This is a genomic window from Balneolaceae bacterium (assembly GCA_034521495.1).
GTDB lineage: Bacteria > Bacteroidota > Rhodothermia > Balneolales > Balneolaceae > Rhodohalobacter.
On sequence record JAXHMK010000010.1, the window covers coordinates 403699 to 461369 of the forward strand.

Here is a 57671-nt window from a genome sequence, read left to right on the forward strand (position 1 = left end):
GGAAATCATGGTTAATGCCACCCAAAACATGAGGAATAATCGAGATATTTGACCCGGCCGGTGGTGGAGGTTCATCCCAAACCAACACACCTGTGTATGCCAGGGATACGGATGGAAACTGACGCGGAACCGGCGCCCAACTCGACTTCTCAAATGCTGTAAGGTCGTACCGGCTGAAATTGATTCCCCATTCGGTAATCTCATCATCATACCGGATGGACTTAAATGGAATGGCCGCTTCAAACACCCATTTATCTTTATAATTGGCCACGGTTGAAACCCACTTGTTATCCCAGCTCAGGTTCATACTTCCGCCGTTATACATCATTCCGTCCCATTCCGCTCCGGCGGCATTGGCTCCAAATGAAAAGCCATTGGTTTGATCGTTAAACGTATCCATGGCGAGCAAAAAGTTGTCATTCCGGGGAAAGTTGAAATCTCTTCGTAGTGATTCTACTACATTTTCAGAGCCATCTTCAGGCCGGAAGTTTTCAACCAAGAGATAGAGATATTCTTCATCATACGTCATCCGAACATCCGTACGAAGATCAGCATAGCTGGTATCCATTGGTGTGATCATGAAAAAATCAGTGGCTCTTTCAGCTTCTTGCCAAGCCTTTTCATCGATTACTCCATCAATTTGAATATCGGATGAAGCTTTTTTGATATGGAGCCGATAGTCCTCGTTAATTTTTTGGGCGTTGATTAACCCGGTTAGAAGAAAAGAAAGTAAAAATGTGGTAAGAACTGATTTTAATAATTTCACCCGGCAGACGATATTCTATATTACTTCTATTACTAATGTTTGAGCTTATTCTCTTGCAAGTAAGTTACACCTGTATAATGTTGAAGTCCAATAGGATTCAGAAATTTTCAATCAGAAAGATGAATAGATATGCCACAAAACCTTTTCCATCTCTTCCTTAACAACAGCTGATGGTGTGACATAATGATTATTCATAAAGCTAAACAGCAGTTTACGTCCGCTTTTTGTAATGATAAAACCCGACAAACAATGATTATTCATGAGCGTCCCGGTTTTGGCATAAACATACGGGGCACCTCCCTCGCGATGGGCATACCAACTCTCTATCGTTCCCGTTTCACCTCCGGCCGGAAACAGCTCAAACATCTTTTCATCACTGTCGAACTCTTCATCAATTTTTTCAAGTAATTGGACAATGGTCCTTGGAGTAAACATGTTATATCGCGAAAGGCCGGAGCCATCTGCCCATTGAGGCTGATCCGGTAGGTCACTTAAATAATTGTCTATAATATATTCGATTATTTTCTCTGTATTCATCGGCTCACCGCGTTCAGATGCAATCATCAACAGAAGTTGCTCTGCTATAAAATTATCACTGGGTTGAAGCATTCGCTTGTAGGCCGTATCTGCAGGAATACTGTATAAAACCCTGGTATCTGATGGTTTTTCCATTTTGATATTTTTTACCGTTCTCCCCAACGTATCAGCAAGCAGATCAGTGACCAGTTCAGATGTATAGTGAAATGGTTTAAGAACCTCGTACGTAGTTGTATCCGCCACCGGGCGATATTCAAACTGATTTCCGGTTCGATCCCTCAGCAATAGTTCACCATCAGTTCCGGCTTTCTCCTCTAAATTTTGGGTAAACTGTTTTGGGGTAATCATAAATTCTCCACGGTTCTTTTTGATTCGGTTGATCTCAATATGCTCAACCGTAAATTCAACCATATTTCCGTAGATCGGGAAGGGAGATTTTTCTGCTGAATAGTATGAGTTGTAATCATCCCACGACCACCCGGCACCAAGAGGTTTATCTTGAAAATGTGAATCGGAATAATAGAGATCCTCAGGCCGATTCTTCAGGAATTCATAAACCGTATCAGAACCATATTCCCTGTGTAGAAATGATGGATCCGCAGTACCCCAGAAAATGAGAGAATCTCCTTGAACCACATATTCGAGCGCCCTGAGAGTATCAGGAAGAGTTTTTAACCCCGCATAAAAAGTAAAGAGTTTTGTATTGGAAGCAGGTGTAAAATATTTATTTCCGTTTAGGGAATAGAGTGTAGAATCCGTTTTCGGATCATATAAAACAAAGCCTGTAATATTCGCTGAAAACAGTTCAGATTTCTCAACCATTTTCACCAATGATGGAGAACCTTTTTTCTCTTCTTTTACTGGCTGGGAATCAGCAATTTTACTTGTTGTCTGACAACCAAAAAAGAGAGCCAGAAACAGGTAATATGATATCAATAGGTGGAGGGTTCGGAAGTTCATCAGATAAAATCGGTGATTAATCGGTTTGATTACTATAAGGCTTTGCAAAACTCTGACCGTCATCCTGAACTTGATTCAGGATCTCCAGATACTGGCTATAAAGACGAATGGAGAATCTGAATCGAGTTCAGATTGACCAGTAACCGCGGTTTTGCAAAGCCCTCTACTACAGTTCAATAATTTTCTAAGAGATAACAAATTGGTGATGATTTTAAAACTTTTCTTTTCCATTTAATCGGGCCGATTTCTCTTTTGAAATCTGCAATTTTTGTTACTTTAAAACTATAGGACTTTTAACCAAGCTACAGTATCTCATTAATTTCTGTCTAATAAATACATTTACGAATGAATCACCTCGGGGCAGAGCCCACGAGGTATCAACTTATAATCCATAAATTTTTAAAAAGTATGAGCTTTTTGGTGAGTGTCCCCCTTCGAAGGGGGCAATGGGGGATGAACCCTTGTGCCTCAGAACCAAGATTTGGTCAATACAAAACTTAGAAAGTCATCCCCCTGCTCACTCCGCTCGCTTTCCCCCTTCGAAGGGGGACTTTTATCTTTTTTCCGACCCAGAGTGTCGGGTAATTAAACCACATTAGATTAAAGATCTAAATTACAGGAACGTTATGATCAATAAATATTCACTACTTATCGGAGTGTTGGCTGCTTTCTTGTTTGTGAACAAAGTGTCTGCACAGTTACAGGGAACAGGTATTCTAAATGAACCCACGGATATCTCCCCGGACTTTACAAATTTTCAAAACACATACTACCTGGCGGATGAACTAATATCGTTTGATCCGGAAACAGCATCAGGCACACTTAAATATAATCGATATGAATACGGTACTCGTATGGCATTCAACAATTTACTTGCCACATTGAGCCCTGTTGAAGCGAATGAATTTCCGGGAACGGAGTATGCGGCAAGTCCCGAACTTCCATTTTCCATCCAGTTTGTGTCATCCAGAACGGTTCGTCTTAAAGTCTCTTCGGGGCCGCAATTTGTGGACAGAGAATCGCTTATGCTGGTTAATGGAACTGCTCCCGATGCCCGCGACGAATGGAAGTATGCCAAAGTTGAAGAGGGGCATCAATATACAAGCGAACACGGCAAAGTATTAATTACGGTAAACCCCTGGCATGTATATATTTATGATGAAGAAGACAAACTTCTTACGAGTACAGTTCACATGTCTGATGTCACCAATACCTTTACACCTGTACTGCCATTCTCTTATGTCCGCAGGGCGAGCGACTATTCAAGAAGTTACTCCGCAGTAATGTCCCTCCAGCCCGGCGAAAAGATCTACGGATTTGGGGAGTCGTTCACACAGTTTGATAAGCGCGGTGAAAAAGTAGTTCTCTGGGTGGATGATGCAAACGGTACACAGAATGAAACAATGTACAAGCCGGTTCCATTTTATATGAGCAATCGCGGGTACGGCGTGTTTATGCATCACTCCAGCCCCATTTCTGTTGATATTGGCAAATACTTCAACGCCGTGAACTCCATGATGATTGGCGATGATGAAGCCGACCTCTTTTTCTTTCTCGGTGAGCCAAAGGATATCCTGGATGAGTACACCGAACTGACCGGTAAAGCCTCCATGCCGCCACTCTGGTCATTTGGATTCTGGATGAGCCGTATCACCTACTTTTCTGAAGAAGATGGCCGGCAGGTTATCAATCAACTTCGGGACTTCGAAATTCCTGCCGATGTACTTCATTTTGATACCGGTTGGTTTGGCGTTGACTGGAGAGCCGATTACGAATTTCCTGAAGAGCGTTTTCCTAATCCTGAACAGATGATTCAGGATTTTAAAGATCAGGGATTTCATATCTCTCTCTGGCAGCTACCTTACATGACTCCAAAAAATGAATTGTACAATGAACTGGTTGAGAATGATCTCGCCATCAAAGACCGAAAAGGGAATATTCCTGTTGAGGATGCCATCATCGATTTCTCCAACCCCGAAGCGGTTGATTGGTATCAAAACAAGCTCGAACCTTTGCTTGAAATGGGCGTTGGAGCTATCAAGGTAGATTTTGGGGAAGCGGCTCCAGAAAATGGGCTCTATCACTCAGGACGAACCGGTTGGTACGAACACAACCTCTACCCTCTTCGATATAACAAGGCAGCTGCAGAAATCACTGAACAGGTTAGCGGTTATCCCTTTATTTGGGCCCGCAGCACATGGGCCGGTAGTCAGCGCTATCCCGTTCACTGGGGTGGTGATCCGGCAACCACAAGTTCAGCAATGTCAGCCACACTTCGGGCAGGACTCTCGATAGGCTTAACCGGATTTACATTCTGGAGTCACGATATTGGTGGATTTACAGCGGCAGCACCTGAAGATGTCTACCGGCGGTGGACACCATTTGGCATGCTAACCTCTCACGTTCGATCGCACGGAAACCCACCTACAGAACCGTGGGAGTACAGTGACGAATTCCTGGAAGGATTTCGTAAGGCAGACAACATGCGCTACAGGTTGATGCCTTATATCTACTCGCAAGGAAAATACAGTGCAGAACGAGGTCTTCCAATGCTTAGAGCATTGTTTGTTGAATACCCGGATGATCCCGGTTCATGGCTGATTGATGATCAATACCTGTTTGGATCGGACATGCTGGTTGCTCCTCTTTTTGAAAATGTTGAAGAACGTGATGTCTATCTGCCGCCCGGAACGTGGATTGACTATCAAACCGGGGAAACCTACGAAGGCGGGTGGCATACCATCGAGGCGGGTGAAATTCCCATTGTTGTTCTTGTGAAAAGCGGAACGGTGATACCGCACATCGAACTGGCTCAATCCACCAAAGATATGGATTGGTCGAACCTGGAACTGAGAGTGTTTTCTGCTAATGGAGAATCAGCCAGCGGAAAAATCTATCTGCCGGATGGTGATGAAGTTGAAACTGTTACCGTGTCACAACAAAACGGTGAATTCACACTTGATGATGATCCGTTTGATGACCGTGTAAACTGGGAAATTACCAGTTTCGAATAAGTTGATTGATTTCTCAGCCAAACCCATTTTTAAATTTTTACTGCGAGAATGTGAAGCGATCCCCAACCCTGTGATTGCTTCACTTCATCGGAGAAGTTACCCCGAAATTTTTACTTATTGAACTGTAAGTTTAATAAAATCAGAAGGATTCTTTTTTAAACAAGTGGAAATGCTCTTTGTTTGAAAGAAGACTGCATAATAAGCCCCGAAGGGGCGTCATCAATAGCATGGGGTGAAACCCTATGAAAAATAACGCATTTCATTCGATCAGCCCTGAAAGGGCGTAAGCCCAAGAGATTGTCAGAGGAAAGCTTGCGCCCTTTCAGGGCTACACAATTCCTATGATTCCCAATACATAGGACTCCGTCCTATGCTATTGATGACGCCCCTTCGGGGCTTTTGATCGAAAAAACTCCTTGGTCCCGACGGTTCGGGACGTTTCAAAAACCGAGACAAATTTCATCGCCATTGCTAATTATTTGCTTAAAAAAATGGGGTAACTCCTCACTTCATCGCAATTGATTTTCATACTTTGGCGGTTCAACTTTCTTTCCTCTTTTATTCTTAAAATTATTCAGGCACCATTCTGTAAGTTCAGTTACAGCTGAATCAATTTTTAAAACTTTATTACAGTTCGGTTTGGCAATAAGTATTACACTAATATTGTTTTATATTGATTTTTTATGAATGATATCGACCCATATCAGATTAATTTTTTGTCTTCAATGCGTTTACAATTAGCTGACTAACGGATCAACTTCTTGGCTGACACTGAACTCTCAGAACATACTGTACACAATCCCGGAAAAGAACTCTCACATCACGGACTTCTCCTTCTTTTTACATTTTTTGGGGAGCCAATTTTATCCTGGCAGAAATTGCTCTCCGTGAAATGGCTCCTATCTCTTTCAGCGTTTCAAGATTTGCGATGGGCGGTATTGCCATGTTGGCCGTCCTCTATGCGCAGGTCTATGTGGATGCCAAACGCTCAGGAACCACATTTCAATTCTTTCCCCGCATCGAGAAGAAAGACTGGATGCGGCTTTTGTGGGTTTCCGTTTTAGGCGCAACCCTTGCCCCGTGGCTGGGAATTGAAGGGCTTGGATTAACACATGGTGCGCGTGCTTCGATCTGGCTGGCCCTGGGGCCTGCTGTAAGCACAGGTCTTGGTTACGTTCTCAGCACTGAAAAAATGGGTAAGATTGGATATGCAGGCGTGATATTAGCCGGGCTCGGTACTTTAACTCTTGCTTACGATGGCCTCTTCGTAGAACAGGGATATTGGTCGGGTGATCTTTTATTATTTATTGCATTGGTGTTGACAGTCATTGAGCTACACCTGATTAAACCTCTTGCCCGGAAATATGGCTCCGTAAGTATGGTAGCGATGAGAACCGTTATTGGCGGAACGCTCTATCTTTTAATTGCCTCCCCTTCCCTGGTGCAGGAAGACTGGCTGAATCTTGGAATGTGGACATGGATTGCTATACTTGCCGGTGGAGCAGTCGGTGTTGGCGTGGGTCAGTGGGTAAAAGTCCGTGCATTGAGATTATTAGGCCCCACACGGGTTGTTATTTACGGTAACCTCGTTCCTATTGCTGCACTTTTGATTGCATGGCTTTCCATTGGACAAAATCCATCTCTTTATGAAATTTTAGCCGGATTGTTGGTTATTGCCGGTGCTATCTGCATTCAGGTGATTGACACATCCCGGAAACCAAACGAACACTCCGTCCAGGATGATGAACTTTCGGTAGTATCAAGCGCAAAGCAGGATTGATTTCAGAAAATTTTGCTAATCTTTCCCTTCTACCCATTTATCGACACCGGCAAGGCTGTCAATCGCTTCCTCAAGTTCATACAATTCACCCTCATACTGAAACCCCTTGCACCCCAGGTAATGTGAAACACTATTTCGCTCATCTTCCAATTTGACTGTTAAAAACACACTTGAGTGATCTGTATATCGTGATTCACATTCTGGACTTGAAGGAACATCCATAAAATGAGATTCCCGGATCCTTTGAATCAGTACATCTAAATTTTTCTGAGACATCTGGCCTGTTGCTATTCCTTTATGATCTACAAATTCTCTTCCGTTAAAGGTTACTTTTCCATCCTTTAAAATGGATAGTGTATATGCAGGACAGGTGCCAAAACAGACCGTTCGTTCCATTTGAACGAGAGTATCAGCTGTTGAAAATTCAGATAATCCCTGCGGAATAACGGGATTGTAAAATGTACCGGCAGCTGTGAAGATAATTAACAGTATCAGTATAGGTAGCTTCTTCATAGTGGTAAAAATATTTAGTCTAATAAAAATAAATGGTAAAATACTCTTTAAGAGACATTTAATGGAACTCAAGAAAGATGTCTGACATTCAACGTAACAAAGGTCAATTAAATATCTATTTAAGTGAGAAAATTAGACAGTAAATCACTGCGAAAAGCCTGCGAAACAGAACTATTTGATTTTGAATCAACAAAAGAGATTGAAGATCTAATCACCATTTTAGGCCAGGAACGATTGACTTCATCCCTGGACTTTGGGACTAAAATGGACCAGAAAGGTTATAATATTTTTGCTCTTGGTCCGGATGAGACAGATAAACAGAGTTATATCCGGGAATATCTCGAGAATGAATCAAAAAATCAGGAAGTGCCTGAAGATCTTTGCTACATCAATAATTTTGATGACAAATATAAGCCTTCATCAATGTTGCTGCCAAGTGGCAGAGGTAAAGATCTGAAACAAAAAATGGACAAGTTGATCGAGGATCTTACTCCTACACTCACGGCTGCATTTGAATCAGAAGAGTATGAAAACCGCCGCCAGGCATTGCAGGATGAAGTTCAGAATCAGCAAGATAAATCTCTTGAGGATATTCAGAATAAAGCAAGGGAAAAGGGATTATCACTTTTACGAACTCCTGCCGGGTTTACTTTTGCTCCTATTAAAGAGGAAGGGGATCAGGACTTGATGTCTGAAGATGATGTTCGGAATCTTTCCAAAGAAAAAAGAGAAGAGCTGGAAAAGAAAACGAAGGAACTTCAGTCAGAGTTGCAGGAATTTGTTCGAAAAATGCCCGCTACCAAGCGTCAGATGCGTAAACAAAAAAAAGAATTAGATAAAGAGATCGCTTCATACGCCATAAAAGATCTTTTTGAAGAGGTTCGTGAGGAGTTTTCAGAATTGGAAAACATACAAAACTTCCTGGAAAGCGTAGAGAAGGATGTTGTTGAGAACGTACAAGCTATTATGAGTAATCAGGGAGGCCCTCAGCAAAATCAACTCGCCCAGATGATGGGCGGCGGGCAACAGCCACAGATGGCAGGAATGTCGGGTGGTTCAGGCAATCCGATACTGGATCGATATCGGGTAAATGTTGTGGTTGATAACAGCGAGACAGAAGGCGCTCCTGTTATATATGAGGATAATCCCAGTTATAAAAACTTGATTGGCCGGATTGAATACAAATCAAAAATGGGTGCACTCACAACAAATTTCAATCTGATCAAGCCGGGTGCACTTCATAAAGCCAATGGCGGTTATTTAATTCTGGATGCCCGTCAGCTTTTGCTTGAACCGTTTGCCTGGGAAGGTTTAAAGCGGGTATTAAAATCGGAAAAGTTGAAGATTGAATCACTCGGGGAATCCTACAGTATGATCAGTACCGTTTCCCTTGAGCCGGATCCGATCGATATTGATGTTAAAATTGTGCTCATGGGGCACCGTTTGCTCTATTACCTGCTATGTAGATATGATCCCGATTTTCAAAAACTATTTAAAGTTGAAGCCGATTTTGAGGATGAAATTGAACGCTCGGATGAAAACCAGGTAAACTACTCCAAATTTATTGCAGGATTGGTAAATGAAAATGAGCTTCGTCCTTTTTCCCGTGAAGCGGTTGCCAAAGTCATTGAACAGAGCTCGAGATTGGTCAGCGACAGAGAAAAGTTATCTATCAAAACTGATGAAATTCAGGATTTGCTGATGGAATCCAATCATTGGGCAAGCGAGAACGAACACGACCTGGTACAATATGAGGATGTTGAAAAGGCAGTTGAACAAAAAATTTATCGCTCAGCCCGAATCCGTGACAAAATTCAGGAGTCTATAGACCGCGATACCATTTTTATTGACACTGAAGGCAAGGCAGTTGGACAAATAAATGGTTTGTCCGTTGCAAAAATAGGTAACCTGATGTTTGGCCGGCCAAATCGGATTACGGCTCGAGTGCAAATCGGAAAAGGTGAAATTATTAATATTGAACGAGAAGTAGAGATGAGCGGTCCTATTCACTCTAAAGGTGTCCTGATTCTAAAAGGATTCCTTGGGGAACGATATGCAAAAAACAGCCCCCTTTCGATGAATGCAAGCCTTGTTTTCGAGCAATCGTATTCGAATATTGATGGTGACAGTGCTTCTGCAGCCGAACTTTTTGCCCTGTTATCAGCCATTGGAGATGTTCCGCTGAAGCAGTCGTTTAGCGTCACCGGCTCAATCAACCAACACGGTCAAATTCAGCCTATTGGCGGAGTGAATGAGAAAATTGAGGGCTTTTTTGATGTTTGCAAGAAGCGCGGACTCACAGGCGATCAGGGCGTTCTCATTCCCAAAGCCAACGAGAAAAACCTGATGCTTCGCAGTGACATTCTTGAAGCTGTTGAAGATGATAAATTTCATATCTACTCCATTGGGCATGTTGATGAAGGACTTAAATTCCTGACCGATATGGAGATTGGTGAAGAACAGGAAGACGGGACGTATCCCGAACAAACATTGAACCACAAAGTAACGTCGAATCTAAGTCAGCTGGCCGATAAACGGAAAGCATTTACAGCACCAGAAAACGGCAGAAAATAGATATGGTTGAAGAAAACGAGAAAACGATACTGGTTCGCGAAATTCTCGTAGCTGTAGACACTTCCAAACACAGCCAGGCTGCACTCGAAGCTGCCGCTCTATTGGCTCGGATCCTGGAGGCAAAAATACAGGGTTTCTTTGTTTATGATGAGATTTGGAATCGTGTATCGAGGCTTCCGTCCATCTCTGTGGTGAACTCGCTCACGGGTCAGATTTCCCCGTTTGAAGATCAAACAATGGAAAACCAGGTCAGTGTACTTGAAAACAGGCTCAGAAAAAAACTTGAGAATATCAGCCGGCGGCATAAGATTACATATTCATGGAACTCAACCCGGGGGAAAGTTGAAGAAGAGATTTTAGAAGCGGCCAAAAATTCTGACCTCATTACAATCGGACTCAAAGGAGCTTCAGCGAGAAGAAAAGTGCTGGGATCTTCGGCCAGGAGAATCATCCAACAAGCCGACAAACCAATATTAATCCTGAAAGAGGGGCTACATCTTGGCAGGAAAATTACCGCTGTTTATGATGGATCTGAAGAAAGTTATCGCGCGGTTCAAGCAGCTTTAAATATTGCCGAACGCAACGAGAGTACGATTACTATTTTAATGGTTAATAATAATTCGGAATTACATAGTGAGCGAAACAAAGAGATAGAAAAATTACTGCGAAATTCACCTGTTTATGCAAAAGTTGAGCTGTTGGATCAGCCAAATGCCAGCCGGTTTCTAAACTCTGTAAATCAGCAGAAATCAGGATTGTTAATCCTATCTAAAGACCAGCCACTTTTAAGGAGATCTCTTCAGGTGATTTCAAAATCAACTGTCCGGTTTTGATGATGAATTAATAAGGTTTGAAATACCGATATTTACTTCGCTCGCTGCGCTCTAGGACGTCAGTTTGAGCGCAATGAGGAGTACGACGAATGAAGTCGAAAACAAATGTTTGGTTCTGAAAGCCCCTAATACATCTGATCCAATATTCACTATTTTGTTGTTTTAGGAGCATTTTTTTAGTTGAAAGGCTTTGCAAAACTATGACCGTCATCCTGAACTTTCCCATCGGGATCCATCCGGGGGATTCAGGATCTCCAGATGCTGGCTATAAAGACGAATGGAGAATCTGAATCGAGTTCAGATTAACCAATAACCACGATTTTGCAAAGCCCTCAGTTGGATGAATAACGTTTTTATTCATCTTCTTCATTAGCAGACTGCAGAAGTACCGGAAAATTATCGTCAAGCGAGTTGTTTTGGACAAATACGCATACTTTTCCAACGTTTGAGAGCTGATCGATTTTTCGGGCGTGCTCTTCCATCTCCTCCTCTCCGGCATATTTCAGCCCAAGCATCACAATATCGGAATCGGAACTATACTCTCTGAGAATTTCCGGGAACCCGCGCTGCTGTTTGATGATCACCTCCGCATTGGCTTCAATTCTGGCCTCCTTCAGTGAACGTGTAATGGCTTCGCTGATCGTTGACTTTTGCCCGGGGTGGTCAATAACCTCCCGGATATTTATTTTCGCATGCTGCCATTCAGGGTTCAGGGTAAGCATGTAGGCCAGGATCATCATCAGGTCACCGTTATTGTCGGCGCCGCTCCACCACACATCGATATTTTCGTGATTACTGACTTTCCAGTTTTCATGATCGTTAAATTTAGCCGCTACTATATTTTTTCCCATATGCGAAAGTGATCGAATTATTCGAAGCTGGTTGACATTGTCACTCAATGAGTCAGACCAGCCAAACATAATAGTGTTTGTTTTCAAGCCGGCAATGCCATGACCTTTGGACACATTAAGAATTCCGCTGTTCAGGTCTTCCACCTCGTTTACTTCGCAGAATGTTTCTAATCCAAAGCTGTTCACCTCCCGGATCATCTCTTCCTTCATCCTTTTTCGCTCTTTTCGGTCAGGTCTGTCGGATCTAAACACAAGTTTTGAGATGGATAAAATTCCGCGATTCTGCCCAAATGCAGCTGCAAGCTTTACAAGTTCAATTCTGTCTCTGATGTTTTTCGCAAAAAGAAGAATAATCGGCCGCCAGTTACGCTTTCGCACATGAAGTTTGTTCATTCTTAACAGCGAAAACCGTGCGATCTTCATCCAGATACCGGCATTAACATCTCCCCACTGCTGCTCCAGTGCTTTTTTCTTGAAGTAGAGATAGAAGCCTCCTTCCAGCAAAAACGCAAGAATCAGAGCCGGAAGACTGATCAGATACATCACAAAAAGGGAACCCAATGCACCCATAAAAGAGACATACCACGGAATGTTAACGCTCGGGCGGTAGGACGGTTCCGCTACAATATTTTCAATGGTTGCAACGAGGTTGATAATTACATATAACGTGAGGAACAATACTGTTACAAATTTGGCTACTGTGTTCAAATCCCCCAAAGCAACCGCCGCAAGTGCAATTCCGCCTGTTATCCAGGTAGCGATAGTTGGCTGACCTGTTTTAGAAACTTTTGAGAGAAATTTAGGAGCCAGTCCATCAATTGATAGAGACTGTAAAACCCGCGGGCCGCTTAATACACTTCCGATTGCCGAGGAAAGGATAGCACCGCATGCCGCAGGATAGATAAAGAGGCCACCAAGGAATGCTATATCAATCCAGGCCTGAAGGCCGTATGTTTCATCCGCCATATTCTCGAATGATACCGCCGCTGAAATGGATAGAAGTAATGGAATAAGCAGATATACAGCAAGCCCGGTAAAAACCGAGTAAATGGTTCCCTGTTTGATAGAATTACCCGGAGTTTTCAGGTCACCACTCATGGCGATTCCGGCTAAAAATCCTGTTACGCCCGGAAAAAATACGGCGAATACGATCCAGAGACCTCCATCGGGACTCACAGTTCTGTATGCGGGTGAGTATTCCGGCATCCTGAGTTCATTCATAAATACTCCAGCTGTAAGTGCCAGAATTGAAAGTACCACAAGAATAAGCATTGGAATCTGAAATTTAAGAACCAGATTCGCGCTTTTTCCCGATGCTAACGTGATCAGAATAATGATGATGGCCGTTAACAGCGGTATTGTGTATCCGGGCATTGTGCCCCACAGTTCCACAGGCCAAAAAAGGAGAATGAGTTCTGAAAGACCAAACGCGTAGAACGTAATACTAAGTGTGCGGCTGATAAAAAATGCCACCCCAATTGCCCCGCCCGTCTCCAGACCGAGACTGCGGGAAATAAGGTAGTAAACCCCGCCAATACCTACTTTTATATTTGTGGCGATAGCTGCTGCACTGAGTCCCGTAATAAATGTAATGACATTCGCCAGAATGACAATAAAAATGGTGAGGTTAAGGCCCAGATTTCCCACCACCCAGCCGAATCGCAGATACATGATGAGCCCCAGCACTGTAAGCGTACTTGGCAAATAGACCCCGAGAAAGGTACCAAACTTCTTTTTTGGAGTTTGTTTATTTGCTGTCACTGTTATATATGATCTGGGTTTATTTCATTTGTTATTATGAGGTAACACACACTTACACTATCTGGATTATTACCTAATCTTCATCTCTTACAGGGAGTTTCAAACATTTTTCAATTCATTGCGTCCTATTGCCAATTTAAAGCTTATCTGATTTTGGCTAGTGTAGCAACCAATAAATTAATATAGTGTCAGGATCAATAAATCAATTCAATGGTCAACTTAAAAAGAGTCTACAAAAGTAGAAAAACACAAATAATTTTGTGCTTTCGTGTTTTTGTGGCTACCTAATTGACTATACTTTTTTATAGATTGTAACACTAATGTAACCCGAAATTTAAGCACCACGATTACATCATTGATAACGAGGTCAGTTCTTCGAGATCATTTTTTTCGAATGGGACTTTGAAAGAGAAGAGTATTACGACTTATCCGTACCGTATACGTTTACCGGAGAGATCTATAAAAGAGAAGCGGTGGGACTTATTCTTTTCTATCTATTATTTTTACTGTGGATGGGATTAGAAAATTTTGGAATTATTGATTCCATACCTTCACTCCCGGCATGATACATTTAAAACAAGGTTCTACGGGCATCTTTGTGGGTAATAATTTAAAACATATAATCATCGTGAATCTGTTTGTTCATCCCGATACTTCTGTTAGACTTCAACATTGAGAAAGGTAGTTAACTTCTGCTTTTTATAATACCAGCCGATCGGAGACAGACTAACCGATTCTCCCGAGATTAAACTCGAAGTCACGAATCAGTCCCTCCGCTCGCGGTATTATCCAAACCTAAATAGCATTCCAGTTTAAAACTATCACTGTAGGTCGGTTGTGGTTTACTACCTTTATTTTTCATCAGCTGACTCCATAAATTGTGTTAAGCTATTTCAGAAAAAGACCATTCTTTAATCGAACTCAGGTAATGAAGGCTAAAATGCAATAACAAATCCGTATATAGAGAAAAAGGGCATTGCAATTCATTTTACCCAATTTAAACTACTCAAAATACTGATATTTGTGAAGATTGGGTGGATTCTCCACATAGATACTGCTCCACCCCACTCCTGGCAAACGCAGTGTTTCTCATTCTGAAGAGCAAACAGTGTCCAGCTCCTGAATTGATTCAGCCTGAAGAAACTCGCTTATCAGCCTATCTACGCATTCGTTTTCGGGACTGTGACCTGCTCCGGGAACGATGATGTGACGGCTGTTTGTAAGGTTGCGCATAGTGGCTTCCGCCAGGCTTGGTGGTGTTATCGGGTCCATTTCACCCGAAATCAACAATGTCGGCACATCGGAGGAAACAGACTTATGGAAAGATTCAGATACGCTGCCTCGAGGCCATTTGGTGCAGATACGCGCATGGCTGTCCAAGACTGTGCGCCCGAGAAATGTTTTTTTGGTGTTGCTTGCGATCATAGCATCATCCATCTGCCAGACTAACGGAGCATCTTCGGTACAGGTGACGGAGTAGAACAGGGCCTAAGCTTATAGAGCGCGGAAGCATCTCCGCCATTGGGGTGGCGACTTGGATGAAAGGCGCAAAATTGTTTGAAGCAGCTTCATGGATCATTTCCGGCAGTAGCTTCGCTAAAAAAGGTGTGTAAAGAGCAAATTGGATGCCCCCCGCAAAGATCTCGCGGTTGATCGACACCGCAGATGTATCACCGGATGCGGGATCTACGTATCTGGCTTGTGCGGGTTCTTCGGAGAGGCGTGTGAGCACCTCATCAAGGTTTTTCGCAAGGGAGGGGAATTGGGTACGGCACTCCTCCTCAGCTGCACACTCTGCAAAACGGCTCTCAAGGGCTGCCTGCCCGTGACGCGCAGGTAAGAGTGGAATCGGTACACCCGGAGGAGCAACTGACCGAAGTACGAGAGAGCGAACCCGATCGGGATGACGCCGCGCATAAACAAGTGCCGCACGTGTGCCGTAAGATGTGCCATAGAGATTTATCTGGTCATAGCCAAGCTTAGCTCGCACCTCGTTCAGGTCGTCCATCAGAATCGGTGTGGTATAGAGTGCGGGGTCGGCATTAAATTTTTGGAGACATTCCGTAACCAATGAATCCGACAGGCTCCAGGAAAGAAAATTCAGTTTTGCCTGAGGTGTATCCGGCTCGCAGCGCAGTGCGTTTGACTTTCCTGTACCGCGCAAATCCACAAGAACAATATCTCTATGCTTACGTACGTCTGCAAGATCGCGGGCTATACCCCGCGCTTCGTTTATTACTGATTGACCTGGACCGCCCGCCAATATGAATAAGGGGTCATGTGCGTTGTTTTCGCTCATTGCAGGTAGAATAGCAAGGTGGAGTGAAATCATGCGGCCAATCTTCGCCGTCCGATCCTCAAAGACATCGAGAGTGCCGCACCGGAGCATTCCTTCCACACCTTCGATCTCACAGGGTTCCAGGTTCAGAAGAGGTGCTTCGTTCAGGTGCAGGTCTCCGTTGACCGCCTGCAAGTCCTCAGTGAGTGCCTGTGCAAGTTCGGAAAGTGTTGTGGTTTTTTGATAGGCACCCGATCGCGCCTGCATCCGTATATGCTCGGCGATTATGCGACCTGCGTCGGGCATCACATAGTGGTACTCGACGAGTGCGGCGACGCTGTCTACGGCTGCGATCCGGACTCCCGGATCCATGGCAGAAGTGCTCTCCTGTGCGGCAAGCGGACTGGAAAGAGTTAACAGTACAGATATACCTCTTAATGTTTTTATCGAATCATTCATCACACAGATTTACTTTACTTACAAATAACGTTTAAACACGTTTGATATTGTCAGATCAAAGCACGTGGTGCCGGGAATTATCATCATTCAACTCATCTCTTTACGCCGAGTGTTTCAAATTGTTACTTGATGAGTTTCAGTGTAAGCGATTTGGCAATGGAATGACTGTTTTGCCAAATCGCGGCATCGGTTATAGCAACGGAGAAAGGAAACAAATGAAAGAGCTACAGTGCCACTGGTTCTCTCCAAACGGCTTTTGAATGATCTAAAACAGAAAGCTCAACTTCTTAAAGATATTCGCGATTCAGTTCAATGATTATTTCATCACTGATGTCAACAACCCACTCATCAGATAATAAAGCCGTTTTTTAGTTCTTCCTTTTTGGCGAATGGACTATCTAGCAGAACCTGGAAATTGAGCAGATATAGAGGCGGGCAAATACATACATCGAACTGCTCCATCCGCCCGGCATCTTCGAATCGGCCCTGATCCAGTCCCTCGGCGATTTTGGCCGTGGTGCGACGGTACACATATGCAAAAATCCCGAGCGGACTATCCTCCTCTACGGTCAATTCAATAATGGCACCCAGTTCGGCAAGGACATCATCAATTGTGGCAAGTTCAAGTTCCGACACGATAGGTCTGTTTCGTTTTTAATAAGTGTAGGCGCAACGCCGGTAACAGGCAGATCGCTTTTATGATTTATAGACCGCTGCCCTGCTTACACCAATCCATCAGCAATCAGGTTCATAGGAACCCGATAGCTGCGACGTGTTAATGGGATGGATTGGTGCCGGAATTTTTTCGAATGGGGTACCCGGCTCACGTTCAGCCACATCAATCATTGTCCGGTAAAACTCCGAACGGATGCGTACGTTATGAAGCTGTTTTTCTAACTGACGGACCTTCTTTTTTAAGTTGCTGGGGTCCGGTTTTTCCTGAGGTTTTGCCATAGCATGCTGGATGAGTGGATCACTGCAATATCCATATTTTCCCATCCATTCCAGAATTGAACTTTTACCTCCAATGCCAAACTCAATACGGGCTTGGTCTTTGGTTAATTCTCCATTAACCACGCGCCTGACAACTCCAAGTTTAAAACTATCACTGTAGGTCGGTTGTGGTTTACAACCTTTATTTTTCATCGGTTGACTCCTTAAATTGTGTCAACCTATTTCAGTATAAGACCAAATTAAGGCTGTGAAGTAATTGATGGCGGTCGCAGAATCTCTGCTACCTTTCATCAATGGTCCACCACGACCAAAGCCTGTAATATAGATTCTGGCCGGTATGATAAAAGGTATGCGCAGATCTTCCAGCTTCCTCAATCCGTCAAAACCGTCAAGGCCAATAGTTTCCTTGAAAGCATAAATTTGGTTGTATCCAAGACATGCCTGCGGCGTGGGCAAAGCGTCCATAAAATGGTGGCGGGAGATTGTCCAAAAAGTGAATTAACACAGAAACAAGCTTAGATAATTTAGACTTTATATCCCTCTCTATTAGTTTAGAGAGGGATATAGGGTGAGTCTGAAGAAGAAAATTAATTATTTAAGCGCTATTCGAACTAATGTCTCTTTTTGGACAGCCTCAGTAAACCATTTTAAAGACAACGAAGCCCTCGGGTAAAATTCGAAGCGTGTGTCAAACCGTTAAATAAAACGTTAATCTTTACCTGCGGTAAATCAATAAATCCAGAAAGATAATCTTCAATAACTATCTTTTGTGAATAATGCAGGTATAAATCATAAAACATGCTATATACCATTGTTTTTTTCATTATTGCCATTGCTTCTTTTGTATTTGCCATGCTGGGGTTAGGCGGTGGCATGGTATATGTGCCGGTACTTAACTGGGCAGGTTTTGACATGGTTAAAGTAGCCATCCCTCTGGGTTTGTTACTGAACGGGTTGAATACAGCCCTGGTGCTGATTCCTTTTGCCCGAAAAAAATGGTTGACTGGAAAGGCGGAGCCGTGATGGCCGTTACCGCTCTTATTGCAGCGCCATTGGGGGCAATGACCAGCGGATACGTACCCGTACAAACTCTGAAAATTTTGTTTGCGGCAATGGTTCTTGCTGCTGCTTTACGGACACTGTGGGCTTCAAGATTACCTGAGCCTCAAAAAATGATGTCTTTGAAGAAACGAAGTATGATTGGTTTTTTCGTAGGGTCATTTGCCGGCTTTACGGGCGGAATGTTAGGTCTTGGCGGCGGTTTTATCGTGGCGCCAATTCTGATGATGATGGGCTATAAAACCAAGGAAGCCGCAGCCACCACAGCCATGGTAGTCACATTTTCCTCGGCATCGGGCTATCTGGGCCACACAGCCAGTGGTGAAATGAATTGGGAGCTGACTGTAATTGTGGTTATTGCCGTTGTTATAGGATCGCAACTGGGAGGGCGGTATATGACCCAAAAAGCTAAATCAAAACATGTGAAAGTAGCTTATGCCGTTGTATTACTGCTGATTGCCTTCAAAATGATACACGAAGTCACTGCATAATAGTAACTTGAATTCTGCACATATTTATCGAAATATGAGATTGAGCATCATGAAAAATTCACATATAAACAGTGCTTAAACGGAATTAAGTTGAAATTTTTCAAAGACTCATTATGCCCTATGACCTGAAAACGTCATTAAAAAATAAACCGGTAGTGGAAATTGGATATTCCGGTGATACTGCCCCCAACCCGGTGTGAACATCCGGTATTCCAGAATTTAGCTTACTGTTTCACTAATGATTTGCCTGAGCTGTGATTCAGACAGTAAAGGTGTGCACACTGGATAGAAACTCTACAGGAGTATAAGATTCACATCAGTATGGATGGCAAAGACCACTTAAGATCTTTATTCGGGATTCAGCTTGCTACCACAATACTTACAATATTCTGCATCGGCATCATGCCCTTCTTTTGAACAGTAGGGACAGACCTCGGTCGTCTGTTTCCCCTTCTTAACGCGACTCAGTTCAGCAGTAAAAATACCTGTGGGTACCGCTATAATGCCATATCCCATAATCATAATCATTGCTGAAACCATCTGTCCCAAACTTGTCTGCGGGGAAATATCACCATAGCCTACTGTAGTTAACGTAACAATAGCCCAATATATACCTTTTGGGATGCTGGTAAATCCATTTTCGGGACCTTCAATGACGTACATAAGTGAGCCGACGATTACGGTTATTGTCACGACAGTGTAAATAAAAATTATAATTTTTTGGCGGGATGAGACTAATGCCTCTTGAAGCTGATCGGCCTCGATAATGTATTTAGTAAATTTAAGTACCCGAAAGATCCGTAAAATTCTGAGGAAACGAATTACCAGAAAGAATTGACTGCCGGGAATTAATAAAATAAAATAGGTAGGTAAAAATGAGAGCAAGTCTACGATCCCGTAAAAACTAAAAATGTACCCCTTTGCCCTCTCTACCGTTATTATCCGAAGTACATATTCGATGGTAAATAGTATTGTAAAAATCCATTCAATTCTATAGAACCAATCGCCGTATATTTCATGAAAGCTTGAGACGCTGTCGAGCATCACCACAAATACGCTGATAATAATGCTGAGGATAAGAATTACGTCAAACGCTTTGCCACTCCGTGTATCAGCCTCAAAAATGATTTCGTGCAGTCGGTGCTTCAAGGTCAATTGATTATTAGTCTCCATAAGTAAACAGATTTAAAATAACATGAGATAATGTTAGCATATTAAAATAATAATTACCGGCAGAGAACTTGCAGTTTATTTGCATTACATGAACGACTGAGCAAAAAAGAATTTGTTAAGAATAAGACAGCCGAAAGTATCTATTTGTAAATAGTATTATACTGTAAATATCACTATTTATGCTTGAGAAATAAAAACAAGTAGAAAGGATATATGGTGTCATTCACAAAACCCGATTCTTTTTTTTACAGTCTGTAAGAAGCGAGTTTTTCACAGGTTAGAAAGTTTCTTTTTAAACAAGGTTCTTATATGGATATGAAGCCTACGCCAGAAGTCTTAAAATCAGTTATTAAGAAAGGTAAGAACGAGCTTAACCGGGATAATTTAGGCCTGTTGATGTCCAGTTTTTCTGCCGGGCTGGATATTGGTTTCGGCCCGTTACTGTTGGGGTGTTCCTGACTCTGTCGGCAAGTGGCTTCGGAGATTTAACTTCAGAAATTCTGCTTGCAAACGCGTATTCTGTTGGTTTTATCTTAGTTATATTGGGTCATTCCGAGCTTTTTACTGAGCATACGACTCTTGCAGTAATGCCGGTAATTGACGGTCAGGCGTCTGTTAAAACAGCTATTAAAGCTCTGGGGCATTGTATACGTCGGAAAGTTCTTTTACAAACAAAATAACTCCTTTAATTTGACGGCATTTGCGGCAGTTTGTCTTTTGATCTACAACCCGGCATAACTGTTTGAAATCGGATTTCAGCTTCCATTTTCAGTTGTTCTAAACTCTAATCATTTTGTTGATCCTGCAGGTAATTCATAAAACACCCCGATATTGGCTTCAAATTGACCGGTATGGAAAGCCGTTAATAGTAACCGGCAATAGACATGCCATGCTTTCTATCCATACTCAACTCACTCGTCAGCCCGCGGATGCAGCGTGCAGACGAGTCTCTATGTAGCTCGGGTCGCCTGACCCGAGAGGATGATGAGCTGGTTGACGAACAGAAACAGAAATAGGTACGCCGTTAGTTGAAATAGAGAAAACAGTCTGAACTTCAGAAATGATACAGGAAATGACTCACCCGCGGGTCAGCGCCGCCGTGGTACGGATTCCGCTGGTCGAGGAAGGGACCATTGATGTGAAAAGAGGGTGTGTTTGCGTTCGAGTTTACCCAACAAAACTACGGAGCCATAGGTGCTATCCCCTTAGGCAGAAAAATCAACGGATACGTCTGTATTTCTTCGACTAAAAGCAGTATAATTGATATTTATGTTAGAAGTAATTTTAGCACAGTATTTTGGACGTATACTTTAAGCTAATCAAATCATGGATTTTGGTTCAGGAACGGTAACTGTTTTTTCTATATCAGTGCTCATGGTAACTGTTGCAGTGGCTATACTGATATTTACAATCAAAAAAGGATTTATAAAAGAGCTCAAGAAAGATGCTATGATCCCTTTTGAAGAAGATGAGCCGGTTGGGGAACCCACTGATCAGATGTTTGATGATAAAACTGAAGAATCCGACAAAGAGGATACATGAAAAAAAAGAACTTTAAGAGCGCTGCTGAATGGCGAAATTATGTAGACCGGGATTCAAGTAAAGTGCTGCTATCTTTTTTTACCTCTGGAGTGATTTGGTTATTGGTGGGCTCAACACTAGCCATTTTAGCATCTTTTAAAATGCATATGCCAAATTTTTTAGGGGATATATCGTGGCTAACTTTTGGCAGAGTGCGCCCACTTCACCTTAATACGATGGTATATGGGTGGGCCTCTATGACAGGAGCCGGTGTAGCGCTATGGTTACTTACGAGAACACTTCGTGTAGTTATTCCCCAAAAATGGGTTATTCTTACCGGTTTAGCTCTTTGGAATATTGGCCTTACGATTGGGTCTTTTCAAATTTTAGGAGGTTATTCAAGAGGCTTGGAATGGCTGGAGATCCCTTTTTCTTCAGCTATGCTTATAGTCGCTGGCTTATTGCCTTTATTTGCTGCTACTTTGACGATGCTTGTATGCAGAGCCACAAAAAAACTTTATATATCAGTCTATTATATCATTGCAGGGTTTATATGGATTTTAGCTCTGCTTATTATCGCTTACATACCCGAGTATGATACGACTGTACAAGGCGGTATGAATTGGTGGTATGCACACAATGCGCTTGGGCTTTGGTTTACACCAATTTGTCTTGCGGCAGCGTATTATCTAATACCAAAAGTTACCGGCAGGCCAATATATAGCTACTCATTAAGTTTGTTGGGATTTTGGACACTGGCCCTGTTTTACAACTGGAATGGGTTTCACCATCTTATTGGCGGACCTGTGCCAACGTGGGCAACAACTATTTCAATTGCCGCAAGTGCCATGATGATCATTCCCGTTGTAACAGTTGCAGTAAACCATCACTTGACGGTGGTGGGGGTTTTTAAGCGTGTTGTAAATTCTCCCACACTCCGCTTTGTCGTATTTGGAGCCATGAGCTATACGTTTGTGAGTCTTCAGGGAAGTCTTCAAGCTTTGCGAAATGTCAATGAGGTCATTCATTTCACTCATTATGTGATAGCACATGCTCATATAGGTATGTACGCATTTGTGACGATGGTGCTTTTTGGTTCTATGTACTATATCATGCCAAGAATCACAGGAAACGAGTGGGTGTCTACAAGCCGGATTAAATGGCATTTTTGGCTTAGCGCAATTGGAATTATACTCTATATAGTAGCTTTACAGATTGGTGGGATATGGCAGGGATTTTTGATGAACAATCCGGATATACCTTTTTTGGATATAGTCGAAAAAATGAAGCCCTTTCTGCAATCACGCTCTATCGCTGCCATATTGTTGACAACAGGGCACCTTGTATTTGCATACTCTTACTTCAAAATACTGAAGAAAGAGACTAAAGGAAGCTCTAAAAATTTAACCACAGACCTAAGCGACTGATATTATGAGAGACAATTTACTACTGGTTTTTGGAGCTGCTGCACTAGTTATTTCGTCTATGCTGGGTCTGGTGTTTATACCAAAAATGCTGGCAGAAAAAGAAATTACTGCTGAACAATATGTTAGACCTAACATTAAAAACGGACACAGTATTTACGTCAGAGAAGGATGCGTATATTGCCATACACAGCAGGTGAGGCCGAAAGGATTTGGCGCAGACTTTGAACGTGGCTGGGGAAATGCTTCACTTCCGGAAGACTATGACGGACTTACCCCTCATGTGTTAGGTACAATGAGAACCGGCCCGGATCTTGCAAACATTGGAAAAAGACAGCCCAGCAGAGACTGGCATTATTCTCATTTATATGCACCGGAATCGGTGTCACCGGGTTCAATAATGCCGCCTTTTACATGGCTTTTTGAAGTAATTGACGAAAATAAAAGCACGAACAAACGAGTGGTAAATTTGCCCGGTGATTTTGCTATTGAAGGTAAAAAGGTTGTGCCAACAGAAGAGGCCGAGCACCTTGTAGATTATCTTCTTTCATTAGATCAGGAGAGAACAGAAGAGTAATATTATGGCGAAAGAGGAAAAAGATAGCAGAGAAGGATTCGATGATAGAGAACAAAATAATCCTGATGACATTTTTGATATCCATCAGGCTGTACTACGGGAAAGAGCGCTGCCTGAAGAGGGGAATGAATCAGGTCCCTGGTGGTTATATGCAATAATATTGGTGACTTTTGCTTTTGGGTTTTTCTACATCGGATTCTACTTTGGAGAGTTTAGCTACCAGCCGCACCAGTTATTTATTTCGCAGGCGGAAGATGATGTTCAGGCTGAGCCGGTGGAGTTGACTCAAATGGAGCTTGGAGAAAATATTTATGGAAGAGTATGCTCAACCTGCCATCAGTCGAATGGTGAGGGTGTTGAAGGCGTTTTTCCGACACTTGCCGGCACGGATTACGTGAACGGAAGTGTAAGCCGTTTAACCGGACTTATTGTTCATGGTTTATATGGGGAAATAGAAATAAATGGGGTCGCTTATAATGGCAACATGCCGGCCTGGGGTGAGCAAATTTCAGATGAAGAAATAGCTGCAGTAATGACATATGTAAGAAATTCATTTGGTAATAACAGCTCTGATGTTCCGGTAGACAGTATCAAAAGCTACCGCGAATCATATGGAGAAAGATCATCTCAGTGGGAAGTCAGTGAGCTAAACGATACATTTCTAAATTAGTGCCTTGGCTGATACAGCTTCAAAGATCACTCCATGTGACCATTGTGGATTACCTGCAAGACAATCACCTGAAAATAACGCACTGAATTTTTGCTGCCACGGTTGTTCAATGGCTCACCGGCTTCAGATCGGGGATGATAGCCAGTTTTACATACCGGAAGGATTGTTGATCAGATGGATAATAGCCGCCGTTCTTGGTATGCTGCTCCTGTTTGTGAGTTTAACACTCCACATAGACGCTGATACTCCTAAATTCTTTGTCTGGTTTTCTCTTGCCCTCAATTCGCTGATCTTAGTTTTACTTGGTAAAGAAGTGTTTTGGGTTACGGCTGACGAATTCAAATCTAAGCGCTTTAGTCTGGGATCGTTAATCTTCATCGGTGTTTTTTCATCCTACGTGCTTTCTATTATTAACATCTTGCGAGGGACTCAGACAGCCACCTATTTCGAAACCTCCGGGATGATCCTCGTTTTCTACATTGGAAGCCTGTTGATCGATATCTACCTGAAGAATAAAATTGGAGCTTACAGCAAAAAATGGGAGCCTGGAACTCCAACTGTGATCTTTAAGAATAATGACGGTGTCTGGGAAAGAGTGAGTTCTGAACAACTTGCGGAAGGTGATGAGATAAAAACCGAAGCAGAAAAGGTTATCCCTGCTGATGGAATTCTAAGATCTACCCATGGATATGTCAGAGAAGCTCATTTAACCGGTGAGCCTACGGCAATTCTAAAGAATAAAGGTGACAAAATTAAGGCCGGATCAATAGCATTGGATGGAAATTTAGAGATTGAACTCACCTCCTCATTTTCAAGATCATCTCTATCACACTACCTTGAACAATTTGAGTGGGAGAAGAAGGAATTATCGACGTATGAAAATATCTCAAGCCGCGCGGCAAGCATCCTGCTGGGTACGGTGGTGATTCTTTCAGCAGCGACTTTGGCATATTATCTATGGACAGGAGAAACGGGGCCGGCAATTAACAACTTTTTATCCGTTTTAATCATCGGTTGTCCGTGCGCTTTTGCCATAGCAACACCGGCGGCTATATGGATTACCCATAAAAGTCTGCACGATCAGGGTATACTTCTCAGAACAGGGTCGCATGCAATTGAGGAACTGGCCCGGGTTACGCATATTATCTTTGATAAAACCGGCACCGTAACAGGGGCTGCAAATGTACAGAATGTAGAGATTATTGATAGATCACAGCACAGTGAAATCACGTTGTTAATGCTTTTGGCTGGGATTGAAGCTATTGACGAACATCCCATTGCTGAAGCGGTTAGAGAATATGGTAGAAGCAATAATATTGACCCGATGAGAATATCAAATCTCGAAAAAATTTCGGGGCTTGGCATCAAAGGGGTATGGTCAGATGAAAACAATCAAGACCATGAAATAGCCCTTTTAAACCGGGCCCATCCCGAAGCTGATACTTTAGGTGAAAACACGTTTGGCTTGTTCGTAGACAAGGTGATGGTGTTAAAAGTGGATATCTATCATCCTTTAAAAAATGACGCTAAAGTCCTGCTCCAGAATCTTTCAGAAAAAGGGTACGACGTATCTGTTATATCTGGTGATCCTGCGCCTCAGGATGAAATCTTGTCTGATAAATGGACATATATTGGAAATATGAGTCCGCAAGAAAAAGCAGGGTATGTAGAGAAAAAGAAGAAAGGAAATGGCAGAGTGCTTTTTATCGGTGACGGCTTGAATGACCTGTTGGCAATGGCGAAGGCTGACAGCACAATCGCGATGTTCGAAGGATCGGATAAAAATAAGGTAGAGGCAGATATGGTCTTTTATAATCCTGATATTAAGCAACTGGATGACATGATATATCAGGCAAAGCAGACTAAAAAGACCATTTATCAAAACTTTTTTTGGGCTTTGATATATAATGTCGTTGGCTTACCACTGGCTGCTGTCGGTTTTTTATCTCCCTTGATCTCAATTGCGGCCATGATACTATCCTCAATTTTTGTGACAGCAAACTCTCTGCGATTGAAGCGATTTAATAAGGCGGTATATGATCATTGAATGGCTGATCGGCGGACTGTTATTTGGCTTTTTGGGCAGTGTGCACTGCGTAGGCATGTGCGGTCCCATTGCACTTGCACTTCCTGTTAGTGCTGTGCAGGGATTGAAAAAATACGCGGGTATCTTTCTTTATAATTTGGGAAGAACTGTCGTCTATGTACTGCTGGGAAGTGTAGTTGGCTTTTTTGGGAAACTGGCAGGGCTGGTCGGCTTTCAAAAATATTTGTCTGTGTTGACAGGCGTACTGATTATTGCTTCAGTAGTGATTCCAAAGGTCAGAAATAAGTTAAACAGCTGGCAGGCAATTCCCTCCAACCGTATGGGAGTCATTACCAAGCCCTTCAAAAAGTTTATGAAAATGAATTCAATTTCAGCATTGTTTGCTGTTGGGTTGCTTAATGGCCTGCTACCATGCGGTTTTGTTTATATGGCAATTGCAGCCGCACTGAATACGGGCAGTACCGTTTCCAGTATGATTTTTATGGCCGGTTTTGGGTTTGGGACCATGCCGGCAATGATAGCCGTTGCTATAAGTCCTGGTTTTCTAAGCCTGGAGGTGCGTAGAAGGATACAGAAATTTTTGCCATGGGCCACGCTGGCGCTTGGATTGATCCTCATCTTTCGTGGGCTTTAAGATTACCTGAACCTCAAAAAATGATGTCTTTAAAGAAACGAAGTGTGATTGGTTTTTTCGTGGGGTCATTTGCCGGCTTTACGGGAGGAATGTTAGGTCTTGGCGGCGGTTTTATCGTGGCGCCAATTCTGATGATGATGGGCTATAAAACCAAGGAAGCCGCAGCCACCACAGCCATGGTAGTCACATTTTCCTCGGCATCGGGCTATCTGGGCCACACAGCCAGTGGTGAAATGAATTGGGAGCTGACTGTAATTGTGGTTATTGCCGTAATTATTGGATCACAACTGGGAGGGCGGTATATGACCCAAAAAGCTAAATCAAAACATGTGAAGGTAGCTTATGCGGTTGTATTACTGTTGATTGCTTCCAAAATGTTATACGAAGTAATTGCATAATGGTAACTTGAATCCTGCAATCTTATCTCAACAAATGACATTGAGAAACCTCGGTATTTGATAAATAAAGAGTGCAGAAATATTTTTAATGTGAGTTAGTAAATCGGATTCTCGAAGGTAGCAACCAATGCCATTTTTATTCGTCAGAGACTGTGGGCAATATGTGGACTGGCGCATTGTGACTCAGGGGTCAACATCATCAGACTGTGGGGGTAGTTTGAATCAGAATGAGGGGTCAGTATCACCGGAATATCCATTATTTACAACTCCTTTCAATTTCTGTGACGAACAAACTAACTTGTTGGCAAATTCGCCAATTATTTCTATATTTCGTCAAATAACGAAATGATATGGATCGAAACCTGGAAAAATCTTTTAAAGCACTCGCGGATTCTAACCGTCTTCGCATTCTCAAAATATTACAACAGAAATCATTATGTGTCTGCGAAATGACTGAAATTTTAGGTCTTGCTACCTCTACTGTTTCTAAACATTTATCCATCCTGCGGGAAGCTGGTTTTATCACGAATCATAAAGATGGCAGGTGGGTAAATTATAAGATTACCGAGGAGTCATCGAATTATTATTCCCGCCCACTTCTTGACATTCTAAAACCGTGGCTGACAGAAGATTCTAAGATTGATGTGAATATTGATGAAGTTGAAAAAGTTGATCGCGAGAAAATAACGCAGGGATGAAAATATTTTAAATTATATTTCGATATTTAACGAAATAACTAAATAATAAATGATTTAAGTGCATAAGCTGATCTTGTTGGCTTCAATACTTGTTAATCGGCAATTAGCATGAGGCTTACCAATTAGCAGTTTTTAAAAGGAGAATATATGTTTAAGAAAATATTATTAGCCACCGACCTGTCGAAAGCATCGGATGCTGTATTAAGCAGCGTTAGTGGTTTAAGAGAATGGGGAGCTGATGAGTTTATTCTATTCTATGCATTAGGAGTGAGGCATATTGGATCGCTCAGGTCCACATTGAAAAATATGGCTGAACCGGAGCTGCAGAGGCAAAAAAAAATAATAGAAGATCAGGGAGCAGAGGTTAAATTGGAAATTGCCCCCGGTATTCCTTCCGAAGAAATCAATAATTATTCAGAAAACGAGGATATTTCACTCATTGTAATGGGCACTCAGGGAGAGACAGCTGCTGATTATCAGTTATTTAAAATAGGGGGAGTGACTTCTGAAATTCTTCATTTTCACAAAAAACCTCTGTTGGTGGTCAGAACTATAGCTACTGAAAAAAACGGGGAAAAATCTATTGAAGCGCCCTTTTTGGATCTGAGTGGTGAAATACTATTTGCAACCGATTTTTCAGACAACTCTTACAGAGCGTTTGATTTTTTGAAGGGAATTATCAGCGCAGGAAAAAACAAGGTTACTTTATTTCATGTTCAGGATAAAACGAAGATTGGCAAGCGTCTTAAAGATAAACTCGAGGAGTTTAATCGTATTGATAGCCAGAGATTGGACATGATGAAAAAAGATCTCAAAGAGAAGGGTTCTAAAGAAATAGATACTAAAATAGTTTATGGAATTCCGACGAAAGAAATTCTTGAAGAGGCAAAAAACAATTACGCATTAATTGTAATGGGGAGTCAGGGAAGAGGGTTCTTTAAAGAAATATTTCTGGGTAGCGTCAGCCACAATGTAGTGCGAAATGCACATATTTCCGTATTGCTTATTCCCGCATTGAGGTAACTGAGTGAAGACTTTACAAGACCTGTTTAGAAATATGTACATTGAATTTCACCATAAATTCCTCTTATTAATTTCAATTTTAATCTTAAGTGGAAGTGCTGTATCAGCGCAAAATTTTTCGGCAGATACCCTTTGGATTTCACTTGATAATGCGATTGAACAAGCACTTACTAACAACGAAAAACTTCTTTCCGCAAAAAAGCAGATAGAAAAAAGCAATTATGCAATTGATGAAGCTAAGTCAATTCAATACCCACAGGTAGATGCATTATTCAGTTATGACTATCTCGACATTGTGCCGGGTTTCCGGTCTGAATTACTCGGAAACCTTGAACATGATCTATTCCCGAGAGTAAATATTGAACAGGTTATTTATGCCGGTGGTAAAATTGACCAGAGCATTAAACTGAAAAAAGAATTATTACACGGCAAAGAATTCGATTTGAAGGAGCAGGAGCAGCAGATAAAATTTATTCTTTCCTCTTATTACTTCCAGCTACAGTCCATTAATAATCAAATCAGGATTCTGAGAAATAATAAAGAGCAATTTCAAACTCAAAAAAAGTTTACGCGTTTGTTAATAGATGCGGGAAAGTTATCGGAGCTTGAAATGGGAAGAGTGGATGTTGAGCTGGCATATATTGATGCAAACATATTAAAGCTGGAAAATGATTACAGTGCAGTTTCTCATAATATTGGTTTACTGATGGGAGAAGATACTTTATCAACGATTATACCAACCGATTCTCTGCATATTACTCACCTGCAACTTTCATCTGAGGAGTTGATCAGAATGGCTATTGAGATGAATCCGGCCATCAAAAATTATGAGAGCGTCATAAAGCAAAACGAAATTAATACGGAAATTCAAAAATCATCCCGGATGCCCCAGGTAAGTGCAAGTGCATATTACGGGTATGAATTCGGATTCGAACAATTTTCATTTCCAAGGAACGACCGTTATTTCATCGGTTTGAATGCAAAATTTCCATTGTTTAACGGCGGTAATATATCTGCAAAAATAAAACAGGCCGAGGTTGATATAACATCGGCCACTTATGAGATGAATTACTATGTAAAGCAATTATCACAGCTAATTGATCAGACAAACAGAAAAATTCAAGAAATTAGCAAACAAGTAGACATTCAAAAGAAAGCATTACAGCAGCTAAAAGATACGTATCGCCTTGCGTTATTGGAATACCAGGCAGGCCGAAGGTCGAATACGGACTTGCTGGATATACAGAAAAATCTTTTGAATGCGGAAGTTGCTTTAAACGACTTACGTATTCAGCAAATTATTAAACAAACTGAACTGAAATTTTACAGTGGTATTCTTTAAGGAATTAGAAACATGAAGCATATAGGATTTAAAAATGAAAGAAATGTTTTGCTACGGAAAAAGAAAATATTAAGAAAAATATTCTTGGCCCCGATTATAATCATACTTACTGTCGGTTGCGGTGGAAATGCAGAACCCACCACACAGATAACAAAACAAGAACCACCTAAACTTGTAAAAGTTGCTGAAGCGAAGATTAAAACCCTGCAGGAAGTTCTTGAAATTACCGGTACAATTGAACCTGAAAACACCACGAATATTAAATCAACGGGTGAGGGTAAAGTTACAAGGCTGCATGTACGCGAAGGCGATCTTGTTCAAGAAGGGCAAGTAGTTGTTCGCCTTAGTCCCAGGCTTAGGGAAGAAGTTATTACCGCAGCAAAAATAAAAGTGGAATCACTTGAAGAAGAATTACAGACTACGCCTGATAATGAGTCATTAAATCAGCTATTAAAAGAAGCCAGAGAGAATTACAATTTTGCATTAGATCAATATAAAGAAATTTCAATTATTTCCCCTTCAAGCGGAATTATATCTAAACGTTTTATTGATGTGGGAGATATGATTGAAGCTAATACACAAATACTGGAAGTAATAAGCGCTGGTAGCTTCAAAATTAATCTTTCCGTTGCTGAAACGGATTTGAGAAAATTAGAAACCGGCCAGGAAGCCAAGCTGAATCTGGATGCTTGTCCGGATCAACAATTTACCGGTACCATAACAAGAATTTATCCGGAAATTGATGAGCTTACCCGAAACGGTATTGTTGAGGCACATCTTAATAATCCTTGTCAGAATATAAAAAGCGGAATGTTTGTACGGGCATCTTTTATAGCAAGAATATTTAAAGATGTTTTAGCGATTCCTTCGCAAGCAATTATTTCCAATATAGATAAGAAAACCGTTTTTATAGTGGATGAAAATTTACAGGCTACATCGGTTGAGGTGAAAACAGGGTTTGAAACGAAAGAGGATGTTGAAATTATAAGCGGATTAAAAGCCGGCAATAAGGTTATTGTGGATGGGTATCAGACATTAAAGAATGGAAGCCCGGTAAATATTATACCGGATAAAGAGGATGGATTAGAATGAATCTCACCAAAATTGCTATAAAAAAACCTGTTGCCACCATAGTTCTCACTCTTTCGGCTGTTGTGCTGGGCTTCTTCGGATATGTGAATTTACCAACCGATTTTCTGCCCGAAATAACCTATCCGATGGTGAAGGTTTATGTGTACTGGCCTGGTGCTACCCCTGAGGAAATTAACGACAATATCGCCGACCCGGTTGAGCGAGTGATGAGCACGGTTGATGATCTTGATTATCTGGAGTCATCGAGTATTGAAGGAATGTATCAGCTGCTGGTGAATTTTGAATATGGAACCGATGTGGATGTGGCATACCAGGATGTGGTAGCAAAAATGGGGTTGGCAACCCGGCAACTCCCCCGGGATATTGAACCGCCGGTAATGTTCAAAGCCGATCCTTCTCAGCTTCCGGTGGTGCAGTTGATAGTTGAATCGGACAGGCGTGATCTTGTTGATTTAAGACTGTGGATAGAAAATATTTTGCAAGATCAGTTTCTAACCATTAAAGGGGTGGCTGGAACCGAAATAGTGGGTGGTTTAAAAAGAGAAATCCAGATTCTTATAGATAAAGAAAGACTTTCGGCTTATAACCTAACGCTTGAAGAAATTATCAAACGAGTTAAAGATGAAAACGTAGAGCGCCTTGCCGGAAGGGTTACTGATACCAATCGTGAGTTTTCGTTAAGAACCATCGCTGAATACCATACAATAGATGATATTGAAAACACCATTATAAAATATTCTAACAGCGGAGCGATAAAAGTAAAAGACTTTGCCAAAGTTAGTGATACCCATGAGGAACAGCGGGTGGTTACAAGATTCAATGGTCATCCCGCCATAAAATTAAACATATTAAAACAAGCTGATGCAAACACCGTGGAAGTGTCGGACGCGGTCAATGAACTTATTTCAAAGCTTAAAAATACGTCCCCGCCCGATATCACCTTTAATACGGTAGAAAATCAATCCGATTATATTAAAGGAGCAATTGCTGGCGTTCGGGATTCTGCTATTGCTGCAATTATTTTGGTAATACTTGTCATCTACCTTTTCCTTGGCCAATTCCGGCAGGTGATGGTGATGCTCATTGCACTGCCTGTTACGATTCTGTTTAACTTTTTTCTGATGCAGCTTCTCGGGTTCTCGATCAATATTTTTTCGCTCGGGGGATTGGTTGTTGCTATGGGGGTTGTGCTGGATAATTCGATTGTCGTAATCGAGAACATCACACGTATTCATAAAGTAAAAGGCAAGACAGATGAAGAAACGTCTCTTACCGGAACCATGGATGTTGCACTCGCCATACTTGCTTCCACACTTACGTTTCTTGCGTTGTTTATGCCGTTTTTGATGATACCGGGATTGACCTCACTGCTTTTCCGGGAATTGATTTTAACCATTGCCGGTATTGTCATTGTCTCATTACTTGTGGCGCTTACCGTTACCCCGATGCTCACACACTATCTTGTGATAGTGAAAGGAACAAAAACACCGAAGAAATCCGGCCTCGAAAAGGTAATTGATCGATTAAATGATATGTATCAAAAGCTACTCAACATATTGTTACGGTTTAGATGGGCCGTGCTTGCCGCATTTGTGATTCTTCTGGCTGGGAATTATTTCATATTTCAAAAAATCGGTTCTGAATTTTTGCCAAAAGTAGATGATGGCAGAATTATGGTAAAAGTAATTTTACCACCGGGTACTTCGGTTGAAAAAACGGATAGGTTTCTACAAGAAATTGAACCTGTAATTAAAGATCAAAAAGAGGTAGATAAGTATTTTACCCTTTCAGGCGGAAAAGTATGGGGATTGGTGACTTATGAAATCGCAAACGAAGGGCAGATAGATATCGAACTTGTTGGAAAAAGCAACCGCGATATTTCAACAGAAGAATTTATAGAGAAACTCCGACCGCAGGTGATGAAGAAAATGATTCCGGGTGCTAAGATTATAGTACAGCAGGCAAAAATGAAAGGGATTAGAAGCGCGGGAGATTCTGATGTTGAAATAAAAGTACGCGGAATTGAACTGGAAAGAATACAGGAAATTGCTCAGCAAGTGGTTCAGCAGATGAACGGCGTTAACGGGTTGACAAATATCAGAATTGGCACGCAAATAAATAAGCCGGAATACCAGATTGTAGTTGATAAAGTTCGCCTTGCCGCTCTTGAAATGCCGACCGATAAATTTGCCGCTACGGTAAAAACGTATGTTGGCGGCACTGTGGCTACACAATTACGGGACGAGGGAGAATATTATGATATTCGCGTACTCGCCCCGAAAGAAAAAATTGCCTCCAGGCAGGATATCGAAAATTTAGAGGTAGATATTTCAGCCCGGAATAAAGTGCCCCTTCGCACAGTTGCGAACGTAACTGAACGGCTGGGCCCGGTGGAAATAGTAAGAGAAGATCAAATTAAACAAATAGTTGTTTCAAGCGATGTAATGAAAGGCGCAGATGTGGGTAGCACTGCACAAAGTCTGCAAAGCAAACTTGCCGGATTACAGTTACCCGAAGGATATTCTTTTGCCTTTGGTGGGCAGGTCTATCTGCTTGAGGAAAGCCAAAATGTAATGCTGCGAATCATATTGTTTGCCTTGTTTTTTGCATACGTAATCCTGGCAATACAATTTAATTCGTTTAAACAGCCACTTATGATTTTACTTGGGGTCCCGTTTGCACTCATCGGTTCAACAGCAGCGCTTTATCTAACCGACATGGTTATGGGCACAACGGTTCTAATCGGCATTATCATTATGTCGGGCGGTATTGCCACGCAAGGGGTGGTGTTGATAACAGTTATAAACGATTTTGTTAAACAAGGCTTGCCGGTCAAAAAAGCAATTCTTACCGCAGCACCTTTACGCGTGAGGCCCATATTAATGACACAGGCCACCACCATATTAGGCTTGACTCCCTTAGCTATCAATTGGGGAGAAGGAGGCGATATGCTTCAACCGATGGCAATTGCTGTAATTGGCGGATTAGGTTTCTCTTTATTCGTTACGCTGTTGCTGCTGCCGAATTTGTACATGATTTTTGCGAAAAACCAATAATAAAAAAACAGAGGAGACTGAAATGAAGAATAAAACACCCATGGAATTACTCAAACAATTCGCACCTGAATTTGCTGAAAATCAAATGCAGGAAAAATCTCTTGTTTTTGAAAACGAGAAATATCAAAAAGTCCCGAATAAGTATAAAATGCTTGTTGGGATAGGAGTTGCAGCGGCTTTAGGCAGCGATACCTGTACACAAATGTGGACTAAAATGGCTAAAAAAAATGGAGTTACGACCGATGAAATTGTTGAAGCCATGCAGGTAGCGCGATATATGAAACAGGCAACGGTTAATGATACCATTGCTAATTCTTTAAAAATATTAGAAACAGAGGAATAAATGATTTCAATAAACACCATTAAGAAACCACTATATTTATTTGACAAATTAAGGGTGCTAAAATAGAGGCTTGATGTCAGGAATTAGTGTTCTCCTATTTTTCCTCGACCCATTTCAGCTCAAACTCAGCATTTGTCGAGATTATATCTTCTTTGTGTTTCTCGTCAACGTCAATATCGAGAGTGAGGGTATCCGGGAGTTTAATGCTCGTACCATCATCAAACGTAATGTGTCCGTTTCTCAGATCAGAAGCCAGTTTTTCAAAATAATCGGCAATCTGTTCGAGGCTTTTTTCTTCTTCCAGGCGATAGAGATCTTTTTTCTCAGACATGATTCAGTGATTTAATTATTAGCATTTTATTTTAGCAAAATATAGTTTTTTGAGATAAACATTTCTGCTTATCCTTTCATATGTTGAAGTATCTTTTAATTAGCCTTATTTCATTACAGCTGAGAACTTATTCGCCGGTTGAACTGCGATTTATGATCTGTACTACTGATTGTCTAATTCTTTAATAAACTCACGGGCCCGATCACCTCTTAAATATTCAGCCAGCCCGAGTAGTCCTTCATTTAAATATTTTGCATCAAAACCTTTGCTTTTCAAATACATCATCGCGATGATAGCCCGATCTCTGTGCGGACATGCCGCCACGATGGTTTTACTATTGTCTAATTCATCAATTCGATCGGGAATTTCCGGCAGTGGCATCGCTACGGCATAAGGCATCGCCCACGATTGCTGCTCCTCTTCAAAGCGGATATCAAGAAGAATGGCATCGCCTGAAATGAGCAGGTTTGCAATCTCTTCACTGCTTACCTTCATCTCTTTTCTGGCCTCATAATCAAAAGAGGTAATGTAGTTGTCCAGTGTGGATTGAGCTGAAAGAGGTGTTGTTGATATACCCATAATGAAGGTGACTATAGTTAAATTGAGGATTAGCTTTGTAAGCTTTTTCATGGCAGAGATTTTGTTAAATAGTGAATTTAAGGGATTACGAACTCATGAAATTATTTTAAATTAACAATTATTAATGAAGATTTGCTGTATCTCTTTAAAAAAAGAAATTATACCCTTTTGATGCTATAATAAACAAATGGGCACCTGCAACTATATTGTTATTGACAATTATTTACTGTTATGGAAATACTATCATTACCAATTACAAAAGTCTTTTTATATGCTCTTTTAACCGCGGTAACAACCGGTTTAGGAGCTGTGCCCTTTTTCTTTATTAAAGATATATCACCATCACTTTTAGGCAGATCAAACGCTGCTGCTGCCGGTTTAATGCTTGCTGCAAGTTTTAGCCTGATCAGAGAAGGTTACAATGCCAGTGAATGGATGACTATTGGTGGTATGCTTGCCGGTTTAATACTTGTAGCGGTATCACAAAAATGGATGGAAAGCCGCGGTGATACTGATGTAAAAGATTTGATTAGCGGGAGCCGGAAACAAATGCTCATGTTTCTTGGAATTATGACGGTTCATTCCTTTGCAGAGGGCATTAGTGTCGGGGTTTCTTTTGCCAGCACCATGGAATTTGGTGTTTTCATAGCCATTGCCATTGCCGTTCATAACATTCCTGAAGGACTTGCCATCAGTTTGGTAATGGTTCCACAGGGCACATCTCCGATTAAAGCTGTTTGGTGGAGTATTTTTTCGAGTCTACCCCAGCCGTTGATGGCTATACCTGCCTTTCTTTTCGTTGAAACCTTTAAACAATATCTTCCACTCGGTCTTGGTTTAGCCGCCGGTGCTATGATCTGGATGGTATTTGCTGATTTAGTACCGGAAGCTCTTGAACAATGTAAAGCTAAATCAGTAGGCGTTTGGGTTACCTTAGCTGTACTTGCTATGAGTGCTTTTCAGGTTTTGCTTGGCCATTAATACGGTTAACGGGCGTGTAAACGTGAATCGACTTTATCTCTTCTTCCTTTCATCTGTAAGAGATATGTTTACCTATTGAAAATTTCAAAGTCGGCACTATTTAAACCACCTCGACAAAAACAACTATGCGCTACACTATTCACTTGAACATAGCAATCACTAGAGTTCGCACCGAGTTTTCGCAGAGGAGTTTATGGAAATGTACAGCGAAATATACTTACAGTGAATTACTTACAGACTTTCCGATAGAACCGTTTTTATTATCATAAACCGAAGGAATCTACGTGAATAAATTCCGATTGAATACCTTTATCATTCAGTGTTTGCATGATACCGGGCATCATTACAGGGGGACCTGCCACATAAGCATCTGCTTCCTGAAAACCGGTACTATTTCTGGAAATCACGTCATCCAATCTCCCGGAAAGAACTGCAATGCCATCTGGCAATACTGGTAAATCACCATGATCAATTGCCAGGGTGCAGTTAAGATTGGGTGCTGTATCTTTCCAATTAACCAACGTTTCTATTTCAAATACATCTTCAGCGCTTCCAACCCCCCAATACAATTCCATTTTACGCTCACTGTTCATTTGAATTTGTTGTTCAATCATAGCTTTGATGGGAGCAAACCCTGTACCTCCAGCTACAAAAACCAATGATTTTTCAGGCGGAGATTTCAATGTAAAATTTCCTCTTGGTCCTCGAACCTGTAATACATCATGCTCTTTTAATTCTTCAAAAAACCAGCTACTCAATCTTCCGTTTTCTACCAACCTTATTTGAAGTTCAATAGCACCTCCAACTTGTGGTGGATTTCCAATAGAGTATGCCCTTGGCAACCATTGCCCATTCGGAGGTATAATTTCTACATATTGTCCTGGCATAAACTGGCAAAAACAATCTCCCTCCACAGTAGGCGTAAGTGTTATTAACAGCGTTTTATTATTAATTTTTTTTAGCTCTGTTACTTTCATATCCATCACACGGTCGGGGTGAGGGATATTTCCTTTATATTCCAGCTGTTCTTTTCTTTCTATTAAATCATCTTCTATAGCATGATGAACCTCTGTCTGACTTTCTAACGCAAAGACAGTTGATAATGGGGGAAAGTTAATGGCGTGAGTAGGGCAGGTATTGGCACAGGTAGTGCATCCCACCATGCAATTCAAAGGCTCAACCACAACAGGTTTTCGTAAATAATAGTCATAACGATATACCATCCTGCTGCATCCCGTAACACAGGTGCCACAGCCGATGCAGGCATCAGTATCTACTGTTGGATTCCATTTAATTTCTTCGCGGGGAATTCCGTGCCACGGTTTTGAAAATTTTGAATCTGGCATTGGTCTATTTTTAGATGTTAATTTTTTTTTGATCTACAGTAAAAGTTTGAATCAAATTAACGACCATAATAAATATCCTCCCCTGTCTGCATACGGGGAGGAATATATACATATGAAACTTAGAACCTGTTAACTAATCAATCGCGAAAGTTATGACCATGCCCTCTTAGTTTCAGATGCAGATTGCGGAATACAGGTTTATTTCGCCGTATATCCGCCATCAATAACCAGTTCGCTACCGGTTACGAATTTGGATTCGTCTGATGCGAGATATAAGATTCCATATGCGATATCTTCAGGCTCACCTACATGACCGATAGGATGCAGACTGTCCAGTTCTTTTCGGAATTCTTCTACTCCGCCCGGAGATTTTTTACCAAGCTCTTCTACAAGCGGTGTCCAAATAAATCCCGGATGAACTGAATTCACCCTTATGTTATCTTCTGCATATAAAAGAGCGTCCGTTTTACTCATTACACGTACAGCCCCTTTTGAAGCATGATAAGGAGGAAGATCCGGTGCACCAACAATTCCATAAATTGAGGAAAGATTGATGATACTTCCGCCACCTGATTCTTTCATGGAAATCACAGCGTGTTTTAAACAGTAAAAAACACCATTTAAATTTACATCAATTACCTTCTGCCACTCCTCCTTTGTTATCTTGTGAGTCGGTTTGTCAACTCCTGAAATTCCCGCATTATTAACCAGAACATCCAGAGAACCAAATTCTTTTTCTATCTCACCAAAAACCTGCTCTACACGATCTTCATCTGTTGTATCCAGGTTCCAGTACATCGCTGTTCCACCGGATTTTTCTATTTCTTCTACAACTTTTTTCCCTTTTTCATCATCGATATCAGTTACGGCAACTTTTGCCCCTTCCTTTGCAAGTATTTGACAACTTGCCTTTCCAATACCTGATGAACCACCTGTTACGACTGCTACTTTTCCTTCTACTCTTTTCATAATGTTCTCCTGCGATATTTAATTTAAATTACCAGTTAATTGGATAACAATATCTAAAACTATTTAATTCAATGATTTTTTTTGTGATACGCAATTATAAAAGAGATGAGTGTGTATAGTGTAACTTGTATATATCGGCAGAATGTAGAGCACAGCATCAGGCCATTAATGAAATAATACAGCGGTCGCGGTGATACTGATGTAAAAGTTTTGATTAGCGGGAGCCGGAAACAAATGCTCATGTTTCTTGGAATTATGACGGTTCATTCCTTTGCAGAGGGGATTAGTGTCGGGGTTTCTTTCGCCAGCACCATGGAATTTGGTGCTTTCATAGCCATTGCCATAGCCGTTCATAACATTCCGGAAGGACTTGCTATCAGTTTGGTTATGGTTCCACAGGGCACATCTCCTATTAAAGCTGCTTGGTGGAGTATTTTTTCGAGTCTACCCCAGCCGTTGATGGCTATACCTGCCTTTCTTTTTGTTGAAACCTTTAAACAATATCTCCCACTCGGTCTTGGTTTAGCCGCCGGTGCCATGATCTGGATGGTATTTGCTGATTTAGTACCGGAAGCTCTTGAACAATGTAAAGCTAAATCAGTAGGCGTTTGGGTTACCTTAGCTGTACTTGCTATGAGTGCTTTTCAGGTTATGCTTGGCCACTGATACCTACAATATCTACTGGGGTATAGTTTGAGTGATATTAAATAGAAGGAAAAGCTAGGCGTATTCGAGGAATGGCACTATCAGTTAAGTATAAATTTGCGTGTCGTAAATTTATATGGTAAAGTAAGTTAGTGCGAAAGATAAATACTCCAACTTAAAACTTTGTTATTCATACTTCTGGTTATTCATGCAATCATGTTTTACATGTTGAATTGTACTAAAATATGGGTGAATTAAATCGAGCCCTCTTAGCACTTCGATCCGTCGATGCAAATAAGGTTGCGATACCATTAATCGGAAATCAGAGAAATAAAAAATAAAAGATTATGTCAAAACCACATATCGTTATCCTCGGATGCAATTTTGCAGGACTCACAACCGCAAGATATATTCATGATGCGGTGAAAGACAAAGCAGAAATTACCATTATTGACCGTAAATCACTGCTTACGTTCGTGCCAAATATTCCCATGCAGGTATTGGAAAATAAAAATCCCGGCATAGATATGAATTATCAATTCATATCATTTCTGGAGGATGATGGCAGTACTTTTATTCAGGCTGAAGTACAAGATATTGATCCTGAAACCAATACCGTCTTTTATAAGCCTAATGAACGACCGGGACATCCGGGTCGTAAAATACAATACGATTATTTAATTGTAGCATTGGGTAACCGCTTGGCCTATGATGCTGTTGATGGATTTAGTGAACACGGCCATAGTCTTACAGATATTTTTCTGGGTAATCGCTTAAGAAATTATTTACATAAAGAATATAAGGGCGGACCTATCGGCATCACTTCAGATCTGTTCCACCAGGGCAAAGAGTGATAAGCTTCCCGAAGGATTGCCTGTGGCAGAAACCGCCTGCGAAGGCCCGCCTGTAGAATTAGCCTTCTCCATGGCTCATTGGTTAAAAGAAAATAAAAAAGGCGATGAGTCCACCATTTATTTGTCAACTCCTGCTGAGGTTATTGCAGAAGATGCGGGTGAAAGCATACTCGATGAGTTACTGCCTATGATGGATAAAGAGGGATATAATTACCAGGCAAATACCCGCGGAATAAAGAAGATTCATAAAGACGGAATTGAATTCAATGATGGTTCATCACAGGAAACTGAAGTAGCCATTATTTTCCCCGATTGGCAGGCCCATGATTTTCTGAAAGAGTTACCTTTCACAGATGATAAAGGTTTTGTGATTACTGATTTGTATATGCGTAATCCGGACTATCAAAATATCTTTGCGGTAGGTGATGCTGCTTCAATTACCGTACCCAAAATTGGTTCGTTAGGCCATAAGGAAGCTGAAGTACTGACCAATACCATATCGAAGGAACTGGGGGTGTTTGAGGGAGAAGTTGACCCGATGGAATTTGAACTGCTGTGCATGGGTGATATGGGGGGTATGAAGGGCTTTTATATGCGCACAGATGAATGGTGGGGAGGAAAGGAATCGCACCTGGAAATGGGCGTTACACCTTATGCTCTTAAAATGGGCTTCAAAAAATGTATTATACGTTAGGTGGCAAAGTTCCCCACTGGGGTGTTGGTTTAAGTAAAGTAATTGGTGATCATACCTTTTTGTAACGTGCTATTGAAACAATGGACATTTAACTCCAACATTTTCAAAAAAAACCACGCACACGTTACAACGTGTGCGTGGTTTTTACGCTTATTTAATATGAGATGATTCGTTTTATTCAGCCTGGCCACTATCATTGCCGGCATTGTTTTGAGGTGCCTGACGTTGTCCCATCTCCTTATCCAGCATAAACAATCCGGTACGATCATCACCAACCATTTCAAGCTGCTGCCTGATTCGATCCGTGTTTTCTTCTTCCTCTACTTGTTCATCGATAAACCAGTGCAGCAATGTTTGAAATGGATTGTCCTTTTCTTCCTGAGCCAATTCGTAGAGGTCGTTAATTCTGCCCGTTATATACTGCTCGTGTTCAAGTGCTTGTTCAAAAGCATGTTTCGGACTTTTTATATCCAGTTTTGGTGGATCTATATTGAGCAGTTCAACATGGCCGCCTCGCCGTAGTACATGATCGTAAAAGTACATGGCGTGCTGAATTTCTTCCTCCCACTGAACTTTCATCCAGTTTGCAAAACCTTCTAAATTATTTTCTTCAAAATATGCCGACATTCCTAAATAGATGTATGCAGATTGGAGTTCTGCTTGTATTTGTTCATTTATTGCTTTTTGGACTTTTTCTTTAATCATAATAAAATCTGTGTTTTAAAATTTTTTTATAAATTTCACATGACAATCCGATATACTGTCAAGCCTGCTAATTCTCAAGGTTCGTAGCAGTTTTACTTTGCCAATGACGATTGATTTGCCAAAATATAGAATAAATGCCAGACTGCGGATAGCAATCCGGCTTTATTCTTTTTGGGTTTTCCCTCTACTTCATCTCCTTGTGGCAAAACCACCAATCGTAGCAATCCTTTTTTCCCCGACGTTCTGCAGCTTCTTTTTCGGTTGCTGCAGGTGGTATGATCACGCGATCTTTTATGAGTTCGTTATTAGGCCAGTTTTCAGGCAGTGCAACGTTTTCTTTCTCATGCATCTGTAATGCTTTGAGTGCCCGCAGTACTTCATCTACCTGTCGCCCTATTTCTTGTGGATAGTAGATAGAGAGCCTGATGCGTCCTTCCGGATCAATAATAAAAACCGCTCGAACAGTATTTGTACCTTTCTCGGGAGCAATCATTCCAAAACGCTTGGCAACTCGCCCCATCTCATCGCCTATAATAGGAAATGGAATCTCAACATCGAGATTTTCCTTAATCCACTCTGTCCATTTAATGTGAGAGAAGACCTGATCAACAGAAAGTCCCAATAACTCTGTATTCAGCTCTTTAAATTGTTCTGCTCTATTTGCAAAAGCCACAAATTCAGTAGTACATACCGGGGTAAAGTCACCGGGATGGCTGAAAAGCACCAACCATTTTCCCTTATAGTCATCGGGTAATTTTTTTGGTCCGTGCGTCGTGCTTACTTCCATTTCAGGAAACATATCGCCTAATAATGGCATTCCTTCTTGTTCTTCCATAATATTTAATTTTTGATTATTAGCTTATTAGATAACAATATCTAAAACTATTTAATTCAATTTTACTCTTGTAATACACAATTTTAAAAAGGATGCATGTGTATGACACAAAATGTATATACCGATAGAAAGTTGAGCACAGCATCAGGTTATCAATGAAATAACGTAACGGATGGATTTGTCGGGAGGCTACTCCGGGGGGATAATTAGATAAAATTATTATCAAGTACGGCCACGCATTTTATTTGAAAGCGTTGTCAGTGAGATGAAACTTTTTAATTACTCTATTGGAAGTAAATATAAACCGTCCCTGACTTCTCATTACATCCAGAAAAACATCAAGATATAGATGCTCTGAGTCACCCATAATAAGTTTTTACCTGGAAAAGGGATTGGATTTCCGACCGTTTTGCAGTTAAGAACTAAAAAAGGCGGATTAAAAAACAAACAAATAGTGAAACATTAGCGGCTATACTTATAATTGCTGAGTCTTGAAAAAAGAGAGACCTATTAATAGGTGAGATCCCGGCAAACAAATCTTTCATTTCCCTTCTGTTTACCCGCTTAATCGGAAATAAAATCTACGCCCAATGATCAATAAAGTGTATTTAAACGCAACAGAGTGAACAATTCTGCTTTCTTCCTGATAACAAATTATTATTTACGATATGCTGATTGGTATTGATTGATTCTACTCTTTGGCAGCCGAAAAAACTTTATGCGCTTTTCCTATAGCTCCTTCCGACCCCACAACAACAATGTGATCATTTTTTTGGATGATCGTGTTTCCCCTCGGTACTACAAATTCATCGTCCCGTATAATTGCAGCAACCACACACTGTTCGGGAATATCAATCTCCTGAATCTCCAGGCTAACCACATTTCCATTTTCAGGTACTTCTACATCAATAAGATTCGCTACTCCACCTTCTATTTCAAAGAGATCTGCCATGACCGGACGATCCAGGTAGTTTTCAACCATTGCAGAAGTAGCATAAGGAGCGCTGATACATACAATTCCGCTGTCTTCAAGAAGAGATACATAATCGGGATCTCTTGCAATTGCAATCACCCGTTTTATGCCCAGGCGTTTCGCCTGAAGAGCTATAATAGAGTTCCGTTCATCGTTATTGGTAGCCGCAATGGCTACATCCATTTTTTGAGGTTCTACCTGTTCCAGGAGCTCCTGTTTGGTACCGTCTCCCTGGAAAATGGGCACGTTATATCTCTTTTCAAGTCTTTCACAGTGTTCATCATCCTGTTCAATAAATGTAATCTGATACTCGGCCGACCGAAATACCATTCGGAACTCATCCTGTTTTAACAGGCGATCAGCAATATTTGTACCGAGGTTACCACCGCCAATAATTAATATGTTCATATGAGGCCTCCAATAAGCTTGAAATTTAATTTTTAAAGTTCGTAAATACGAGGGGATTTGAGAAAATTCTTCACGGTTTTGTGGCTGAAACAGGTAAAGAATTCCGCCAATCACCGTTAAAACGCCGCCCAATGCCAGGCTCTGTGGATCGAGCGTAGGCACAAAAAACCAGCATGAAATAATACCTATAATTGGAACCACGGGGTATAAAATAACTTTAAACGGCTTCCGAAGATTGGGCATTTTTTGGTGAAGGGCGATAACGGCATAATTAACAATACCGATCGCTATGAGATATCCAAAACTACTTGCCGATGCCAGTAAACGTACAATTCCCGAAGCTCCAAGGATAGCAACCAAACCTGCACAAACGAACAGCGAAATATGAGGGGTTTTATATTTTTTATGTAATCTTGCAAATATGGATGGGAAATGTCCGTCTCGTCCCAGTGCAAAGAGTACCCTGGAACTTGCACCCAACGTTACACTAAAAGCCGATAAACTTGCCATAATCGTAGCCAGGATACCTGCCCAGCGCCCCCACGTTCCGAATAGATAATCCGAGATAAAAATAAAGGGAGTGCTCGTTTCAGCAAGCTCCGAGTAGTTAACAACACCCATCATCACCCACAAAAGCAGTACATAGATAGCAATTCCGCTTCCAAGTGTAATGAAAATAGCCCGCGGAATGTTTTTTGCAGGTTCAATAATCTCTTCGGCAGCAACCGTAATCAAGTCAAATCCAACGTACGATATGTATATCAAACCCATCGTAGGGATTAATGGCCCATAACCCATCGGGGCAAATGGTTCAAGGTTTGCCGGTTCAACCTGGAAGGCACCAAGAATACCGACACCGATCAGGATAATCAACTCAATGATATTCATTATAGTAATGAACTTGAGAGCCTCTGCCTGCCCAAAAAGGTTTGAAACGGTAAAAACAGCAGTTGTGGCTATAACCACAGCAATAACGCTGATTTCGGGAAAGAAATAAGTTTTTATCGTCAGTGCAAAAATAACGGCATACAACGCACATGCAAGTGTGTTGCCAATCCAGAAAAACCAACCGGTAAGAAAGGCAACAGGACGCGGGAGTGTACGGCTTGTAAATGAGTAACCGCCACCGGCAATTGGAATGGCCGCACCAAGTTCGCTGTAGCTGAATGCTGTGAAGAGAGTTAAGCCACCCATGAACAGATAAGCCAAAATACCCAGTGGACCGGCAGAACCGGCTACCTCGCTGGGAAGTGCAAAAATACCCGGTCCCATCATGGCACCGATGCCGATCATCACCGCCATAAAAAGACCAACATTGCGTTTGAATCCGGACTGTTCTGCCATGAAAATCCCCTAAAATTTCATATAACTAGACTCAATCAATATTATGAAGTCATTCAAATCTATAAAAAAACTCAATAAACAACTTTCAGAAGATGTAACCAAATATATTACCGGTAATGGATACTAATCATCAACATGTCTACAAATAATTAAGGTCCACTGGATTTCTATTTTTGGGTTTTGACGAAAGGACAATAAAGATCAATTAAATAGGAATGACAAATCTATCTTTGTGCTTTTGTGATTTAGTGGCTTTCGAATAAGTTTTTAAAACTTCATTGTGAAGTCGGGCAAGCTGTCCGATATACTATTTAACAACCAAATTCACAATCCTCCCCGGAACAAAAATCTCTTTCACGATTGTAGAACCGTCCAAGTAGCGCTCCACATTTTCTTGCTGTTTTGCCAGTCCTAAAACAAAGTCTTTGTCCTTCGCTTTATCTGCCGGAACCGTAATGTTGGCGCGCACTTTTCCGTTCACCTGAACGGGCATATCAATGGATTCTGCTTTCAGATATTCTTCCACAAGTTCAGGCCACGGTTCATAAGCTAAACTTTCATCATGACCAAATTTGCTCCAAATCTCCTCAGCAATGTGGGGTGCAAACGGTGAGAGCAGTTTCACAAACGGTTCAGCTACGGATCGAGGCACGCCTCCCTCCCACTGATTCGCCTCATTCACGAAGATCATCAATGCAGAAATTGCCGTATTAAACCGCAGTTCCTCAATATCTTCTGAGACTTTTTGGATAGCCTCATGAAGTACTTTCAGTTGCTCTTTAGATGGGTCGTTGTCAGTAACGTTAAATACATCTTCTTCATGTTCTTCCCCAAAGAAGAGGCGCCAGGCACGGTTTAAAAATCGGTTGACACCCTCCACACCTTTTGTACTCCAGGGCTTCACCTGTTCCAGCGGTCCCATAAACATCTCGTACAACCGAAGGGAATCGGCACCGTAATTATCCACTACATCATCGGGATTAATTACATTCCCGCGGGATTTTGACATTTTGTGAGCCTTGGCATCCACCGTGATTTCAGTTCCCTTCATCACATGGCGATCTCCTTTCTTCTCAACATCGGCTTCATCCAGTGGTTTTCGGGTTACATCATCTCCATCTTCAACCTCATCGGCACTTATGATTTTTCCGTCTTTCTCGTAAGCCGTGTATTCCATTTCACCCAAAATCATACCCTGATGCACCAACCGCTGAAAAGGCTCTTCCGTTGAAACAATCCCGCAATCGTACAACACCTTATGCCAGAATCTGGCATACAGTAAATGCAATACGGAGTGTTCAGAACCGCCTACATACAGATCCACCGGCATCCAGTAATTTTCCTCATCCTGCTCTACCGGTCCTCCATCAAATTCCGGGCTGATATATCTCAGGTAGTACCAGCATGACCCTGCCCATTGAGGCATAGTATTGGTCTCCCGTAACGCTTTTTTGCCGGTTTCCGGATCCGTGGTTTCAACCCAGTCGGTAGCTTTCGCCAATGGTGGTTCGCCATCTTTTGTGGGTTGATAATCATCTACTTCCGGGAGCTCAACAGGAAGCTTATCATCGGAGACCGCTTTTGGTTCGCCGTCAACATGAATAATTGGAAATGGTTCACCCCAGTAACGCTGGCGCGAAAACAGCCAATCGCGCAATTTATAGTTCACACTCTTTTTGCCGACGCCATTTTCCTCCATCCAATCAATAATTTTGGTTTTTGCATCGGTTATTTCCAGCCCGTTCAGAAAGTCACTGTTTATTGCAGGACCTTCGCCGGTATATGCTTTTCCGTCAAAATCTTCAGGCGGTTCAACAGTTCTTATGATCGGCAGATCAAATTTCTCAGCAAATTCCCAGTCCCGTTCATCCTGACCCGGTACAGCCATAATAGCCCCGGTTCCGTAATGAGCCAACACGTAATCGGCAATCCAAATCGGGATCTCTTTATTATTGACCGGATTGATGGCATACGCTCCCGTAAATACGCCGGTTTTTTCTTTGTTAAGTTCCTGGCGTTCCAGGTCAGATTTTTGAGCAGCTTCAACCTTGTACTCTTCAACCGTTTCCTCTTGTTCAGATGTTGTAATTTCATCTACTAAATGATGCTCAGGTGCAAGTACCATGTAAGTTGCGCCAAACAGAGTGTCAGGGCGTGTTGTAAAAACACGTAACTTTTCATCATGTTCGTGAATCGGGAAATCGATCTCTGCCCCGATGGACTTACCAATCCAATTGCGCTGCATCTCTTTAGTTGATTCTGGCCAGTCGAGATCGTCCAGATCATTTAAAAGCCTTTCAGCATATTCTGTAATCTTTAATACCCACTGTCGCATCGGCCGTCTGACGACCGGATATCCGCCCACTTCGCTTTTGCCGTCAATCACCTCTTCGTTTGCCAGTACCGTACCGAGTTCCGGACACCAATTGACCGGTTTCTCATCTTCGTACGCTAATCCTTTTTCAAACAGTTTCAGGAATATCCATTGTGTCCATTTATAGTAATCCGGATCTGTAGTATTCACTTCGCGATCCCAATCATACGAAAAGCCCAGCATCTGCAACTGTTCGCGAAATCGGTTGATATTCTTTTCAGTTGTCTTTCTTGGATGTGTACCGGTTTTAACAGCGTACTGCTCCGCCGGAAGTCCAAATGCATCCCAGCCAATTGGATGAAGCACATTAAACCCCTTCATTCGTTTGTAACGCGCCAAAATATCTGTAGCCGTATATCCTTCCGGATGACCTACATGGAGTCCCGATCCACTCGGGTATGGGAACATATCCAAAACGTAATACTTTGGCTTTTCATGATCGCTGCCCGTTTTAAATGTCTTATTCTCTTGCCAATACTGTTGCCACTTTTTTTCAATTGTTGATGGATCGTACGAACTCATTAATATCGGTTGCTAATAGGGTTTATAATTGTTCATTTTTGTTACTGAATAGCACATTAATATAATGAAAATAGAAGTGAGTACCCACATATGATGCTGGAGGACTTACCCCATTTATTGAGAAATAAAATACTACGTATTAAGCAGCCAGTAGGAGCATTCTGTTTGTAGAAAAGAAGGTAAATCTTTGTTCGATTGATTACATTTATTTTACAGAACAAAAACAGAAATTTCGGTATATCTTCTCATAATACTGCTACCTAAAAGAGCCCTTCAAAATATTATTGGATGGTCCTTTGCTTGTAGTATCAGAAGTATTCTGTAACAGCATCATTAGCTTATTCTTGGATTGTATTCATCCATTAAAAGAATTTTTGCAACACAACATGATTATTGTTCCTCAATCAATGCCCAATCAGGTGGGCCTATTTGAAAAATATTTCTATCGGGATTGTTTGTTATCTGAGTTGCTGATCCTGAACCATCGGAGTTGATGATATGCAGATCTCTAAACTTCATAAAAACAATTTTTGAACCGTCGGGTGAAGGATGTGGAAATGTTGCCCCTTCATCTTTGTAGGTTATTCTTCTAACATTTGATCCATCCGCATTCATCCGGTAAATATCCCCATAAGGTCCGTTTCTCTCACTGGAAAATACAATCTCCGTTCCATTTGGCATCCACGCAGCGGAATCATTTTGAATATTATCATCCGTTAGCTGTTGTACATTACTGCCATCTGGATCTATTGTGCATATCTCAGACTCATTTTCTTCTCCACAGGTAAATAGTATTTTTGAACCATCCGGAGACCACTTGGGAGAGCGATTAAAAGCTGCATCGTCTGTAATCTGAGTCAACCCTGTACCATCGACATTCATTAAGTAAATTTCAGCATCATCTTCGGTACCGCTGCTAAATGTAATTTGGGAATCATCCGGTGAAAAAGACCCCGTAAAAACAAAATCAGGAAGATCCGTAAGCTTCTTCAATTCTGTTCCATCGGTATTAGATATGTGTAGTTCATTATCATAACTATCAGAAGAAACTGCTGTTCTGAAAAGTATTTTTGTACCACTATGTGAAACAGTTGGAAAGGCTTCATCTTCAGGTGTATCAAATAGTTTTTGTTGATTTGTACCGTCAGGGTTTATAGTGTAAATATCATGATCATCATCTACCTCAGAAGAATATGATTTTATAACAAAGATTATTTTCTCTTCTAAAGGGGGTGTTACATCAAAATCAGGCCCGGGAGCCGTTTTGCCTGCCACTGTTACCTCTACCGATACAGGCCCATCGCTTACCCCTGCGGGAACTTCGGTTAATAGCTCCGTTTCACTATGCCCTAAAACAGGAGCCTGAACACCATTGAAGGTGATGATATTTTCCGACCTGACAGTACTAAAGTTCATTCCTTTGATCAATACTTCTGTTCCCACACTACCGCTTTCAGGTTCGATTGAAGTGATGACAGGAGCTTTTGGCTCAACAGTAAAATTAGGGCCGTCTGCCGTCACCTCACCAACAGTTACACTTATGGGGCCTGTTTCAGCTCCTTCGGGTACTGTTGCCTGAATCTCGCTCTCCGTTGCACTCGAAATATCAGCATCCATTTCATTGAATGTGACTGTAATGGATGATATGTCTGACGTAAACCCATTTCCAGAAATTGTAACCATCGTTCCGGGAGGGCCGCTTTCTGGCTGGATTTCTGAAATGTTGGGATCAGGAGTGCTGTTATTATTTTCACAAGATATTGCCAGAATCAACAATATTATAGAAAGAAAAAAGTATATTCGATTATTCATAGACAGATGATTTTTAGCTTCTTTTTACTATGAACTACGAAGACTTCTTTAAAAAGAGGTCAAACGGAATGAATGATTGTTATTCTGTACTTGTGCCGGGTCAACTTTAACATACCGGTTGTGTGAAGAAAATTCATCAGATGAGGTTTTTCAATCAAACAAACAGGTTAGAATTCTTGCGTTATTTCAGAGTTAACTCATCCGATGATTGTTCACCAACATTCTATTGTTGGCAGAACACAAGAATTAAAATCATCCGCAGATTGAATTGAAACTTTTATTTATATAGGAATAGAAAAAAATTATCTTAAAAAAACGCTCGCAGGCTGCACAACACTTTCATCTATAGCAACAACAGGATTTTTTACTGATGAACAAAACAGGTGCAACGGAACTTTTAATCCGCCTTAAAAAAGGAGAAGAGGGTATTTATGATAAACTCTATCCGGTAATTTATGAGGAACTAAGGCAACTGGCCTATGCCCAAATGGCGCGTCAATCACCGGATCATACACTGTCAAAAACCGAGCTGGTGCATGAAGCTTATCTGAAAATGATTGATCAAACTCAGATCGATTTCAAGGATAAAAGTCATTTTCTGGCCATCGCATCCCGCTGTATGAGGCAAATACTTATCGACTATGCCAGGAAAAAACATGCCAAAAAGCGGGGCGGAAAAGAGAAAGACAAAACCTATATCGATGAACTTTTTAATGATCCAAAACATAAAGCCGAGGAGTTGATTAACATCGACTCCGCACTCAGCAAACTTGAAAAGCTCAACGAACGGCTGGCAAAAGTAATTGAAATGAGATTTTTTGGTGAGATGACCATTTATGAAACGGCTAAAGCACTGGATATATCAGAAAGTACAGTGAAACGGGATTGGATGAAGGCCCGTGGATGGCTTTATAAAGAATTGAAAGGTCGATTTGAAGTTGAATGAGATGAGCTGTTTTACCTCTATTATCACGTATTTAAGAATGAATAACTGTAAATCCTGACTTGTCGAATTATGGACAAACTGAAATGGGAGGAAGTAGAAACAATTGTAGATGATGTACTGCAACTCCCGGAAGATCAGCGACAGACATTCATCGAAGAACGCTGTAAAGATGATAATAAATTAAAGTGTGAGGTTACTGAGCTACTCGAATCCATTACTGAATCTGAGGGATGGTTGGAAAATCCAGAAGAATACAAAAGCGGGCTCTATGAAGAGATTACAAATGATACCGAAATTAGCGGCCCTGATCTGTCTCTGATTGATAAAAAGATTGGTTCGTACACTATCAAAAAGAAAATTGGCGAAGGCGGAATGGGTTCGGTTTATATGGCAGAGCGCACCGATGATGAGTTTGACCATCGGGTAGCCATTAAGATTATTCGCAAAGGATTTGCAAGCCGGGAAAATATTCTCCGCTTTAAACGCGAACAGCAGATTCTGGCCGGTATGAACCATCCGGGGATTGCCCGCCTTTTTGATGGCGGCGTTACGGAGGAGGGATATCCCTATATTATCATGGAGTATATTAACGGAACTCCAATTACGGAATACTGCAATCGAAACAGATGTACCGTTGATGAAAAAATATCACTTTTTATACAGGTGTTGGAAGCCGTCAGGCATGCCCACGAAAACCTGGTGATTCATCGCGATTTGAAGCCCGGAAATATCCTGGTTACCGATTCGGGTGATGTGAAAATTCTGGATTTTGGCATCTCAAAACTTCTTGAAGAAGATGAATCGCCGGTAATTACCCGAACCGGGGCTCGTTTACTCACCCTTAAATATGCAGCACCCGAGCAAATTCGGCAGACAAATATCACAACCGCTACAGATCTTTATGCTCTCGGTATCATTTTTTATGAGTTATTTTCGGGGGAGATACCCTTCAATCTGGAAGACAAAACGCGTTATGAGAGCGAACAAATCATCCTGAATGAGAGCCCCCCCAAACCGAGCAGTAAAGCTACGTCAAATCATCAAAAAAATATCTTGTCCGGCGACTTGGATGCCATCGCACTAAAGGCCATTCGAAAAGAACCTGAAGAGCGATACCGCGTGGCAAATGAGTTTCTGAATGAGCTAAAAAATTATCAAAACGGCCTTCCTGTTTCAGCAAGAAATGACACGCTTCGATACAGGTCCCAGAAATTTTTAAAACGAAACCGCCGGGCCATAGCTGTTGCTGTTGGAATTATACTTTTGATAATCGGCTTTGCTGGTTTTTACACATGGAATATTACCCAAGAAAGAAACCTGGCCAGGCTTGAAGCCGAAAAAGCGGAAAACGTAAAAAATTTACTTGTTGAACTATTCCAGGGAAACGATCCAATTACCGGAGATGGAGAATCAATAACGCTTGAAGAGTTGCTGGCAAGCGGTACTGATGAGATTATAAACAGGGAGCTGGAGCCTCCAGTTAAAATTGAACTGCTTTTAACGCTTGCCACCATCTATCAAAATATTACAGAGTTTGAAAAAGCTCAGCAGTTAGCTGCCGAAAGCCTGAATTTAGCTCAAAAACATTTTGGAGAAAACTCAATACTCGTGGCCGATAGTTACATCAAACTCGGAGGATTGGAGCACGATCTCGGCAATTACGAGGAAGGCAGGGAATTTTTTTTAAAAGCTAAAAAGATATTAGACGAACAAGCATCAGAATCACATCCGCTGTATGCAACTCTTTATAACCACCTGGGCCATGCTGAAGAGCAATTAGGTAATTATGATTCATCGCACTCCTTTTTCAGGAAATCCATAGATGTTCTGAAAAATCAAGCTGCGGTCGACTCCTCTCTCTTCATTAGAGATATAAAAAGTTTGGCCCGGGGCTATTATCGAATCGACAATTATCAAAAAGGAGATTCACTTCTTTTAGAAGCTTTAGAGGCCAGTAAGAGTTTTCACGGGGAAGATGATGTAATTACCTCAAGTATTTTAGGGGATTTGGGCATGTATAAAATGACCCAAGCCGAATACGATGAAGCTCGAAACTACTACAATCAATCTTTGCAAATTAAGGAGAAAGTATATGGCGAAGATGGTCATCCAAATTACACGGCTACCCTTACAAATCTGGGCACACTGGAAAACCAACTTGGGAATTATGCAGTAGCCGAATCCTTGTTTATAAAAACTATGAATATTGATGAAAAGCTGTTTGGGAGAGATCATCCGTATGTAGCGATGTCGAAAAGTCATCTTGCAAGCATCTATTTTGAGTGGGAGGATTACGAAAAAGCAAAACGATATCGTGAAGATGCGATGGATATTTACCTGGATGCGTATGGCGACGATCATTATTACTTGGCAGCGATGTATAAGAATTATGGCAAACTGCTCTCGGCGATGGGTGATTACCGACAGGCTGAATTGTATTTCGAAAAATCACAGAAGATATATGAAAATTACCAGACCACTCCGGATGACTCATTTGCAAAGTTGCATTATGAACGAGGAAAAAACTATTTAAAAAGAGAAGAATATCAATCAGCTGCACAGCAATTTGAATTAGCTGCAGAAAATTTCAAAAAGTCGGGATATGATGAATACATTCCTGTTGAAGTCAAATCGCTTCTTTACCTGGCAGTTAGCCATACTGAGATTGGAAACCTTGAATACGCAAACATTCTGATGGACAACATTCGTACCAGAATGGATACGACCAAAGCATTAGCAGAAAGCCCTGAAATTGATCAGTTGTTTTCAGAAACATATCAGAATGTAAGCAGCCAGTTCTAAATAGTTTTTATATTCTACGCCCAAAGATGGTGGCATGAACTTTTCACATATCTTGTAATTCACTCAGTTAATCAACCCGATCTCCTGCTTGTTAACACGCATCATTGAACATCATCGGGAATCATGAAAAGTCGTTCGTCAATTAGCTTCTCTTTGTACTGTTTTATCCGGATGTTTTCAAAATCGGGATGATTCGAATTCAGAACATAATTGTACTCCACAGGAACCACCACACTCGGTACTCGCAATACGGGATTGGTTTTAGATTCAATCCATCGATCCCCATATTTCTGGGACACATGCCCATAAGGTATTTTGTTCCACCCTTCCGGCAAATCAGTCAAGGCCGGTGAATCAACAAGAGACTCTGGAACTTCTGCCTGGAATACAATACAATGGCGCAGGTAAGAACGGTCGTTTGTCTGAACCAACATTTCCAAGAGGGACAATGACAGGCTCCCTGATGTATAAACGGCGGCGACTCCCTCGCTGTTAAACCGTGCCCCGAATAGCCTCGCTCCCTCGCCCGTAAAAGCAGAATCCTTATACTTTCGATGACAAACACGCCATACCTTAACTCCACCCATATTTAAACGGTAATTCCGTGATCAATCTGATGAAGTGTACGTTCTACAAGCCGTGCCCCGGGTTCGGTTTTCATAAGCTCGATAGGCTTTTGATTGCCAAGCGCATAGTTTGGTTCTTTGAACCACTTGGATGCTTTTTCCATATTCCCGAAAACCCCGGCGGCCAAATCGGTAAGGCGGGCAATGCGATAACTCCGTTCGGACTCATCGGCGGGGAGAACGGCTTCTTTTCGGCGACGATCTATCGTTCTTGGAGAAATAGTGAGTAATTGTGAAAGTTCTTTTTTTGATATGTTTAACCGGGTTTGGATAGTTTTCAGGATATCGGTAGCCAGCCCGTTCCGGATATTTGCCGCTGCCGTTGAAAGATCCCAGGCAACATAAGGTTCTTCCACTTTGTTGCTTTTGTTTTTATTGGCTTGATTCTCTTTTTCCATTGGTTTCTGTTTAAAAAGATATAAATTACGCCATATTGCTTATATAACTACGCCAAATTACTCAATCTCTAAAATTTTTCCAAGCTTTTTCGCGAAATTGATTATCCGTACCTTGAATTAGTATATATAATTGAAGTCGAAAATGATTTTATTCGTCTCAATAAATTGAAACTTCACAATATCGATGAGTACAAATACTATTCCCGATTTCAATCAAACCATTCCGATTGACCAGATTGGCGTGGAAGAACGTGTTGCCCGCCTGAACTCAAGAAGCATCAAAAAAGAATCGAAAGTCCAGGGGCTAAAACTTGCTCTGAGCATGATTGACCTCACAACTCTCGAGGGAAAAGACTCCGAAGGGAAAGTAATTCAACTCTGCAGCAAGGCAAAGAAACCCCATGCCAGCATGCCCGATCTGCCAACAGTTGCAGCGGTTTGTGTCTATCCGAATATGGTGGCAACGGCCAAAAAAGCTCTCAAAGGTTCAAATATCAATGTTGCCAGTGTTGCTACGGCATTTCCAAGTGGTATGGCCCAACTTCAGGTAAAGTTGGATGAAACAAAATTTGCTGTGGACCAGGGAGCCGATGAAGTGGATATGGTAATCTCTCGCGGTGAGTTTTTAAAAGGAAATTACAATTTTGTGTTTGATGAAATAGCAGCCGTCAAAGAAGCTTGTGGCAATGCTCACCTGAAGGTCATTTTAGAAACAGGAGAACTCGAAACCTACGAAAATGTTCGAAAAGCCAGTGATATTGCGATGCATGCGGGTGCTGATTTTATTAAAACTTCAACTGGAAAAGTTTCTCCAGCGGCCACCCAACCTGTTACACTCGTGATGTTGGAAGCGATCCGTGATTTTTATCGGGAGACAGGGAATATGATCGGGATGAAACCGGCAGGTGGTATTCGCAAAGCAAAGCAAGCATTGCAATATCTGGTTCTGGTGAAAGAAACACTTGGTGCCAATTGGCTTACGTCCGATTATTTCCGTTTTGGGGCCAGTTCCCTGGCAAATGACTTGCTGATGCAAATTGTTAAACAGGAAACAGGTGTGTATCAAAGCAGTAACTATTTTTCAAATGATTAAATTGCGTGGTGCAAAGACCTGTCAGAGTGCGATTGCTCCTGACAGAGTCTGTAGTTTGAATTGACGAACTCTGCGAGGACTAATCTCCAAAAAAAATGAAATAACTAAATAATATGGATGGATGGCGCAAGCGTCTCGCTTGTGCCTAACATTGGCAAAACAACAAATTAGATGCCTGGCTATGAGTATCTAATTGCAGTATGGTTGAATCTTTGCTACAATCAACAAACAACTGACTACTCACAACTAACAAAGTTCTATGTCTGAGTCAACGAAAGAAAAATCAATTGATACAACAAACGGAGCACCAAAACCAACCTCTCCCAATGCTGATTTAAAGTTGGATTTTGCTTCTTTTTGGGAGTACAGTTCAGCACCCGAGAGCAGTGATTTCGTTGAGATCAGCGAGAAGTACAATCACTACATCAACGGAGAGTTTGTGGAGCCGGAGAAGGGTCGATACATGAAATCGATCAATCCGGCCAATGAAGAGATTTTAACAGAATTTGCCGAGGGAACCTCAGAAGATATTGATAAAGCCGTTCAGGCTGCCCGAAAAGCGTATGACAAAACATGGTCGAAGCTAAGCGGACGAGAACGCGGAAAATATATCTATCGAATTGCGCGGATGATACAGGAGCGATCTCGTGAACTGGCCATTACCGAAACCATGGATGGCGGGAAACCGATTCGCGAATCCCGCGATGTAGATATACCTCTCGCTGCAGCACACTTTTTCTATTATGCCGGATGGGCTGATAAACTGAAATATGCTTTCCCCGGAAGAAAACCAGAACCGCTTGGTGTCTGCGGACAGATCATCCCATGGAATTTTCCTCTGTTGATGTTGGCCTGGAAAATTGCCCCTGCCCTTGCGACCGGGAACACGGTTGTTCTCAAACCGGCCGAAACAACTCCAATCACTGCATTGAAATTTGCCCAAATTTGCAGTGACGCAGGTCTGCCGGACGGAGTTGTGAATATTGTAACAGGAGCGGGTCAAACCGGTTCGGCCATTGTTAATCATCCTGATGTGGATAAAATTGCGTTTACCGGCTCAACCGAAGTTGGCAAAATCATTCAGAAATCTTTAGCCGGTACGGACAAGAAGTACACGCTTGAGTTGGGTGGAAAAGGCCCAAATATTGTTTTTGAAGATGCCCCGCTCGATCAAACCGTCGAAGGAATTGTCAACGCCATTTTCTTTAACCAGGGGCATGTTTGCTGTGCCGGATCTCGTCTGTTGGTTCAGGAAGGAATTTCCGAGCGTTTGATTCAAAAACTCAAAGACCGAATGGAAACCTTGATTGTCGGTGATCCGTTGGACAAAAATACGGATATCGGTGCGATCAATTCCAAAGCACAATTCGACAAAATTAATGAATACCTTGAAATCGGAGTAAATGAAGGTGCCGAGATCTATCAAAGTACATGCGAACTTCCGGAAAATGGATACTTCTGCCGCCCCACAATTTTTACCGGTGTTGGGACAGAGTAACCGAATTGTCCAGGAAGAAATTTTTGGCCCTGTTTTAACGATCCAAACATTCCGAACTCCGGATGAAGCGATCGAAAAAGCCAACAATACACCATATGGTCTGGCAAG

Annotated in this window: 48 protein-coding genes (2 of these 48 only partly in view); 28 read left to right on the forward strand and 20 right to left on the reverse strand. The window is 41.6% G+C overall.

Annotated features, from left to right (window positions below):
• Positions 1–766, reverse strand: the 5' end (the start) of a protein-coding gene (locus U5K72_10655) for a DUF5916 domain-containing protein (GenBank protein MDZ7719264.1). Its footprint begins 1427 nt before the window's first position; the window shows 766 of its 2193 coding nt (coding positions 1–766); its start codon is at positions 764–766; its stop codon lies off the left edge, out of view.
• Between the two features lie 111 nt (positions 767–877).
• Entirely contained in the window at positions 878–2326 is a 1449-nt protein-coding gene (gene dacB / locus U5K72_10660; protein MDZ7719265.1) for a D-alanyl-D-alanine carboxypeptidase/D-alanyl-D-alanine-endopeptidase, read from the reverse strand.
• Between the two features lie 563 nt (positions 2327–2889).
• On the opposite strand from dacB, the gene U5K72_10665 reads away from it, so the two are divergent.
• Positions 2890–5277 carry a glycoside hydrolase family 31 protein gene (locus tag U5K72_10665; GenBank protein ID MDZ7719266.1) on the forward strand — a complete coding sequence of 796 codons (2388 nt, stop codon included), beginning with the start codon at positions 2890–2892 and terminating at the stop codon, positions 5275–5277.
• An 844-nt stretch (positions 5278–6121) separates the two neighbouring features.
• On the forward strand, positions 6122–7057 hold the full coding sequence (locus U5K72_10670) for a DMT family transporter (GenBank protein ID MDZ7719267.1): 936 nt from the start codon (positions 6122–6124) through the stop codon (positions 7055–7057).
• A gap of 15 nt (positions 7058–7072) precedes the next feature.
• On the opposite strand, the gene U5K72_10675 is transcribed toward U5K72_10670, so the two are convergent.
• A complete protein-coding gene (locus U5K72_10675) occupies positions 7073–7570 on the reverse strand; it encodes a DUF6438 domain-containing protein (GenBank protein ID MDZ7719268.1) in 498 nt (165 codons plus the stop codon).
• A gap of 123 nt (positions 7571–7693) precedes the next feature.
• On the opposite strand from U5K72_10675, the gene U5K72_10680 reads away from it, so the two are divergent.
• A complete protein-coding gene (locus U5K72_10680) occupies positions 7694–10144 on the forward strand; it encodes an ATP-binding protein (protein MDZ7719269.1) in 2451 nt (816 codons plus the stop codon).
• A gap of 2 nt (positions 10145–10146) precedes the next feature.
• The gene (locus tag U5K72_10685) at positions 10147–10977 is read left to right on the forward strand and encodes a universal stress protein (protein ID MDZ7719270.1); all 831 of its coding nucleotides are present in this window, start codon (positions 10147–10149) and stop codon (positions 10975–10977) included.
• Positions 10978–11330: 353 nt separating this feature from the next.
• Here U5K72_10685 and U5K72_10690 read toward each other — a convergent pair whose 3' ends face one another.
• From U5K72_10690 to U5K72_10710, 5 genes are all read right to left on the reverse strand, one after another.
• Entirely contained in the window at positions 11331–13589 is a 2259-nt protein-coding gene (locus U5K72_10690; protein MDZ7719271.1) for a hypothetical protein, read from the reverse strand.
• A 1089-nt stretch (positions 13590–14678) separates the two neighbouring features.
• On the reverse strand, positions 14679–15026 hold the full coding sequence (locus U5K72_10695; GenBank protein ID MDZ7719272.1) for an alpha/beta hydrolase: 348 nt from the start codon (positions 15024–15026) through the stop codon (positions 14679–14681).
• Positions 15019–16326, reverse strand: coding sequence for an alpha/beta fold hydrolase (locus tag U5K72_10700; protein MDZ7719273.1), 1308 nt, complete (start codon positions 16324–16326; stop codon positions 15019–15021). The genes U5K72_10695 and U5K72_10700 overlap by 8 nt, the downstream gene beginning before the upstream one ends.
• 348 nt (positions 16327–16674) lie before the next feature.
• Positions 16675–16962: a DUF5995 family protein gene (locus U5K72_10705; GenBank protein MDZ7719274.1), complete on the reverse strand. Its 288-nt coding sequence runs from the start codon at positions 16960–16962 to the stop codon at positions 16675–16677.
• A 99-nt stretch (positions 16963–17061) separates the two neighbouring features.
• The gene (locus tag U5K72_10710; protein ID MDZ7719275.1) at positions 17062–17472 is read right to left on the reverse strand and encodes a hypothetical protein; all 411 of its coding nucleotides are present in this window, start codon (positions 17470–17472) and stop codon (positions 17062–17064) included.
• A 606-nt stretch (positions 17473–18078) separates the two neighbouring features.
• On the opposite strand from U5K72_10710, the gene U5K72_10715 reads away from it, so the two are divergent.
• Positions 18079–18303, forward strand: a complete 225-nt coding sequence (locus U5K72_10715; protein ID MDZ7719276.1) for a hypothetical protein — start codon at positions 18079–18081, stop codon at positions 18301–18303.
• Entirely contained in the window at positions 18276–18830 is a 555-nt protein-coding gene (locus U5K72_10720; GenBank protein MDZ7719277.1) for a sulfite exporter TauE/SafE family protein, read from the forward strand. The genes U5K72_10715 and U5K72_10720 overlap by 28 nt, the downstream gene beginning before the upstream one ends.
• A gap of 348 nt (positions 18831–19178) precedes the next feature.
• On the opposite strand, the gene U5K72_10725 is transcribed toward U5K72_10720, so the two are convergent.
• On the reverse strand, positions 19179–19979 hold the full coding sequence (locus tag U5K72_10725; protein ID MDZ7719278.1) for an ion transporter: 801 nt from the start codon (positions 19977–19979) through the stop codon (positions 19179–19181).
• Between the two features lie 1350 nt (positions 19980–21329).
• Here U5K72_10725 and U5K72_10730 point away from each other — a divergent pair.
• The 13 genes from U5K72_10730 to U5K72_10790 all read left to right on the forward strand — a co-directional run bounded on the left by U5K72_10730 (position 21330) and on the right by U5K72_10790 (position 34828).
• A complete protein-coding gene (locus U5K72_10730) occupies positions 21330–21545 on the forward strand; it encodes a hypothetical protein (protein ID MDZ7719279.1) in 216 nt (71 codons plus the stop codon).
• Positions 21542–22951 (forward strand): cbb3-type cytochrome c oxidase subunit I, encoded by a 1410-nt coding sequence (locus U5K72_10735; protein ID MDZ7719280.1) that lies wholly within the window; start codon positions 21542–21544, stop codon positions 22949–22951. Before U5K72_10730 ends, U5K72_10735 begins: the two co-directional genes overlap by 4 nt.
• Before the next feature lie 4 nt (positions 22952–22955).
• Entirely contained in the window at positions 22956–23525 is a 570-nt protein-coding gene (locus U5K72_10740; GenBank protein ID MDZ7719281.1) for a cbb3-type cytochrome c oxidase subunit II, read from the forward strand.
• Between the two features lie 4 nt (positions 23526–23529).
• Positions 23530–24195 carry a cytochrome c gene (locus U5K72_10745; GenBank protein ID MDZ7719282.1) on the forward strand — a complete coding sequence of 222 codons (666 nt, stop codon included), beginning with the start codon at positions 23530–23532 and terminating at the stop codon, positions 24193–24195.
• Positions 24196–24199: 4 nt separating this feature from the next.
• Complete coding sequence (locus U5K72_10750) at positions 24200–26242, forward strand: HAD-IC family P-type ATPase (protein MDZ7719283.1); 2043 nt, start codon at positions 24200–24202, stop codon at positions 26240–26242.
• Positions 26232–26876 carry a sulfite exporter TauE/SafE family protein gene (locus tag U5K72_10755; protein MDZ7719284.1) on the forward strand — a complete coding sequence of 215 codons (645 nt, stop codon included), beginning with the start codon at positions 26232–26234 and terminating at the stop codon, positions 26874–26876. Before U5K72_10750 ends, U5K72_10755 begins: the two co-directional genes overlap by 11 nt.
• A 20-nt stretch (positions 26877–26896) precedes the next feature.
• Positions 26897–27274: a sulfite exporter TauE/SafE family protein gene (locus U5K72_10760; protein MDZ7719285.1), complete on the forward strand. Its 378-nt coding sequence runs from the start codon at positions 26897–26899 to the stop codon at positions 27272–27274.
• 350 nt (positions 27275–27624) lie between these two features.
• Positions 27625–27972 carry a metalloregulator ArsR/SmtB family transcription factor gene (locus tag U5K72_10765; GenBank protein ID MDZ7719286.1) on the forward strand — a complete coding sequence of 116 codons (348 nt, stop codon included), beginning with the start codon at positions 27625–27627 and terminating at the stop codon, positions 27970–27972.
• Positions 27973–28119: 147 nt separating this feature from the next.
• On the forward strand, positions 28120–28995 hold the full coding sequence (locus tag U5K72_10770; GenBank protein MDZ7719287.1) for a universal stress protein: 876 nt from the start codon (positions 28120–28122) through the stop codon (positions 28993–28995).
• Between the two features lie 4 nt (positions 28996–28999).
• Positions 29000–30337 carry a TolC family protein gene (locus tag U5K72_10775; GenBank protein ID MDZ7719288.1) on the forward strand — a complete coding sequence of 446 codons (1338 nt, stop codon included), beginning with the start codon at positions 29000–29002 and terminating at the stop codon, positions 30335–30337.
• An 84-nt stretch (positions 30338–30421) separates the two neighbouring features.
• Positions 30422–31429 carry an efflux RND transporter periplasmic adaptor subunit gene (locus U5K72_10780; protein MDZ7719289.1) on the forward strand — a complete coding sequence of 336 codons (1008 nt, stop codon included), beginning with the start codon at positions 30422–30424 and terminating at the stop codon, positions 31427–31429.
• A complete protein-coding gene (locus U5K72_10785) occupies positions 31426–34485 on the forward strand; it encodes an efflux RND transporter permease subunit (protein MDZ7719290.1) in 3060 nt (1019 codons plus the stop codon). The genes U5K72_10780 and U5K72_10785 overlap by 4 nt, the downstream gene beginning before the upstream one ends.
• Positions 34486–34507: 22 nt before the next feature.
• Complete coding sequence (locus tag U5K72_10790; protein MDZ7719291.1) at positions 34508–34828, forward strand: carboxymuconolactone decarboxylase family protein; 321 nt, start codon at positions 34508–34510, stop codon at positions 34826–34828.
• 94 nt (positions 34829–34922) lie between these two features.
• On the opposite strand, the gene U5K72_10795 is transcribed toward U5K72_10790, so the two are convergent.
• Together U5K72_10795 and U5K72_10800 are read right to left on the reverse strand one after the other, a co-directional pair.
• A complete protein-coding gene (locus U5K72_10795; GenBank protein MDZ7719292.1) occupies positions 34923–35159 on the reverse strand; it encodes an amphi-Trp domain-containing protein in 237 nt (78 codons plus the stop codon).
• A 162-nt stretch (positions 35160–35321) separates the two neighbouring features.
• Complete coding sequence (locus tag U5K72_10800; GenBank protein ID MDZ7719293.1) at positions 35322–35789, reverse strand: rhodanese-like domain-containing protein; 468 nt, start codon at positions 35787–35789, stop codon at positions 35322–35324.
• 180 nt (positions 35790–35969) lie between these two features.
• Here U5K72_10800 and U5K72_10805 point away from each other — a divergent pair, with 180 nt between their 5' ends.
• Positions 35970–36719 (forward strand): ZIP family metal transporter, encoded by a 750-nt coding sequence (locus U5K72_10805; protein MDZ7719294.1) that lies wholly within the window; start codon positions 35970–35972, stop codon positions 36717–36719.
• A 263-nt stretch (positions 36720–36982) separates the two neighbouring features.
• On the opposite strand, the gene U5K72_10810 is transcribed toward U5K72_10805, so the two are convergent.
• Together U5K72_10810 and U5K72_10815 are read right to left on the reverse strand one after the other, a co-directional pair.
• Complete coding sequence (locus U5K72_10810) at positions 36983–38065, reverse strand: FAD-binding oxidoreductase (protein MDZ7719295.1); 1083 nt, start codon at positions 38063–38065, stop codon at positions 36983–36985.
• A 198-nt stretch (positions 38066–38263) separates the two neighbouring features.
• Positions 38264–39034 carry a glucose 1-dehydrogenase gene (locus tag U5K72_10815; protein ID MDZ7719296.1) on the reverse strand — a complete coding sequence of 257 codons (771 nt, stop codon included), beginning with the start codon at positions 39032–39034 and terminating at the stop codon, positions 38264–38266.
• A 240-nt stretch (positions 39035–39274) separates the two neighbouring features.
• On the opposite strand from U5K72_10815, the gene U5K72_10820 reads away from it, so the two are divergent.
• From U5K72_10820 to U5K72_10830, 3 genes are all read left to right on the forward strand, one after another.
• The gene (locus U5K72_10820) at positions 39275–39700 is read left to right on the forward strand and encodes a ZIP family metal transporter (GenBank protein MDZ7719297.1); all 426 of its coding nucleotides are present in this window, start codon (positions 39275–39277) and stop codon (positions 39698–39700) included.
• 326 nt (positions 39701–40026) lie between these two features.
• The gene (locus tag U5K72_10825; GenBank protein ID MDZ7719298.1) at positions 40027–40533 is read left to right on the forward strand and encodes an FAD-dependent oxidoreductase; all 507 of its coding nucleotides are present in this window, start codon (positions 40027–40029) and stop codon (positions 40531–40533) included.
• A 70-nt stretch (positions 40534–40603) separates the two neighbouring features.
• A complete protein-coding gene (locus U5K72_10830) occupies positions 40604–41227 on the forward strand; it encodes a hypothetical protein (protein ID MDZ7719299.1) in 624 nt (207 codons plus the stop codon).
• 174 nt (positions 41228–41401) lie between these two features.
• Here U5K72_10830 and U5K72_10835 read toward each other — a convergent pair whose 3' ends face one another.
• The 5 genes from U5K72_10835 to U5K72_10855 all read right to left on the reverse strand — a co-directional run bounded on the left by U5K72_10835 (position 41402) and on the right by U5K72_10855 (position 50200).
• A complete protein-coding gene (locus U5K72_10835; GenBank protein MDZ7719300.1) occupies positions 41402–41932 on the reverse strand; it encodes a ferritin in 531 nt (176 codons plus the stop codon).
• A gap of 184 nt (positions 41933–42116) precedes the next feature.
• A complete protein-coding gene (locus U5K72_10840; GenBank protein ID MDZ7719301.1) occupies positions 42117–42767 on the reverse strand; it encodes a peroxiredoxin in 651 nt (216 codons plus the stop codon).
• A gap of 691 nt (positions 42768–43458) precedes the next feature.
• On the reverse strand, positions 43459–45492 hold the full coding sequence (locus U5K72_10845) for an amino acid permease (protein MDZ7719302.1): 2034 nt from the start codon (positions 45490–45492) through the stop codon (positions 43459–43461).
• A gap of 307 nt (positions 45493–45799) precedes the next feature.
• A complete protein-coding gene (gene leuS / locus U5K72_10850) occupies positions 45800–48388 on the reverse strand; it encodes a leucine--tRNA ligase (protein MDZ7719303.1) in 2589 nt (862 codons plus the stop codon).
• A 390-nt stretch (positions 48389–48778) separates the two neighbouring features.
• Positions 48779–50200: an IPT/TIG domain-containing protein gene (locus tag U5K72_10855; GenBank protein ID MDZ7719304.1), complete on the reverse strand. Its 1422-nt coding sequence runs from the start codon at positions 50198–50200 to the stop codon at positions 48779–48781.
• A gap of 370 nt (positions 50201–50570) precedes the next feature.
• On the opposite strand from U5K72_10855, the gene U5K72_10860 reads away from it, so the two are divergent.
• Positions 50571–51146 carry a sigma-70 family RNA polymerase sigma factor gene (locus U5K72_10860; protein ID MDZ7719305.1) on the forward strand — a complete coding sequence of 192 codons (576 nt, stop codon included), beginning with the start codon at positions 50571–50573 and terminating at the stop codon, positions 51144–51146.
• Between the two features lie 69 nt (positions 51147–51215).
• Positions 51216–53948 carry a serine/threonine-protein kinase gene (locus U5K72_10865; protein ID MDZ7719306.1) on the forward strand — a complete coding sequence of 911 codons (2733 nt, stop codon included), beginning with the start codon at positions 51216–51218 and terminating at the stop codon, positions 53946–53948.
• A 101-nt stretch (positions 53949–54049) separates the two neighbouring features.
• Here the strand turns inward: U5K72_10865 and U5K72_10870 are convergent, their stop codons facing one another.
• On the reverse strand, positions 54050–54535 hold the full coding sequence (locus U5K72_10870; protein MDZ7719307.1) for an RES family NAD+ phosphorylase: 486 nt from the start codon (positions 54533–54535) through the stop codon (positions 54050–54052).
• 2 nt (positions 54536–54537) lie between these two features.
• Positions 54538–54972 carry an antitoxin Xre/MbcA/ParS toxin-binding domain-containing protein gene (locus tag U5K72_10875; GenBank protein MDZ7719308.1) on the reverse strand — a complete coding sequence of 145 codons (435 nt, stop codon included), beginning with the start codon at positions 54970–54972 and terminating at the stop codon, positions 54538–54540.
• Between the two features lie 184 nt (positions 54973–55156).
• Between U5K72_10875 and deoC the strand changes: the two genes are divergently transcribed.
• From deoC to U5K72_10890, 3 genes are all read left to right on the forward strand, one after another.
• Positions 55157–56065: a deoxyribose-phosphate aldolase gene (gene deoC / locus U5K72_10880; GenBank protein MDZ7719309.1), complete on the forward strand. Its 909-nt coding sequence runs from the start codon at positions 55157–55159 to the stop codon at positions 56063–56065.
• A 259-nt stretch (positions 56066–56324) separates the two neighbouring features.
• Complete coding sequence (locus U5K72_10885) at positions 56325–57563, forward strand: aldehyde dehydrogenase family protein (GenBank protein ID MDZ7719310.1); 1239 nt, start codon at positions 56325–56327, stop codon at positions 57561–57563.
• Positions 57514–57671, forward strand: the 5' end (the start) of a protein-coding gene (locus tag U5K72_10890; GenBank protein MDZ7719311.1) for an aldehyde dehydrogenase family protein. Its footprint extends 184 nt past the window's final position; only the first 158 of its 342 coding nucleotides appear in the window; its start codon is at positions 57514–57516; its stop codon lies beyond the right edge, outside the window. The genes U5K72_10885 and U5K72_10890 overlap by 50 nt, the downstream gene beginning before the upstream one ends.

What these genes read in the sequence shown, in the direction of transcription:
- dacB (MDZ7719265.1), bottom strand. Translation starts at nt 2,326, where the DNA reads ATGACGGTCAGAGTTTTGCAAAGCCTTATAGTAATCAAACCGATTAAT.
- U5K72_10665 (MDZ7719266.1), top strand. Translation starts at nt 2,890, where the DNA reads ATGATCAATAAATATTCACTACTTATCGGAGTGTTGGCTGCTTTCTTG.
- U5K72_10675 (MDZ7719268.1), bottom strand. Translation starts at nt 7,570, where the DNA reads ATGAAGAAGCTACCTATACTGATACTGTTAATTATCTTCACAGCTGCC.
- U5K72_10685 (MDZ7719270.1), top strand. Translation starts at nt 10,147, where the DNA reads ATGGTTGAAGAAAACGAGAAAACGATACTGGTTCGCGAAATTCTCGTA.
- U5K72_10695 (MDZ7719272.1), bottom strand. Translation starts at nt 15,026, where the DNA reads ATGGATGATGCTATGATCGCAAGCAACACCAAAAAAACATTTCTCGGG.
- U5K72_10700 (MDZ7719273.1), bottom strand. Translation starts at nt 16,326, where the DNA reads ATGAATGATTCGATAAAAACATTAAGAGGTATATCTGTACTGTTAACT.
- U5K72_10710 (MDZ7719275.1), bottom strand. Translation starts at nt 17,472, where the DNA reads ATGAAAAATAAAGGTTGTAAACCACAACCGACCTACAGTGATAGTTTT.
- U5K72_10715 (MDZ7719276.1), top strand. Translation starts at nt 18,079, where the DNA reads ATGCTATATACCATTGTTTTTTTCATTATTGCCATTGCTTCTTTTGTA.
- U5K72_10720 (MDZ7719277.1), top strand. Translation starts at nt 18,276, where the DNA reads ATGGTTGACTGGAAAGGCGGAGCCGTGATGGCCGTTACCGCTCTTATT.
- U5K72_10730 (MDZ7719279.1), top strand. Translation starts at nt 21,330, where the DNA reads ATGGATTTTGGTTCAGGAACGGTAACTGTTTTTTCTATATCAGTGCTC.
- U5K72_10735 (MDZ7719280.1), top strand. Translation starts at nt 21,542, where the DNA reads ATGAAAAAAAAGAACTTTAAGAGCGCTGCTGAATGGCGAAATTATGTA.
- U5K72_10740 (MDZ7719281.1), top strand. Translation starts at nt 22,956, where the DNA reads ATGAGAGACAATTTACTACTGGTTTTTGGAGCTGCTGCACTAGTTATT.
- U5K72_10745 (MDZ7719282.1), top strand. Translation starts at nt 23,530, where the DNA reads ATGGCGAAAGAGGAAAAAGATAGCAGAGAAGGATTCGATGATAGAGAA.
- U5K72_10755 (MDZ7719284.1), top strand. Translation starts at nt 26,232, where the DNA reads ATGATCATTGAATGGCTGATCGGCGGACTGTTATTTGGCTTTTTGGGC.
- U5K72_10760 (MDZ7719285.1), top strand. Translation starts at nt 26,897, where the DNA reads ATGATGTCTTTAAAGAAACGAAGTGTGATTGGTTTTTTCGTGGGGTCA.
- U5K72_10765 (MDZ7719286.1), top strand. Translation starts at nt 27,625, where the DNA reads ATGGATCGAAACCTGGAAAAATCTTTTAAAGCACTCGCGGATTCTAAC.
- U5K72_10770 (MDZ7719287.1), top strand. Translation starts at nt 28,120, where the DNA reads ATGTTTAAGAAAATATTATTAGCCACCGACCTGTCGAAAGCATCGGAT.
- U5K72_10785 (MDZ7719290.1), top strand. Translation starts at nt 31,426, where the DNA reads ATGAATCTCACCAAAATTGCTATAAAAAAACCTGTTGCCACCATAGTT.
- U5K72_10790 (MDZ7719291.1), top strand. Translation starts at nt 34,508, where the DNA reads ATGAAGAATAAAACACCCATGGAATTACTCAAACAATTCGCACCTGAA.
- U5K72_10795 (MDZ7719292.1), bottom strand. Translation starts at nt 35,159, where the DNA reads ATGTCTGAGAAAAAAGATCTCTATCGCCTGGAAGAAGAAAAAAGCCTC.
- U5K72_10800 (MDZ7719293.1), bottom strand. Translation starts at nt 35,789, where the DNA reads ATGAAAAAGCTTACAAAGCTAATCCTCAATTTAACTATAGTCACCTTC.
- U5K72_10805 (MDZ7719294.1), top strand. Translation starts at nt 35,970, where the DNA reads ATGGAAATACTATCATTACCAATTACAAAAGTCTTTTTATATGCTCTT.
- U5K72_10810 (MDZ7719295.1), bottom strand. Translation starts at nt 38,065, where the DNA reads ATGCCAGATTCAAAATTTTCAAAACCGTGGCACGGAATTCCCCGCGAA.
- U5K72_10815 (MDZ7719296.1), bottom strand. Translation starts at nt 39,034, where the DNA reads ATGAAAAGAGTAGAAGGAAAAGTAGCAGTCGTAACAGGTGGTTCATCA.
- U5K72_10820 (MDZ7719297.1), top strand. Translation starts at nt 39,275, where the DNA reads ATGTTTCTTGGAATTATGACGGTTCATTCCTTTGCAGAGGGGATTAGT.
- U5K72_10825 (MDZ7719298.1), top strand. Translation starts at nt 40,027, where the DNA reads ATGTCAAAACCACATATCGTTATCCTCGGATGCAATTTTGCAGGACTC.
- U5K72_10830 (MDZ7719299.1), top strand. Translation starts at nt 40,604, where the DNA reads ATGGCTCATTGGTTAAAAGAAAATAAAAAAGGCGATGAGTCCACCATT.
- U5K72_10835 (MDZ7719300.1), bottom strand. Translation starts at nt 41,932, where the DNA reads ATGATTAAAGAAAAAGTCCAAAAAGCAATAAATGAACAAATACAAGCA.
- U5K72_10840 (MDZ7719301.1), bottom strand. Translation starts at nt 42,767, where the DNA reads ATGGAAGAACAAGAAGGAATGCCATTATTAGGCGATATGTTTCCTGAA.
- U5K72_10845 (MDZ7719302.1), bottom strand. Translation starts at nt 45,492, where the DNA reads ATGGCAGAACAGTCCGGATTCAAACGCAATGTTGGTCTTTTTATGGCG.
- leuS (MDZ7719303.1), bottom strand. Translation starts at nt 48,388, where the DNA reads ATGAGTTCGTACGATCCATCAACAATTGAAAAAAAGTGGCAACAGTAT.
- U5K72_10855 (MDZ7719304.1), bottom strand. Translation starts at nt 50,200, where the DNA reads ATGAATAATCGAATATACTTTTTTCTTTCTATAATATTGTTGATTCTG.
- U5K72_10860 (MDZ7719305.1), top strand. Translation starts at nt 50,571, where the DNA reads ATGAACAAAACAGGTGCAACGGAACTTTTAATCCGCCTTAAAAAAGGA.
- U5K72_10865 (MDZ7719306.1), top strand. Translation starts at nt 51,216, where the DNA reads ATGGACAAACTGAAATGGGAGGAAGTAGAAACAATTGTAGATGATGTA.
- U5K72_10870 (MDZ7719307.1), bottom strand. Translation starts at nt 54,535, where the DNA reads ATGGGTGGAGTTAAGGTATGGCGTGTTTGTCATCGAAAGTATAAGGAT.
- U5K72_10875 (MDZ7719308.1), bottom strand. Translation starts at nt 54,972, where the DNA reads ATGGAAAAAGAGAATCAAGCCAATAAAAACAAAAGCAACAAAGTGGAA.
- deoC (MDZ7719309.1), top strand. Translation starts at nt 55,157, where the DNA reads ATGAGTACAAATACTATTCCCGATTTCAATCAAACCATTCCGATTGAC.
- U5K72_10885 (MDZ7719310.1), top strand. Translation starts at nt 56,325, where the DNA reads ATGTCTGAGTCAACGAAAGAAAAATCAATTGATACAACAAACGGAGCA.